Genomic DNA, 53,067 nt, shown 5'->3' with positions numbered 1-53,067 from the left:
TGGTGGTCGATGCGGCCACCGACCTGGTGCTGGGAGCGACCGTGTTCTCCGTCGACTCCCAGGAGGTGATCAACCTGCTCGCGCTGGCCATGCGTGCGGGGGTCACCGCGAGTGCCCTACGCGACGGCATCTGGACCCACCCTTCGAGCACCGAAGCGCTCAACGAAGTGCTCGGAGCGCTCCATCCCGCCTGATCAACCCACCTGACCAAGGGGGACGGTGCGAGGATCGAACCGCACACATTGATCAGAGGAGATCCGCATGCAGTACCGCAATCTGGGTGACACCGGGGTCCAGGTCAGCACCCTGTGCCTGGGCACGATGATGTTCGGTGGCGTCAACAATGGCGACCGCGACGACTGCGTGCGCATCATTCACACCGCCCTCGACTCGGGCATCAACTTCGTCGACACCGCCGACGTCTATTCCCAGGGCGAGTCCGAGGAGATCGTGGGCCAGGCGCTCAAGGGCCGCCGCGACGACGTGGTGCTGGCCACCAAGTTCCAGGGGGCGATGGGTGACGAGCGGAACCGCCGCGGGGCCTCCCGGCGCTGGATCGTGCGCTCGGTCGAGGACTCGCTGCGCCGACTGGGCACCGACCACATCGACCTCTACCAGCTGCACCGGCCCAACCCCGACACCAACATCGAGGAGACCCTGGGCGCGTTGGACGACCTCGTGCGTCAGGGCAAGGTGCTCTATGTCGGGCACTCCGCCTTCCAGGCCAGCCAGATCGTCGAGGCACAGTGGGCGGCCCGCGACCGCGGCACGGTGCGTCCGGTCTGCGAGCAACTCTCGTATTCGCTGTTGGTGCGTCTGCCCGAGGTGGACGTGCTGCCCACCACCCTGCGCCACCACATGGGAGTGATCTGCTACTCACCGTTGGCCGGTGGTTGGCTGAGCGGGAAGTGGCGCAAGGACGCCGAGGCACCCACCCCGTCGGCCGGTCGCTGCGCCAGTGGTGTCTTCAACCGGCGCTACAACCTGGACGAACCGGCCAACGCCGGCAAGCTCGAGGCCGCCGACGCCCTGGCCTCGTTGGCCGAGGACAACGGCATGACCCTGGTCGAACTGGCGATCGCGTTCGTGGTCAACCACCCTGCAGTGACCAGCGCCATCATCGGCCCGCGCACCATGGAGCAACTCACCACCCAGGTGCCCGCGGCAGACCTGACCCTGTCGGCAGAAGTGCTCGACCGGATCGACGAGATCGTGGCACCGGGGACGACGCCGAACCCGTTCGACAGCGCGTACGTCAACCCTGCACTGCAGCCGGAGGCCCTTCGCCGCTGACACGAGCCGGCTCGCCATCATCGGGAATCGGCCGCGAGGCGTTCCCACTCCGGCCCGAGGGGCGCAGACTTGGAGCAGGGACCCTGTTCAGAGTCTCGGGGGAGCGATGGTCATGAACGGACGCGTGTCGATGTGGCCCGCCACCACGTGGTGGCGACCGGCGGTGCGGGTGACTGCGGTCGTGGCACCCCTGCTCACGGCGATGCTGCTCTCCACGATCAGGGACCGGGTGACGGCTGCCACGGCGGTGCTCGCCTTGGTCGTCTGGGTGGTGGCAGCAGCCGCCACCGGCGACCGGGTGGCGGGAGTGTTGGCAGCGGTGTCGTCCGGGGCCTGGTACGACTTCTTCCTGACCGCCCCGCACCTGCGGTTCACCATCGCCAAGGCCGACGACATCGAGGCAACCACCCTGCTTGTCCTGATCAGTCTGGTCGTCGGGGAGGTGGCACTGTGGGGCTACCGGCAACAGCGACGTGCCTCCGAACAGGCGGGCTACCTCGAGGGAGTGCTGGGCGCTACACGAGCCGTCGCCGCCGGCAGCGCCGAACCTGACGCCCTCGTGGAGGTCGTGGCACGCCAGATCGGCACCATCCTCGTCGCGGACGGCTGCCGCTACGTCGATGGCCCCGTGGGTGACAGCCGGATCGCCGTGCTCGACCATGACGGTGGGCTGACCCGCAACGGGGAGCCGGTCGACGTGGACGCTGCCGGACTGCCCGACGACGAGTACGTCGCCGTCCCCGTGCACCTCGGCAACAGGGTGGTGGGCCACTTCCTGCTCACGGCCACCTCCCGACCGAGCTATCCCACGCTCGAACAGCGCCGGGTGGCGGGGCTGCTGGCAGACCAGGTGGCGACCGTTCGCCCTGTCTAGGCGGTTGTTTGCGCTCGGGGTCTGATCCGCAGGCTGTTGAGCGCAGCCAGCAGGATCAGGGCCGCCGCGATCCCCAGACTGAGGCGCAGACCCGTCACCATGTGGTCCGGCTCGGCGATCAGGGCCCCGAAGACGGCGATCGCGACGGCACCGCCGACCTGGCGGAAGGTGTTGAACACGGCGCTGGCAGTGCCTGCGCGGTGCGCGGGCACCCCCTCGAGCACCACGCTGGTGACCGAGGGCATCGCCAATGCCCCGCCTGCTCCGATCGGGATCATGCAGATTGACATGAGCCACGGCAGGCCAAGTGGGGCCGTGATGAGTTGGGCGACGAGTCCGACGACCATGGCGAGCAGCCCGCCGACGACCGGAAGTCGAGCCCCGTACCGGTTGGTGACCAGCCCGCTGACGAGGTTGGACACGATCGAGAAGAAGGCGGGGGGAAGGAAGACCAGCCCGGCTTGCAGGGGACTGAGCCCCAGATGCTGCTGCAGGAACAACGCCATCACGAAGACGTTCCCGAAGTTCCCGACCATGAACGCGAACCCGACTGGCAGCGCCAGCCGGAACCCGTGGACGGTGAACAGGTCGAGGGGCATCATGGGGTGGGGGACTTTGGCCTGCACCGCCACGAACCCCACCAAGGACGCCGCCGCGACCAGCAGGGTGATCACCACCGATCGGCTGCCGAAGCCCGCGTGCCCGCCTTCGATCAGTCCGTGCACGAGGGCGGCCAGCCCGATGACCCCCAACGCCTGACCGGGCCAGTCGAACGGCTGCGAGACCTTCGGTGAGGCGCCCACCCGGGCCAGCAACCCCAGCATGACGACGCAGACGGGCAGGTTGATGGTGAACACCCAACGCCAGTCGAAGGTGGTGAGCAACCCACCCAGCGGTTGGCCGACGAGCCCCGCCACGGCGCCCCCGACGGCCCAGACCCCCAACGCCCTGGCCCGTCGAGCGGGATCGGGAAACGCCTCACGAACCAGAGCCATCGAGGCGGGCAACATGATCGCCGCGCCCGCGCCCTGCGCCGAGCGGGCCGCGATCAGCACGGCCGTGCTGGGGGCCAGCGCACAGGCCGCCGAGGTGACCGTGAACAGGCTGATGCCGAGGGCCAGGGCCCGTTTGGCTCCCACCCGATCGGTCAGGTTGCCCGCGAACAGCAGCAGCGCGGCGAACACCAAGGTGTAGCCATCGATGATCCACTGCTGGCCGGTGATGTCACCACCCAGTTCTGAGCGGATGCGGGCGAGGGCGACGTTGACGATGGAGATGTCGAGGGTGATCAGGAAGAACCCCAGGGAGGCGATGGTGATGACGACACCGGCATGGGGCCGGTTCGGCAGGCCGTCCTCGCTGGCCAGGTCGTGGTCGTCCAACAGCCCTTCGCCGGCCAGTGAGTCGACCCCCTCCACCAGTTCGCCGGCGGTGCGCGGGGGATGGTCGGGTGCTCTCATGAGGCTCACCCTAGGGTCGTCGGTGGTCGGTGTGGGAGGCACCGCGAGTGCCACCCCGACGACGACAACAGGGTGGTTGGACAATCCCTACTCACACCCACCTCCCGACCTAGCCATCCCACGCTCGACAGCGCCGGGTGGCGGGGCTGCTAGCCGGCCAAGTCGCTGCGGCTCATCCCTGAGGGCTGTGGGCGGTCTGGCGTAGCGATCCAGATCCGTCCTGTGGCGGCAGATGTGGTTCGTGCTGGGCAACATCTGGAAGTGGGGCACGGGTTTGGATCGCGAGTCGAGTTCGAGTCGGTGGATCGGCGGTGGGATCGCATGCCGACAGCCCGCGCCCACCCCAAAGGGCAGAGCCCCTCCCACTTCCTGACAAGGGGTCTCAAGCGTGGGTAGCCTCGAGATCATGGCTACCAAGAAGAGCCCGTCCACGTCGGGCGGCAAGCAGAGCACCTCCACCAACGCCTCGTTCACGGTTCCCGGTGTCGACCTGGCCCAGGGCCAGGAACTGGCTCAGAAGCTGCAGCTGCGCCTGCACGCGCTGAACGACCTGCAGCTGACCCTCAAGCACGCGCACTGGAATGTGCTCGGGCCCAAGTTCATCGGTGTGCACGAAATGCTCGACCCGCAGGTCGACGCGGTCCGCGCCATGGTCGACGTGGTCGCCGAGCGCATGGCCGCCATGGGCATCTCTCCCAACGGCTGCCCCGGCGCCCTGGTCGAGGCCCGCACCTGGAACGACTACCCGATCGGACGTGCGCAGGCCGCGGAGCACCTGGGCGCGCTCGCGGTCGTCTACAGCGGAGTGATCGAGGGCCACCGGGAACTGATGGACGAGTCCGAGGACATCGACCTGGTCACCCAGGACATGCTGATCGCGCAGGTCGCGGAGCTGGAGAAGTTCCAGTGGTTCATCCGCGCCCATCTCGAGGACGACAACGGCAAGCTCGCCACCGACGGTGACAGCAGCGCCACCCAGGCGGCAGCCGATGCGCTGGCCGCCGACCGCAAGATCGACTGACACCCCTCAGTCACGACCAGGCACCGGTTGGCAGCGGGGGCAGAAGTACAGCTCCCGCTGCTCCGGTGCCTCACCGATGCTGGCCTTGGTCAACGGTGTGGCGCAGCGCGGACAGGGTCGTCCGGGTTTGCCGTAGATGTAGAGCGGGTCGCGCCAGTCGCCGGTGGACACCGACCCTTGGAAGCGCAGGGTGCCGGTCAGCAGCCGATGGGCCCGCGCCACGACCGCCGCCAGAGCCGCGTCGTTGAGACTGCCCACGGGCAGCCACGGGCTGACCTTCTCGAGGAAACAGATCTCGGCGTCCCACATGGTGCCGATCCCGGCCAGGTTGGACTGGTCGAGCAGGGCTGCACCCAGGGGTCGATCGGGTCGCTCCCGAAGCCGTCGGAGGGCTTCCTCGGCGTCCCAGTCCTCGCCGAGCAGGTCGGGCCCGAGGTGACCCACCAATTCGTGTTCCCGGTCGGTGGGGACGAGGTCGACCATGCCCAGTTTTCGTCCGGTGGCGAGGCTCTCGGCAGTGCCGACCAGCACCCTGATCGACGGGTCTGACGCGAAACCGCGTGGCCGGGCGCGTCCGACCGGGCCGACGGCCCACCGGCCGTCCATGCGCAGGTGGGTGTGCAGGGTCCACCCGTCGTCCAGCCGGTGCAGCACGTGTTTGCCGCGGGGGACGACCTCGAGGGTGGTTCGTCCGCGCTTGTCGGAGGCGCCGAGACGACCCCAGCGCAGTTCCCAGGCGGTGATGGGGCGGCGGGCCAGCGCGTCGTGCAGTCGACGCGCGGCCCGCCACACCGCATCACCTTCGGGCACGGGTCAGCCCAGCTTCTTCTCGGCCAGCCAGTCCTTGGCGATGGTCGCCGCGGGCAGTTCCTCCTTGACGGAGCGTCCGTTCATCTTGATCAGGTCTTCGGGGGTCATGGCGGCCGAGACCTTGTTGATGACCGCGGCGGCTGCGTCGTCCACGTTCTTGCTGGCCAGCGGCACCACGTGCGAGGCCAGGAACAGCCCCTTGGTGTCCTTGAGCGAGACCAGACCGTTGGCGGCGATGGTCGGGTCGGCGGTGTAGATGATGGCGAGCTGGATGTCGTTGTCCTTCAGCGCCTTGACCGTGAGGGGGCCGCCACCGTCCTCGATGGGCTTGAAGCCCACCTTGACGCCGTAGGTCGCCTCGAGCCCCTTGGGGCCGTTGGGCCGCGACTCACCCTCGGAGTTGCCGCCCATGGTCATCGGGACGGTCACCTTCTTGAAGTCGTCGATCGTGGTCAGACCCCACTTGTCGGCGAACTCCTTGGTCACGGTGTAGGAGTCCTGGTCGGTGGCCGGTGACTGGTCGAGCACCCGCAGCCCGTTCTTGGTCGACTTCTTGAGTTCGGCGTACACGTCGTCGGCCAGGCGTGCCTTGGTGTCCTTGACCCAGTACTGCAGCAGCGGGCCGGAGTACTCCGGGAACAGGTCGATCTTGCCTGCCTCGATCTCGGGCAGGTAGACCTCGCGCTGCCCGATCTTGAACTGCCGCTTCACCTTGTGGCCAGCCTTCTCGAGGGCCTGCGCGTAGGTCTCCGCGACGATCTCGTTGGAGTAGTAGTCCTGGGAGCCGATCACGATGGTCGCGCCGCCGGCCGAACCACCGGACGACGGTGCGCTGCTCGTGGTGCCCTCGGTGAGCGGGTCGGAGGAGCCGCAGCCGGCGAGGGCGACTACCCCCGCCAGCGCGAGGAGGGAGCGCCGGGGCACCGGGGTGATGAACGGGATTCCGGTCATGGGAGGTTCCTTTCGGGATGTGCGACCCGGTTGGTCGCGAGTCGCTGGCAGGAGGCCAGCACGAGTTCGAGCACGAGGGTGAGGACGACCACCAACAGGGCCCCGCCGAGCATCTGGGGGTAGTCGCGGGTCTTGAGGCCGGCGAACAGGTAGCGGCCGAGGCCGGTGTCGCTGGTGTAGGCGGCGAGGGTGGCGGTGGCGACCACCTGCAGGGTGGCCGAGCGCAGCCCGCCGATGATGACGGGCAGCGCCAACGGTAGTTCGACCGAGCGGATCACCTGTGCAGGTGTCATCCCGATCGCCTTGGCGGCTTGGGGAATGGTGGCGTCGATGTTCTCGATGCCGGCGTAGGCCCCTGCCAGCAGCGAGGGGATGGCCAGCACCACGAGGGCGAGCACGGGGGCGGACAGGCCGATGCCGAGCCAGAGCCCGAACAGGGTGAGCAGCCCCAGGGTGGGGATCGCGCGGGCGCCGCCGGTGATCGCCCCGATCATCCCTGACCCGCGGCGGGTGTGGCCCACCAGCACCCCGGCCGGCCACGCGATGGCTGCGGCGATCACCAGGGTCAGCAGCGTGATTCCCAGGTGCTGCAGCACCCGGGTGGGGATGCCCGAGGAGCCCTGCCAGTGGGTTCCGTCACCGAGCCAGGCCAGTGCCTGGGCGAACAGGTTCATGCGCTCACCCGCCAGGGGGTGAGCAGTCGTCCGGCCAGCAACAACAGTCCGTCGAGCACCAGGGCGAGCAGCACGGTCACCACGACCCCGGTCAGCACCTCACCGGCGATGCCCCGCTGGAACCCGTCGGTGAGCAGGTTGCCCAGGCTCGAGACGCCGATCAGTGCACCGATGGTGACCAGCCCGATGGTCGAGACGGTGACCACGCGGATGCCCGACAACAGCACGGGCAGCGCCATCGGCAGGTCCACGCGCCAGAGCAGGCTTCGTGGCGAGCAGCCGATCGCGACCGCAGCGTCGCGGGTGTGGGTGTCGACCGATGCGAAGGCGTCCGCGGCCGTGCGCACCAGCAGGGCGACACCGTAGATGCTGAGCGCGATGACCATGGTGGCCGACGACCTCAGCGGGGTGCCGAACACGGCCGGGATGATGATCAGCAGCGGTAGGGCGGGAATGGCGTACATCAGCGAGGCGGCCCCCAACAGGGGTGAACCCCAGCGCGGACGGCGGTGCGCCAGTCGTCCGATGGGGACGGCCACCAGCACGCTGATCACGATGGCGGGCACGCTGAGCAGCAGGTGGTCGACGGTGAGGTCAACGACCTGGGTCCAGTTGAGCCGCAACCAGTTCATGCGCCGTCCCGCATGACGCCCACCGGTCGTCCCTGACCGTCGACGACGACGAGTCGTCCGTCGACCCGGGTCGTGGTGAGGGACCGTTCCGAGCGGTCGGCACCGATGAAGTGTCGGACGAAGTCGTCGGCCGGGTGGGCGAGGATCTGCTCCGGCGTGCCCTGCTGGGCGATCTGGCCCCGCTCGCGCAGCACGACCACCTCGTCGCCGAGTCGGAAGGCCTCGTCGATGTCGTGGGTGACGAACAGGATGGTCTTGCCGAGATCGGCCTGCAGTCGCAGCAGTTCGTCCTGCAGATCGCGGCGCACGATCGGGTCGACGGCACCGAAGGGTTCGTCCATCAGCAGGATGTTGGGGTCGGATGCCAGCGCCCGGGCGACGCCCACGCGTTGTTGCTGGCCGCCGGAGAGTTGGGCCGGGTAGCGCTTGGCCACCTCGGACGACAACCCGACCCGCTCGAGCAGTCCCAGGGCGTCATGATGGGCCTGGCGACGGCTGGTGCCGTTGAGCACGGGCACGGTCGCGATGTTGTCGACCACGGTGCGGTGGGGGAGCAGGCCTCCTTGTTGGAGGACGTAGCCGATCCGTCGGCGCAGCTTCACCGGGTCGCCCTCGCGGACATCCACGTCATCGATCAGCACCCGGCCCGAGGTCGGGTCGACCATCCGGTTGACCATGCGCATGAGGGTCGTCTTGCCCGAACCGGACGAGCCGACCAGCACCACCGTGCGGTGGGACGGGACGACGAGCGTGAAGTCCTCGACCGCGACGGACCCGCGGGCGTACACCTTCGAGACCTGCTCGAACTGGATCACGGGGGTCCTTCCGTGGGCGGGAGTGCGGTCAGTGTATGCATCGATGCAATGGGCACAGCGGACGTTCGCCGTGAGTGGGTGAGGGTGTGATGGGCACCCGCCGGGCACCTCAGGCGCGTGTGCGCGCCAGTTGTCGCTGCAGGAAGGCGACCACGTCTTCCAGTTCCGGTTCGATGATGGTGTGCCCCATCGGGTAGTCGTGCAGTTCGAGGTCGAGGTGGTCGGGTGCCCAGTCGAGGGTGGCGCGGGTCTTCTCGGCGGTGATCACCTGGTCGGCGGTGCCGAAGGCGACGAATCCCGGCAGTCTGCGAGCGGCCAGGGCCGCGTCGTTCTCGCCGCCGCCGTTGTAGACGAAGCCCGAGAGCGCGACCACGTAGGCGAACCGGTCGATGTCGGTGCGTACCAACTGGAGGGCCGTCGCGGCACCTTGGGAGAAGCCGAGCACACCCACGGACTCGAAGTGCTCTGGGCGCGCGTCGAGCCAGTCGAGGATGCCTGCGACGGAGGCGGAGATCTTGCTGGTGTCGGTCGAGTGATCGGGGGTGACGTCGAACCACGAGCGGCCGCCGTTGGGCCACGGCAGGGGTCCGGGCAAGGAGGCCACCGTGAGCTGGGTCGGGAGGTACGGTGCCAGACCGATCAGGTCGTGCTCGTTGCTGCCGACACCGTGCAACATCAGCAGCAGGTGGGAGCCTTGTCGTCCGCCCTCGGCGTCTCGCCACTGGACTGCTGAGTCATCGATGCGGTGCGTGTTCGCCATGGGAGTCCTTTCGTCACAACCGTGGGCACAACGCGTGACAGGTTCACATTCTTCCCCAAGCGGAGGGATCCGTACGCGTGTTCGAAAAAATGTCTGAGGGGTTTCGTAGCGTGGTCGCATGGCGGAGTTCGACGGGTTGAGCGATGGGCAGGCGTGGGCTGCCCGAACGGGTCGCGCCTCGGCCCTGGCCGGTGTGCTGTGTCAGGCACAAGCCGATCTGGTCGCGTTCACGGTCGAACTGCTGGCGTCATCGGGATGGGCCGGAGACGGTGTCCGCTCTCCGGAACACTGGCTGCAGGTCTACACCGGGCTCGGGGTCGGCCAGTGTCGTGACCTGGTGCGAGTGGCTGAGCGAGCCCCCGACCTCGGCGCCGTGGTGGCCCGGATGGAGACCGGCGCCGTCACCCTCGACCAAGCGGCGGTGATCGCCCGCCACCTGCCGGCCGAGACCCCCGAGGAGGTGGTCGACCAGGTCGCCCACCTCGCCGAGGCGACCACCACCACGCAACTGGCCAGGGTGGTCGCCCACTACCACTTCGACCGCGAGCAGCCGCTACACGAGGAACCGCGCGACAAGCCCGAACACCGTCCAGCGACCCTGTCACTGCACCAACGGGACGGCCGGTTCGTGCTCCGTTACGAGTGCACTCCGACCGACGGCGTTCTCGCGGAGCAGGCCGTCCGGGAGGCCAAGGACGCCCTGTTCACCAGCGGCCAGACGGGAGCCACCCTGGCGGACGGACTGCGCGAGGTGTGCACACGATCCCTGTCGGCCGTGAGCGGCGTCGAGCGACGTGAGACGTACCGGGTGTTGATCCACCTGGACGTCGACGACCACGCCTGGGTGAATCGCCGAGGGGCGCTGCCGGCGAACCTGGCCCGGCACGTCACCTGTGACGGGACGATCACTCCCGTGTGGGAACGAGACGGCGTCCCGGTGGCGGTCGGTCGGGGACAGCGGATCGTGCCCCGCCGGACCCGTCGGTTGATCGAGGACCGTGACCGCGGCTGCCGCTTCCCGGGATGCCCGGTCACCGGCTTCCTGGAGAACCACCACATCGTCCACTGGCGAGATGGCGGTCCGACTGATCCGCAGAACCTGGTCAGCCTGTGTCCGCACCACCACCGCGCCCATCATCAGGGCGAGTTCACGATCGCTGGTAGCCCCACCACCGCAGATGGGCTCACCTTCACCACCCCTGGGGGACACACCATCGGACGCCCCGCCCCACCGAGCCCAGCAGCGGACGGAGGCGTCGCTCCGACCGTGGCCGCCCACCTGCGCGCACACTGGCCCGACCGACCACAGGTGGCCAGGAGCCCCTTCCGTGGAGAACGTCTTTCCTGGGGCTCGATCAACTTCGACGGCTCGAACCACGACCCCCGCATCCACCGCGTGCGCCGACCACGGCGAACCCGAGTCCCGGAGCCGCACCGACGTGAGTGAGGTGGGCCTCACTCGAACTCGATGAGCAGCCCGAGCATGCGGGCCAGCGCCTCCAGTTCCCGCTCGACGTCATCGACGGTCCCCGGGGCCCAGGGCTCGTCACGGTGCACGGCGTGCACCCTCAGGAATCCACCGCGGCGATCGGCTTCGGCGTCGACCTTGCCGACCAGACGATCGCCGTGCAGCACGGGAAGCGCGAAGTAGCCCCACCGTCTGCTCGCGGCCGGCTTGTACATCTCGAGGGTGTAGTCGAACTCGAACAACTCGGCCATCCGCCGTCGGTCGAAGATGAGCCGGTCCAGTGGCGAGAGCAGCGCGGTTCGTCCACTGAAGGACTCACTGAGATCGTCGATGACGGGGACGAGGTCGGGGGACAGACGCCAGCGACCGCGGACTCCCTCGACGAGGGCCTCCACCCCGATCTCACCGACGTCATTGGGCTCGCCGGGAACCTTGGCCGACGTGGCCCGGAGCAGTCCCATCGAGCCGAGCCGACGTTCCGCCTGCAGGCGGGGCGCATCGTCGAGAGCGACGGGCGACACCTCGGGGTAGATGCGTTCGGCCAGGTCCCAGACGCGTTCACGGCCTTCCCGGTGTGAAACCGCCACCTGACCGGCCTCCTCGAGACGCTCGAGCATCATCTGCACGTTCTTGCCTGAGTTCCAGCCCGAGGAGCGCCACGGCCTGACGAACCCGTCCTGCGGCAGTTGACCGGACCGAAGCGGTCCCTCTGAGCGCAGGGTCTGAAGGATGTCATCCCGGGCCCGGGCATTGGCGTCCAGCCACCGGGCGCTGGCGACCTGCCAGTCGGCGGCGTGCGGGCCCGGCCATGCGTCCATCTGGGCCCGGAACAGCGCGAAGTCGTCGGCAGGCCTGAGGAACCCGTGGATCTCGACGAGTTCCCTCCGCTCGAGGGCCAGCCCCAACTGCTCCGTGTCGAACCCGTCGCCCAGCCGGCTCCAGAGCACCAACTCGACGTTGGGGGCGACATGACTGGTCAGGTCCACCTGGACGGCGGCCAGCCTGTCCACCGTGTCTACGACGCCCGACGGGCGACGTGCGGTCAGGCATTGGGCGGTGAGCGCGATCCGACGAGCCTGGGCCGCTGACAGATGCAAGGGGGTGGGTGACTCAGCCACCTGCGCCCTCCCGATCGGACGAAGCCGTGATCAGGTCGAGGTCTCGGACGCAGAAGCGGTGGTGCCACCATGTCTCGTCCAGCACCACGCCGAGACACTCACCGACCGTGCGTCCGTTCGCGTAGGGCGGCCAGCCACCAGACCGGTCCATGAATCTGGTCACGCGCCGGACGCTACCGCCGCAGGCGGGTCACGGGTGACCCTCAGCCGAAGTCCACACCCTGGGCAAGGGCGACGTGGCCCGAGTAGTTGATGGTGGCGGTCTGGCGGCGCATGTACCCCCGCCAGGCATCCGACCCCGATTCCCGGCCACCCCCGGTCTGCTTCTCGCCGCCGAATGCGCCACCGATCTCGGCCCCCGAAGTGGCCACGTTGACGTTGGCGATACCGGTGTCGGCCGCGGCGAGGTAGCGCTCGGCCTCCGCCTGATCGCGGGTGAAGATGCCCCCAGACAGGCCTTGCGGTACCGCGTTGTGCAGCGTGATGGCCTCGTCCAGGGCGTCCCAGGTCAGCACGTACAGGATCGGGGCGAACGTCTCGGTCAGCACCACCCCGGTCTGCTCCGGAAGCCGGACGAGTGCCGGCCTGACCCACACCCCGCCCATGCCGGTGTCGACCCGTTCGCCACCGGTGACGGCGCCACCTTGGTTCCGGGCGGCCTCGAGTGCGCTCGACATCTGGTCGGCGGCATGTTCGTTGATCAGCGGGCCCACCAGGGTGTGCTCGTCGAACGGGTCGCCGACGGGAAGCGAGGCAAACGCGCGTTCGAGCCTGCGGCAGACCTCATCGGCGACCGAGTTGTGCACGAGCAGCCTGCGCTGGGTGGTGCAGCGCTGACCGGCGGTGCCGGCAGCAGCGAACACCATCGAGCTGACTGCCAGGTCGAGGTCGGCACTGGCAGTGACGATGACGGCGTTGTTCCCGCCGAGCTCGAGCAGCGAACGCCCGAACCGGGCCGCGACCCGGGGACCCACCTGCTGACCCATCCTGGTGGACCCGGTGGCACTCACCAGCGCCACCCGCGGATCGTCCACCAGCAGCTCGCCCACCGACCGGTCGCCCAGCAGCAGGCGGTGCACGTCGGGGGAGTGACCTTCCTCGACCAGTGCGCGCTCCACCAGGGCCGAACAGGCCAGTGCACACAGGCTGGTCAGTTCGCTGGGCTTCCAGACGACGGTGTTCCCGCAGACCAGGGCGACAGCGGTGTTCCACGACCAGACGGCGACCGGGAAGTTGAAGGCCGAGATGACGCCGACCACCCCCACGGGGTACCAGGTCTCCTGCAGCCGGTGCCCGACCCGTTCCGAGGGCATCGTCCGACCGAACAGTTGCCGCGAGAGCCCGACGGCGAGATCACAGATGTCGACCATCTCCTGCACCTCACCGAGCGCCTCGGAGCGGATCTTGCCCGCCTCGATGGTGACGAGGTCGGCGAGGTGTTCCTGGTGCTCGCTGATCAGCCTGCCCAGACGCTTCACGACCCGCCCCCGCACGGGGGCGGGCACCTCCCGCCAGCCGCTGAAGGCGGCGGACGCTCGTCCGATCTCGGCGGCCGGATCGCCGCCCGGGGGCAGCGGGAACAGATCGGTACCGCTGATGGGGGAGCGGGCGCTCATGGGCGAGTCGGACATCTCCGGGAGCGAGACACCGACGGCGGTCAAGGCTCGGCGGGCGCGGTCGACGAGGTCGTCGTGGCTGGTCATTCAGGCTCCTGGGGTGTCGGTTCGGCGCTGCTCGGTTGGGGGCTGCTGGGTTGGGGGTCGGGCGATTCGGACGCGGTCCTGTCCCAGGTCGTGCGCGCACGTGGCCAGGGAGGCGGCACGCTGTTGTTCGTAGAGGACGAACGGATCGCCCAGGTCGCGACCCAGGGCCTCGGCCATCCAACCCTCGTCGCGGAGACTCCCCTCGGCGGCGGTGTCACTGGTGCCCGCGTCGTCGAGGTTCGAGGCGAAGATGCCCGCGGCCGAGCGCGGCAGGAAGTCCTCGTAGACGATCGGCGTCGCCTCGAGCCAACCCCCGTCGAGCAGGGAATCGAGGTCGGCGGGCGGTTCACCGGCGGGACGATCAGCGCTCAGCCGGTACTCGAAGAACCCCAGTCCCAGCCGGTCCAGGTCGGCCTCGGTGGTGGGGAGCGACTGCCAGGCCGCGAGTTTCGCCTCGTCCCGCTCGGCACCCCGGGCCACCCGCTCGTCGACCTCGACCACCAGCCGATCGTAGAGGTCACGCCCCGCACGGGTGAGGGCGATGCCGCGCTGTTCGACCTCACCGAAGCGCACGCTGAGGTGACCCTCCACCACCGACCCGTCCGCCTCGCGGAAGCGTCGTGGTTCGGCCAACGCCTTGAACGAGGTTTGCCGCAGCAGCACGTCGGGTCCGTGCCAGCGTGGTGGCCCCTGGATCTCGTCGATCATGGTGATGCCCCGCTCGGTCATCTGCCGGTAGAGGTCGTCGATGTCGAGCACCCTCGGCGTGAGGTGGTTGATGTGGGTCGAGGTGACACCGCCGATGTCGGCGGCCACCCCCGAGATCCGCGCCAGCCGTTCGTACCAGGCGCGGTCCACCGGTTCGGTCGACAGCTCGAAGCAGGCCGTGGCCCGGCGTAGGAACTCCTCGGCGTCTCCCTCGTCGAGACCGCCCTCCCGCTCGGCCCGTTGGGCCAGGGCGATGACCACGTCGGGGAACAGTTCCCGCCGTGCGAGAAAGGCGTCCAGTTCGGATTGCAGGTCGGCGTCGAAGTAGCGCCGGTCGTCGGTGACCAGCACCGACGTGAACACCCGGAACGGGTTGATCGCCAACGCTTCACGGCTGGTCGGCCGAAAGGCAGTCGACACGATCGGCAGGCTGGTGCTCTGTGAGCCCCGCAGGTCGTAGAACCCGACCGGCGACATGCCCAGCGCAGCGAAGATGGTCGCCACCCTCGCCAACTCGCGGGCGGTACCGACCCGGATGGCGCCATGGCGCTCAGCGGTCACCCGGTCGATCCGTCCCAAGCGCTGGGCGCGGGCCGGATCTGCCGCGAGCGCATCGCTGTTCACCTGCGTCGAGACCTCGACCAAGGTGGTGTAGGCGGGCACCTCGTTGCCGTACATGGACGACAGCGACCGGGCGAACGCCGCCCTCAGTCGATGGGTCTCGACGAACCCTGAGCCAGTCATGAAACACCTTCCCGCGACGCTTTCGGCCGCTGCCCCAGCACCCGTGCGGGGCTACCTGTCGTGAGCTCTTTCACACCGCTGAACCATGCCCCCGGGGGTATCATTGGTTCATGTACCAGAGTGGCACTTCGGGCCGCATCGTGGCGGCCCTCGTCTCCGAGGGAATCCTCGACACAGCCCGTGCCGAGGCCGCCCTCACCGTGGTCGAGCGCTCGCTCGCGACTACGCCCGTGCCGGCCGCCACTCCCGCCGCCGCCGACTCCGTGAACACCAAACAGGTGACCACCAACCCTGGGGAGGGGGCGCTCGCCGCTCCTCCATCCGTCCCACCCGCGGGCAGTGGTCGCCCGCGTCTGTCGGAGGTCGCAGGTTATGCCGGCGCAGCCCTCGTGGTCGCCTCCATCGTGTTGCTGGGAGCCCAGTACTGGGGTGAGATCGAACCGCTGCCCCGTAGCATCATCATCCTGGCCATCGCCGCAGTGCTGCTCGTCGGGGCGGCCCTCACCACCCGGATCGCCGGGGGCTCCTGGAACAGCGGACGACGCCTCGCCCTTCGTCCTCGCTACTTCGTCAGCACGTTGACGTTGGCGGCTGCCGTCGGCGTCGGACTGGCCGTGGGCAGCTACCTGTTCACCACCCGGTACCACCCTCCCGAGAACTACGACATGCACAACGTGTCGATGACCTGGGGTGTCTCGTTGGCCCTGGTGGTGCTGCTGGTGGCCTATCTGGTGGTCCCGAGCATCGTGGTGCACCTGGGCCTGGCGATCGCCGTGTTCAACCTGATCGTCACCACCTGGCTGGGCGAGGGTCGCGGTGCAGAACTGTGGCGCAGCCTGGCCATCCTGGTGGTCGGTGCCACGTGGCTCGTGCTGGCCGAACTGCACCGGTGGCGCGAGGTGACCCTGGGCAGGGCCGTCGGGTCGGTGTACCTGCTCGCCGGTGCGCAGTTCCTGCTCAGCCAGGAGAACCCCGGATGGGCCCACGCCATGACCTTCGCGATCGCGTTGGTGCTGTTCGGGTTGTACTGGTGGCGCGGTGACTGGCCCTTCCTCGCCGTCGGGGTGGTGGCTCTGACCGTCTCGGTCACCGAGGCACTGGTCGAGTGGACCGAGGGATCGCTGGGAGCCGGTGGGGCGGTGCTGATCGCCGGGCTGACGTTGCTGGCCTCGTCCGGTGGTGCCATCCTGCTGCGGCGCCGCCGCGAACATCACGACGGGCAGCCCCCGCTGATCAGTCATCCCATCGGGTGAGCGCGTGGTCGAGCGCGTCACAGGCTCGGTCGATGGACCCGCGGGTGACGGTCAACGGCGGCCGCACCCGCAGGGACCGTTCACCACAGCCCAGCATGATCACGTGGTCACGCAACAGGTCGCCCAGCAAGGCGTCCCGCACGACCCGGTCGGGCAGGGTGATGGCGCACATCAGTCCCAGTCCGCGCGCGTTCGAGGCTGCCGGATGGCGTTCGCACAGCTCGGTCAGGCGTGACAACAGGTGGTCGCCCTCGATGGCGGCGTTGTCCATCAGGGCCTCCGACTCGATCACCTCGAGGATGCGTCGGCTGCGCACCATGTCGGTGAGGTTGCCGCCCCACGTGGAGTTGATCCGGCTGGGGACGCGGAACACGTTGTCGGGCACCTCGTCGACCCGGCCGCCGGACATCAGCCCGCAGACCTGCAGTTTCTTGCCGAAGCTGACCACGTCGGGTTGCACGTCGAGCACCTGGTAGGCCCACGGCTTGCCCGTCATGCCGCCCCCGGTCTGCACCTCGTCAAGCACGAACAACGCATCGTTGGCGTGGCAGAGGTCGCGCATGGCACGCAGGAACTGCGGCCTGAAGTGGTGGTCACCCCCCTCGGCCTGGATGGGCTCGGCGATGAAGCAGGCGATGTCGTGGGGGTGGGCGGCGAAGGCCTGCTCGGCCTCGGCCAGGGTGTGTGCCTCGACGCGGTCCATGTCGCGCCCCTCGGACAGGTACGGCGACGACAGCCGCGGCCAGTCGAACTTCGGGTAGCGGGCGACCTTGCCGGGCTCGGTGTTGGTCAGGCTCATGGTGTAGCCGGAGCGTCCATGGAAGGCGTCGCGCAGGTGCAGCACCCGGGTGCCCAACTCGGGGGAGCGACCCTGCGACTCGTTGTGTCGTGACTTCCAGTCGAAGCACACCTTCAACGCGTTCTCCACGGCGGCGGCCCCACCCTCGATGAAGAAGTAGTGGGGCAGGGCCGGATCGCCCATGACCCGGGCGAAGGTGTCGACGAACCGGGCCATCGCCTCGGTGTAGACGTCGGAGTTCGACGGCTTGTTCATCGCGGCGTCGAGCAGTTCCTCGCGGAAGGTGGCGTCGTCCACCAGCATCGGGTGGTTCATGCCCAGCGCGCTCGAGGCGAAGAAGGTGAACATGTCGAGGTACTGCTCACCCGTGGCCTGGTCGACGAGGGTGGTGCCGTGCGAGGCCTTCAGGTCGAGCACCAGCGGCAGTCCGTCCACGAGCAGGTGGGCGCCCAGCCGTGAGCGTACATCTTCGGCGGAATCTGTCCTCATGACGTGACACTAGCCGCGATCAAGGGATCGCGCCTGAGATATCGCTGTGAGGCTGCGAAAGTGGTCCAAAACCTGTCGTGGGCGGTTCAGCTGGCGTGGCGTGCGGCCCGGCGGTACTCGGCCAACTGGTCCTTCAGCTCCGGGTCGTCCATCACCAGCCAGACGAGGCCGCAGTCCTGGGGACCCGTGGCACCCGGCACGCACAGGGAGCAACGGTCGCCAGGTCGCAGGGGGCACATGGGCTGGACGAACGACTTCTGGAGGGCGGGCCTGCCTGTACCCGGGTTGTGGGGCTCACGCACGTCGGTCGTCATCGGGTCATCTCCTCGCGACCATGATCTCAGGGCGCCCTCACCTGCCCGGCGGCGGGGTGGCCCTTGACTACGGTGACAGCCATGACTGCGCGCTGGCCCCACGTCCTGTTCGATCTCGACGGCACCCTCGCCAACACCATCCCGATGATCCTGGCGTCGTACCGGTGGACGATCGAGCACTTCGGCCTGGAGCCGGCCGACGACGCCACCATCCAGTCCTGGATCGGTCGCACCCTGATCGACATGTTCACCGAACTGGCCGGACCAGAGCGAGCCCCCGACCTGGTCACGGCCTACCGCGGCTGGCAGTACGAGCACTTCGAGGAGCTGATCCGGCCCTACCCGGGAGTGCTCGAGGTGGTGCACGACCTGGCCGGGGCCGGGGTGGGCATGGCCGTGGTCACCTCGCGCTACCGCGAGAGCGCCGAATGGGCCCTGCGGGTGCTGGGATTCGACGAGCACCTGCACGTCAGCGTCGGGCTGGAGGACTCGACCCGGCACAAACCGCACCCCGAACCCCTGCTCACGGCCTGCAAGACCCTGGGCTTCGACCCGGCGGCGGCGGTGTACGTGGGCGACGCCACCGTGGACCTGCTGGCTGCGGTGGACGCAGGCATGGACGGGCTGGCCGTCACCTGGGGTGCCGGCCTGGCCGACGACCTGCGCGCCCTGCCGAACGCTGCGGTCGTCGACACGGCCGAGCAGTTGTCGGCTGTCCTGCTGGGCTGATCTGTCCTGCTGGGGCGGGTCAGGCCTCGTCCTGCTGGCGGAGCGCCAGCTGCTCGACACCCCACCGGACGAGCTCGTGGTCCTCGTCGGAGGTCAACCCCGAAGCGGTGATCGCCGCCACCACCCCCACTCCGGTCACCCGCACGGGGAATGAACCGCCCCCGGGCGCGTAACCGTGGTCAAGCCACCCGATCTCAACGGGGTCGATGCCCCAGACCCGGAACCGCTCGCCGGCGAGGGCACTCGAGCATTCCAGTCGCAGGGTGACGCGGGCCTTGCGTTCGGCCCAGACCTCTTGGTCGGGGCGGACCCCGGGCAGTGAGGCCCGGAACAGCTGCAGGTTGGCACGGCGGATGTCGACCAGCACCGCCAGCTTGTCCGACAGGGCCCGATCGACGACGAGGCACCCCAGCTGCCAGGCGTCGGCGGCATCGAAGTGCCGCAGCCAGATGACGTCCTGGGCCTCGAGCTCGGCGAGCCGATCACCGTTCATCGGGACGCCGCGGCCGAAGCCAACACCTGACGGCGGGCCTCGTCGAGGGTGGCGATGATCGAGACGATCTCGTCGTGCGGGTGCAGGGGCGACTCGGTGCGCCCCTCGCTGATCATGCGCGCGTAGGCCGACTGTTGCCACGACAGGCCCTCCATGCCGGGTCGGCCGGTGGTGTCGGTGTACTCGCCCCAGGCCTCACCCTCGCGGGAGAGGACCTTCAGCGTGGTCGGGTTGTAGAAGCGCCCGTCGAGTTCGACGCGGGCCTCGGTGCCGACGACGGTCGCCCGGTTGGACGACACGGCGGTGATGCTGGTGGTGAGGGTGGACGGTGCGTCCGTGCCGGCGTGGGTGAGGGCCACGGTCGCCGAGGTGTCGACACCGCTGTCCACTGCCCCCACGGCGGTCACCGAGGTGGGCGCTCCGAACAGCATGGAGGCCAGTTGGGCGGGATAGATGCCGAGGTCGAGCAGGGCTCCACCGCCGAGTTCCGGGCGGAAGAGTCGATGGCCCGGGGTGTGGGGGATCAGCTGGCCGTGGTCGGCGACCACGCTGTGCAGGTCGCCCAGCACACCCTCGGAGACCAGCCGACGGCAGATGTCGGTCTGCGGCAGGTAGCGCGACCACATCGCCTCCGTGACGAACACCCCGGCGGCCCGGGCCGCCTCGACCAGGGTGCGGGCGTCGTCCGGGGTGCAGGTGAAGGGCTTCTCGATGATCACGTGCTTGCCCGCCGCGATGGCTGCCAGGCCCTGCTGCAGGTGCTCACTCTGCGGCGTTGCGATGTAGACCACGTCGACGTCGGGGTCGGCGAACAACTGCTCGTAGGAACCGTGGGCGCGCTCGATGCCGTGGTCCTTGGCGAACACCTCGGCTCGTTCGAGTGAGCGGGATCCGACGGCGACCATCCGCTGTGGGGTGTGGCGCATCGCCCGGGTGAAGATGTCGGCGATCCAGCCGGGACCGAGCAGCCCCCAGCGAAGCGAGGGCTCCTCGGGGGGCTGGGTGAACTCTGGCCCGGGGCTGAGTAACGAGGTGAGCGAGATGGGCATCGGCGTCTCCTGGGGTACGTGGTGATCGCAGCTTAGCTCGTTCCATTGGCACGTGCCAAGAGCGCCATGAAGGCCTAGGCTGGTGGCATGTCCAGCGACCATCCCGGCGTCCTGCCCACCATGAAGGACGTGGCAGACCGGGCCGGTGTCTCGCGGCAGACCGTCTCGTTGGTGATGCGCGGCCAGCCCGGGCCCAGTGACCACTCCCGCGAGCGCGTGCTCGCCGCGGCGAAGCAACTGGGCTACCACGCCAACGCTTCCGCCCGACTGCTCAGGCAACGTCGCACCGGGCTGATCGGGGTGCTCTACACCTCGCACAATGCGTTCGAGTTGCGGGTGGTCGACCGACTGCTGGAGCGGGCAGCCGAGCAGGGTCACCTGGTCGCCCTGGGCCCGGTCACCGAGAAGCGGACGACCGAGGTGGTGGTCACCCAACTCCTGGAACGTCGCGTCGAGGCCCTGGCCTGCTACAACCCCGACCCCGGCTCTGCCGCACTGCGGGCAGCCATCGAGTTGATGCCGGTGGTCTGGCTGGGGGAGCGGACGACCGTTCCCGGGGTCGACGTCGTCCGCACCGATGACGAGAACGGTCTGCAGCTGGTGGTCGACCACCTCGTCGAGCTGGGCCACACCCGCATCACCTACGCCGGCGGGCAACCCGCCGGTGTCGGTTCGGACCGGGCGGCCGCCTACCGCAGTGCGATGGCAGCGGCCGGACTGACCGATCACATCGACGTCGTCGAGGTCGGCTTCGGTGAGGAGGACGGGGCCGCCGCGGCCAGGGTGCTGCTGGCACGCAGCCAACGGCCCACCGCGGTGGTGACAGGTTCCGACCAGTGCGCAGCGGGAGTCCTGGCGGTGCTCGCCCGCGCCGGCGTCTCGGTGCCCGAGGACATCTCGGTCACCGGCTACGACGACAGCGACGTGGCCGCCCGGTCGTACCACCAACTGACCACCGTCCGCCAGGACGTAGACCTCACCGTCGAGGCGATCCTCGACTCCATCACCAGCCGGCTGGACGACCCGACCCGATCGCCGCGGGACGTGGCCACGGTGGCGACGCTGCAGCGGCGCGCCTCGACCGCGGCGCCACACCCCCGAGCCAGCACCCCCACCGCACCGAGGACGGACGAATCGTGAGCACCCTGCACCAGTTGGCCGAACGTCTCTCACCGGGCGTCGACCCGCTCGACGTCGACGCCGTGGCCCAGGCGTGGCAGACAGACCAGCCTGAGCGGTTGGCCGCGGTGCTGCGCCTGGCCGGGGCACCGGACGACGCGTCCGACCACCCAGCCTTCGTCGATGCCGTCGCCCTGGCCGAGCAGGCACGGTGGGCCAATCCCCGCCAACTGCCCGCCGACCAGGTGTCGTCCTGGCGTGAGGTGGGGTTCACCACCGAACCCGCCGACGGGGGAGGCTGGCCCCCGGTGAGTCTGGCCCCGCCCCGCACCACCGCCTTCGGTGACGTGCACGAGGGCTACGACGTGGTCGTCATCGGCTCGGGCATCGGCAGCCTCGCCGCCAAGGTGGCAGCGGAGTCCGGCGCGACGGTGCTGTTGGTCGAGGCGGGCAGCTGGCTCGGTGCCGAGCGGGCTCGTCCGGACGCCTTGCGCAACCAACGGTTCGTCACCGGGCTGGAGACCCCCGCCGGGCCGGAGCTCGCCCCCAACCCGCGGGTCGTGGGGGAGCCGCCCGAGCCGGCGCTCGCCACCGAGGGACGGTGGAGCAACAACGCTTTCACCGTCGGGGGCGGCACCCGCGTGTTCGGCGCCCAGGCATGGCGGTTCAGCCGGGAGGACTTCAGGATGGCGTCCACGTACGGGGTGCCCGAGGGATCGAGCCTGGCTGACTGGCCGGTGAGCGTCGACGACATCGCCCCCTGGTACCTGAGGGTGGAACACGAGTTGGGGGTGAGCGGGTCCCGCGAGGGCAACCGCTTCGCCGGTACCGACGAGCCCTACCCGATGCCCGCGCTGCCGATGAACCACTCGGGTGAGGTGATGGCCGAAGCGGCGGCTCGACTGGGCTGGTCGACCAACCGGGTGCCGCTGCTGATCAACTCCGTCGAACGCGGTGGACGCCCCGCCTGCCGCGCGTGTGGGGCCTGTGTGGGCTTCCCGTGTCGGGCCGAGGCCAAGAACGGCACCCACAACACGGCGCTGCCTCTGGCTCTGGCCACGGGCCTCTGCTCGCTGGTCACGGGCACCCGCGCCGTCCGGATCACGACCCACCACGGTCGGGTCGACGGCGTCGACCTGGTCGACCTCACGACCGGGGCCCGCCGGTGGGTACGCGCCGGGAAGGTGGTGCTCGCCGCGGGGGCGGTCGAGTCGGCCCGGCTGCTCCTGCTCAGCGCGCACGACGGTGAGCCCGACGGTCTCGGCAACGGATCGGACCAGGTGGGACGACACCTCCAGGCCCACCTCTACCCAGGCGCGTTGGGATTGACCGACGAGGTGATCCAGGACGGTGTCGGTCCGGGCCCCACCATCGCCGTGTCGGGGTTCCGCCACGGCAACCCCGGCATCGTCGGGGGCGGCATGCTGGCCAACGACTTCGTCCCCCTGCCCGAGTTCACCATCTCGGTGCTGCAGCGGGCGGGAGTCCTGCCCGACCACGGAGCCGGGGTGCACGCCGGCCTGGCGCGTCACTACCGGCGACACATCATGATCTTCGGCCCCATCCAGGAGGTGACGACCGCCGACGCACGCGTGCGCCTGGCGCACGGGGTGACCGACGCATGGGGGGTCCCGGTGGCACGGCTTTCGGGTCGCCTGCACCGGGAGGACCATCGCACCGCCGCCTTCATGCTCGAGCGTGCCGTCGAGTGGCTCGAGGCCGCCGGGTGTCGTGAGGTGTTCGGACTGCCGTCGGGTGGCACGGGTGTCTCGGGCGGGACGGGTGTGGCAGCGAGCGACCAGGAACTCTCGGGCGGGCCGTCCGTCGGTCAGCACCAGGCGGGCACCTGCCGGATGGGGGACGATCCGGCCACCTCGGTGGTCGACCCGCGCGGACGGGTCTGGGGGCACGAAAACCTCGCCGTCGCCGACACCTCGGTCCACGTGACCAATGGGGCGGTGAACCCCGTGTTGACGGGATTGGCGCTGGGCTGGCGGACGACCGCGTTGTTGATGGCGCACTGAGTTCAAATAGGGGGGACACCGGCGTGCTGCACCTGTGCATCGATTACCGTCCGTGCATGGGCAGGCGAACACACCCTTCCGAGACCCCCGCGACGACGGTGCTGCGACGAGCGGGGGTGTCCTTCGACCCCTTGGTCTACTCGTGGGTCGACCACGGTGGCACCTCGGAGTCGGCCCGACAACTGGGCCTCGACGAGCATGCCGTCATCAAGACCCTGGTGATGCAGGACGAGGAGGCGCAGCCGCTGGTCGTCCTGATGCACGGCGACCGTGAGGTCTCGACCAAGCAGTTGGCCCGCCAGATCGGGTGCAAGTCGGTGACCCCGTGCACACCGGCGATCGCCCAGCGCCACAGCGGCTACCAGATCGGCGGCACCTCCCCGTTCGGGGTGCGCAAGCCGATGCCCGTCTTCGTGGAGTCGACGGTGCTCGACCTCGACGAGATCGCCATCAACGGTGGCCGGCGCGGGTTCCTGGTGAAGATCGACCCCACTGTGCTGACCGACGTGCTGTCGGCGACGCCGGTGCAGGTCGCCAGCCCGGACTGAGCAACCAGCCCACACTGAACCAGCCCACAGTGAACGGGGTTCGCCGTCGCCGGGTCGGTGCGACAGACTGGGACGCATGAGTGCACCCGCCCCCGACCCCGGCCTGGGTCTGGTGACGACGCACAACGTGCGGCTGTTCGACGAGGACCAGCCGCTCGAACTGGCCAGCGGGGCGACGCTGGGGCCCGTCGACGTGGCCTACGAGACCTACGGCACCCTGAATGCCGCACGCGACAACGCCGTCTACATCTGTCACGCGCTGACCGGCGACGCCCACGCGGCGGGATGGCACGAGGGTGACCGGCGACCCGGCTGGTGGGACAACCTGATCGGTCCCGGTCGGGCCGTCGACACCGACCGCTGGTTCGTGGTCAGCAGCAACCTGCTGGGCGGGTGCCAAGGGACCACCGGGCCCAGTTCCACCAATCCGGCGACCGGACGCGCCTACGGCCTCGACTTCCCCCTGGTACAGATGAGCGACTTCGTCGACGTGCACCTGGCCCTGGCCCGACACCTGGGCATCGAGACGTTCCACGCGGTTGTTGGTGGCTCGTTGGGTGGGATGCAGGCCCTGCAGTGGGCGCTACAGGCCCCCCAGACCCTGCAGCGTGCCGTGATGATCGCCTCGTCCAGCCGGTTGACGGCCCAGAACATCGCCTTCTCGGCGGTGGGACGCCAAGCCATCATGCGCGACGAGAACTTCCACGCGGGCCAGTTCGCCCAACACGGCCACAACCCCGACGTCGGGTTGGCCATCGCCCGGATGATGGCGCACATCACCTACCTGTCGGAGGAGGCCTTCCAGACCAAGTTCGGACGGGATCCGCAGACCGAACCCACCCCGGGGTTCGGGATCGACTTCGCGGTCGAGTCATACCTCGACCACCAGGGTGAGGCCTTCCTGTCGCGGTTCGACGCGCTCAGCTACCTCTACCTCACCCGGGTGATGGACTACTTCGACCCGTTCGCCGATCCGGCGGCCCTGACCAGGTTGCTGGACGACCCGGTCGACTTCCTGGTGATGAGCTTCGACTCCGACTGGCGCTTCTCGACCGAGCACAGCCGCAGGATCGTCCGCGTGCTCGAACAGGCGGGGCTCCCGGTCAGCTTCCGGGAGGTGCGTTCCGACTGGGGCCACGACTCGTTCCTGCTCGAGGTGCCGACCTACCACGAGACGATCGAGGCCTTCCTGACCGCCAACCGTGAGGTGGAGGGCTTCTGATGGTGCTGCGCGCGGATCTGCAACTGCTGGCCGGTTTGGTGCCCGAGGGGTCCCGGGTGCTCGATCTGGGCTGCGGCGACGGGGCCCTGCTCGCCCACCTGTTCCGCACCAGGGCCTGCGTCGGCACCGGTGTCGAGAAGGACCCCGAGCAGGTGATCGCGGCGATCGGCCATCGCGTGCCCGTCATCGAGCTCGACCTCGACCACCAACTGGGGGAGTTCGCCGACAGCTCCTACGACGTCGTCGTGCTCTCGCGCACCCTGCAGACGGTGCACCAACCGGAACAACTGCTCAGCGAGATGGCCAGGATCGGCCACCGGCTGGTCGTCTCGATGCCCAACTTCGGGCTGTGGCGGCACCGACTCCGGCTGCTGACCGGACGGATGCCGGTCAACAAGGACCTGCCGTACCACTGGTACGACACCCCGAACCTGAGGATGTCGTCGCTCTACGAACTCGAGCTGCTCTTCGACCGGCTCGGCCTGGTCGTCGAGCGGCGGGTGCCGCTGGCCGAGGACGCGCGGGCCTCCTGGTTCTCGGGCCTTCGTCCGAACCTGACCGCCGGGGCCGCGATCTACGTGTTGCACTCGCAGCGCTGGCACGCCGACGAGTCACTGAACCCTCTCAGTGACCCCCCGCCTCAGTGACCCAGCGCAGCGCTGAGCCGCTCGGCTGAGGACCCCAGCCCCCACCGTTCACTCAGGGCCGCCACCCGCTCCCCGTCCCAGGGCAGTGACTCCAGGTCGTCGACGCTCGGCAGGTCGAGGTCGGTGACCACCTGCACCACCACCTGGGCGGGTCCCAGGTACTCGACGGCGCCCGCCAGCCTGGTGCGCAGGCCGTTGGACATGCCCGAATCGGGATCGGTGGCGGCCACCGCGATCTCGTCCAGCCCGCCGTAGGCCTGGATCAGCTGAGCGGCGGACTTCTCCCCGATCCCCGCCACGCCGGGCAGACCGTCGGAGGCGTCACCGCGGAGCACCGAGAAGTCGACGTACTGGTCGGCGTTCACCCCGTACTTGGCCTCGACCCAGGCGGAATCGACCAGGTCGTGCTTGGCGACGCCCTTGCCGACGTAGATCACCTTCACCTCACCGGTTGCCAGTTGGAACAGGTCACGATCGCCGGTCACCACCAGCACCGGACGGGTGGCCTGGTGGGCGAGGGACCCCAGCACGTCGTCGGCCTCGTGGTCGTCGACGCCGATCACCGGGATCCCGTAGGCAGCGAGCACCTCGCGGATGATCGGTACCTGCACGGCCAACTCGTCGGCGGCCTCCTCGGCCTGTCCACTGACGGCACCGGTGCCGCCTGCCCCCACCACCTCGTGTGCGGCGTCACCGACGACCTGCGCGACGCGGTGGGCCTTGTAGCTGGGCACGAGGTCGACCCGCCAGGTCGGGCGCCAGTCGTTGTCCCACGCGCAGGCGATGGCTCCAGGGTGGTACTGCTCGATGAGTCGGGCCAGCGAGTCCATCAGTCCGCGGACCGCGTTCACGGGGGTGCCATCGGGGGAGGTCACGGAATTGGGCACCCCGAAGAACGACCGGAAGTAGAGCGACGCGGTGTCGAAAACCATGAGCGGAGTCGGGGTCACACGCGGAATGGTGCCACGATGGGCGGCATGGAGACCATTGATCACCACATTCTTGCGCTCCTGGCCGAGGACGGCCGCATGTCCTACACCGACATCGGCAAGGCGACGGGGCTGTCGACCTCTGCCGCCCAACAGCGTGTGCGGAGGCTCGAGCAGCGCGGGGTGATCACCTCGTACCGGGCGGTGCTGAGCCCCGAGCAACTCGGGCGCACCCTGACGGCCTTCATCTCGATCAGGCCCTTCGACCCGGCCGAGGACGAACTCGTGCCTGCGGTGATCGGGACGATGCCCGAGGTGACCGATTGCTACTCGGTGGCCGGCGACGCGTCCTACCTGTTGAAGGTGCAGGTGGCCACGCCCGCCGAACTGGACGAGTTGCTCACCCGCATGCGGCTGCAGGCCAAGGTGTCGACCGCCACCACGATCGCACTCACCACCCTGTTCACCGATCGTCCGCTGATCGCCGCCGACCCCGAGGACCGGGAATGAACAGGGGTGACCAGGCGTGACCAGCGACCGCCTGCGCGCCTGGCAGCGGGTGCCGCTGCTGGTGCTTGCCGGGGTCGTGACCGCCGGGGGGTTCGCCCCGCTGCAGTGGTGGCCGCTGGCGTTGCTCGGACCGGCCGCCTTCTTCTGGCTCGCCCGCGGAGGGCTCGAGCCCGACGGCAGGGTGAGCCTGCGGGTGGCGCGGGCAGGGGTGTGGCGCGGCTTCCTGTTCGGGCTGGGCTTCTACGGCGCCCTCGTCGGCTGGATCGGGGTGCTCGGCTGGTTCGTCGTGCCCGGGCTGGTGGGACTGATGGCGCTGCACACCGGCCTGGTGGGGCTGGGCGTGGCGCTCGTCCACCGATTGCGCTGGTGGCCCGTCTGGACGGCAGCCTGCTGGTCGCTGGGGGAGTGGACGGCCGCCCGCTACCCCTTCGGCGGGTTCGCGTGGGGCCGGCTCGCCTGGACCACCGCCGACCAACCACTGGGCGGATGGCTGGGCTTCGTGGGCGCCTCGGGGGTGAGCCTGCTGTGCGCGCTGGTCGCCGCAGCCGTCGCACACCGGGTTGAGCGTCCCCGGCTGCGGCCCTCGGTCTCGGAGGCAGTCGTCGTCGCCATCGTGCTGGCCGGACTGGGCCTGGGACGGGCCCCCGCCCTCCCGGCGACGGGCCAACGAGTGGCCGTGGGCATGGTGCAGGGCAACGTCGACGGCACCGCCGGACCGGATTCGCTGGGCTACGCCCGTTCGGTCACCAACAACCACCTCTCGGAGACGATCGCCCTGATGGCGCGCGCCCGGACCGGCCTGGATCCTCGTCCGCAGTTCGTGCTGTGGCCCGAGAACTCCACCGACATCGACCCGACCGTCGACGCCGACACCCGCGAGATGATCACCGAGGCCCAGCAGCTGTCGGGTCTGCCCATGTTCATCGGCATCGTCCGCTACGGCCCCGGCCCCGACGAACGACAGACCTCGGGGCTGTGGTGGACCCAGCAGGGACCGGGGGAGCGCTACGACAAGCGAAATCTGGTCCCCTTCGGGGAGTACATCCCGTTCCGCGACGAACTGCTCCCGCGCTTCCCGATCCTGCAGCAGGTCGGAGCGCAGGGGGTTCCCGGCACCAAGCCGGGGGTCACCAGCGCCACCGTGGCGGGCCGCACCCTGCGGGTCGGCGACATCATCTGCTTCGAGTTGGCCTACGACTCCTCGGTTCACGACGTGGCCAGACTCGACCCGCAACTGGTGGTGGTGCAGTCGAACAACTCCACCTACACCTTCACCGGACAGCCCGCCCAGCAGTTCCAGATCACCCGGGTGCGAGCCATGGAGATGAGGCGTGACGTGGTGGTCGCGACCACCGGATCCTTCTCGGGTTGGATCGACCCCCACGGACGAGTGCTCGACCGCACCCGCGAGGCCACCGCAGCCGCGCGCACCTACGACGTCCCGGTGCGCTCCGGGGTCTCCATCGGGGTACTGGTCGGACCCTGGGTGGAGTCCGCCGCGGCGCTGGTGGCCCTGCTGGCCATGCTGACCTCGCTCGTGCTCGCCCGACGAGGGGGGAGACATCGGGTCGAGGGCTCCACGCGGAACCCGGGTGGCTACGCTGGTCCGTGAGGTCCACGCAGTCGGCGTGGCCGCGGACGAGGAGCTGTCGATGACCAGGCCACCCATCACCACCGTGCTCGTGGTGATCCCGACCTACAACGAGGCCGAGAACATCGAGAGCATCGTGGGACGGCTGCGCACGGCCGTGCCCGTCGCCGACGTGCTCGTCGCCGACGACAACTCCCCCGACGGCACCGGCGCGATCGCCGACCGGCTGGCGAAGAGCGACCCGCAGATCCACGTCATGCACCGGGCCGGCAAGCAGGGTCTGGGCGCCGCCTACCTCGCCGGATTCGCCTGGGGTCTGGAACGCAACTACGACGCCATCGTCGAGATGGACGCCGACGGCTCGCACCAGCCCGAGCAACTGCCGCTGCTGCTCGATGCCCTGCGTGATGCCGACATGGTGAAGGGTTCGCGCTACGTGCGAGGGGGCAGCACCGTCAACTGGCCCGCGGCCCGCAAGGTGATCAGCCGCGGCGGTTCACTCTGGAGCGCCGCCGTGCTCGGCCTGCCGCTGCACGACGTGACGGGTGGCTTCAACGCCTTCCGCGCCGAGACCCTGCGCACCATCGGCCTCGACGAGATCGCGTCGGCCGGTTACTGCTTCCAGATCGATCTGGCGTGGCGCACCCACAAGGCCGGCCTGGTCATCAAGGAGGTGCCGATCGAGTTCGTGGAACGGGAGTTCGGTGACTCCAAGATGAACAAGGCGATCGTCGTCGAGGCCATGATCCGCACCACCTTGTGGGGTGTTGACCATCGCGCCAAGCAGGTCAAGCGCCTGGTGACGCGCGGGGGTCGCTGACATGGCCGGGCCTGCTGACGTGAACAGGTTCTCGCGATGAGTCGTCCCCGCTGGCTGGTGCCCGCCCTACTGGTGGTGTTCATCGGTCTGCCCGTCCTCGAGGTCCTCATCCTGGTGAAGGTGGGCGACCTGATCGGTCTGTGGCCGACCATCGGGCTGCTCGTGCTGACCGCGGTGCTGGGCACGTGGCTGATGCGACGTGAGGGGACGAAGGCGTGGCGGGCGCTGATCGACGCGTTCGGGTCGGGCAAGGTTCCCAGCCGCGAACTGAGCGACGGGGCGCTGGTGTTGGCGGGTGGGCTGCTGTTGACCCTGCCCGGGTTCACCACCGATGTGGTCGGCCTGGTCTGCCTGTTGCCCTTCACCCGCGCCATCCCGCGACGACTGCTGACGGCGATGGCCGAGCACCAGGTCGAGAGCCTCGGTCTCGGGTCGGGGATGCTGCCGGGCGCCATGGGCGGCAGGGGCGGACGGGGCAGGGGCGGCGACGTGATCCCGGGCGAGGTGGTCGAACCCGACCCCGCCCCGGGTTCGGCCAGCACGACGAAGAAAACCCCCGACGGCCCGCCACGGGCCATCGAGGGTTCCGTCATCGATTGAGTCCTCAGAGCTCCTGGCTCTTGCGGTGCAGGTCGAGACGCTCCTGCAGCAGTTCCTCGAGGTCACTGACCGAGCGGCGCTCGATCAGCATGTCCCAGTGGGTGCGCGGGGGCTTCTCGTCCTTCTCGGCCGCGACGGTGCCGTCGGAACGGACGGCCTGCTTGCCGCAGCGGGGGCACTCCCACACCGCCGGCAGTTCGGCCTCGCTCGCGAAGGTCAGGTCGAAGTGGTGCCCCTGGGGGCAGTCGAACCCGATCTGCAGACGCGAGGCGAACTCGATCCCCTCCTCGTCCTCGAAGCTCTTGGACCCCAAGCCCATGCCGCGCAATGCCCGGTCAGCCATCGTCCCCTCCTCAAAGGTCGGTCTTCGTCGAGCGTAGCGATCTGCGGCAAACCCGCGCAGGGTTTCACCCCACAGCCGCATCCGATGCTGGTACCCCAGGTCAGCGGCCGGTCCAGAGACCGCGGCTGATCAGCACCGTCTTCAGCACGTCGATGGCATCGCTCACGATGCCGTCGACACCGAGGTCGATCAGGTGGTGCATCTGGTCGGGGTCGTCGATCGTCCACACGTGCACCTGCCGACCCGCTCGGTGGGCACCGCGGACGAAGCCCCTGGTCACCACCGGCACCTGACGGCCGGCCACCGCTCGTCTGACGGGTACCTGATGGGCCCCTGCGGCGCCGGGGGCGGGCAACGACACCAGCCCCGCTGCCATCTGGGCCACCACCTCGACCCTGCTGCTCGACGTGAGCGCGCGTGGCCCCGCCAGCCGCCGGTACTCAGCCAGCCGCGCCGACGAGAAGGAGCCCACGCAGACCCGGTCGAAGGCATCCCGGTCGGCGAGCAGGGCCGCCAGCGGGGCCCCGGCGCCGGGCGCCTTCAGGTCGACGTTGAGGTTGGCCCCGGGAAAGGTGTCGAGCACCTCCCGGAACAGGGGGATCGGTTCGCCGTTGACGCGCACTCGCTGCACCTGTGCCCAGGTCAACTCGGCGATCAGACCGTGGGCGTCACTGACCCGGTCGAGCCGGTCGTCGTGGAAGGCGACCAGTTCCCCATCGGCGGTGAGGTGCACGTCGGTCTCGAGATAGCGGTAGCCCAGACCGACCGCGTGTTCGAAGGCGGTCAGCGTGTTCTCCTTGCCGACGTTGTCGGGCAACAGCGACCCGCCCCGGTGGGCCATCGCCACGAATCCGTTGCTGAGGTAGGGATGGGTGCTCACGGGTCGAGTCTGGCAGGAAGCCGTCGGTGGGGGGCGGTCGAGGGCAGGTGGAAGAATGCCGGGGTGACGACCATCCTCTCGATCCAGTCCCACGTGGCCTTCGGCCACGTCGGCAACTCGGCGGCCGTGTTCCCCCTGCAGCGACTGGGGGTGGAGGTGTGGCCGGTGCACACCGTGACCTTCTCGAACCACACCGGCTACGGGGCCTGGCGCGGACCGCTGATCCCTGCCGAAGAGGTGCTCGAGGTGGTGCGCGGTATCGACGACCGTGGCGAACTGGGGCGGGCTGATGCCGTGCTCAGCGGCTACCAGGGCGGCGAGGAGGTCGGGGCCGCGATCGTCCAGGCTGTGGCGCTGATCAAGCAACGCAACCCGGCCGCTCTCTACTGCTGCGACCCGGTGATGGGTGATGTCGGTCGCGGCTTCTACGCGCGCCCCGGCATCCCGGAGTTCATCCGCGACGTCGTCACCCCGATCGCCGACGTGATGAGCCCGAACCTGTTCGAGTTGGAGTTCCTGACGGGGCGCACCATCGCCTCCATCGAGGACGCCCGCGACGCGGCCCACGCGCTGCGCTCCCAGGGCCCCGAGACGGTGCTGGTCACCTCGGTCGTCACCCCGGATGAACCGGTGATGCGCATGCTCGCCGTGAACGCGGACGAGGCGTGGGTGGTCGAGACGCCCCTGTTCGCCAGTTACTTCACCGGTTCGGGTGACCTCACCTCGGCCATGTTCCTCGCCCATCTGCTCTCGGGTGGTGGGCTGCGCCGCGCGCTGGAGCAGACGGCGGCCATCGTCCACGGCGTGTTGCGGGTGACGGTGGAGTCGGAGCACTCGGAGTTGCAGCTGGTGGCCGGCCAGGAACAGATCGTGGCCCCGAACCAACGGTTCGAGGCCACGCGTCTGGACTGAGTGGTCAGCTCACTCGTGGAAGACCTCGATGTTGGCGCCCAGCTTGTTCAACCGGGTGGGCAGGTCTTCGTAACCGCGGTTGATGACGTAGACGTCGCGCAGCACTGATTCGCCGCGGGCCGCCAGCGCAGCGAGCAACAGGCAGACCGCCGGACGCATCGCGGGCGGGCAGACCATGTCGCGGGCACGCCAACCGGTGGGGCCGGTGACGATCAACCGGTGCGGGTCGAGCAGTTGCACCGTCGCGCCGAGCTTGCCGAGTTCGAGCAGGTGGATCGCCCGGTTCTCGTAGACCCAGTCGTGGATCATCGTCTGACCCTCGGCCGAGGCTGCGATCACGGCGAAGAAGGGCAGGTTGTCGATGTTCAGCCCGGGGAAGGGCATCGGGTGCACCTTGTCGACCGGGGCCTTCAGCTTCGAGGGGTGCACCGTGATGTCGACCAGCCGGGTGAACTGGTTGTGGCTGCGGTACTCCTCGGAGAGGCTGAACTTCAGCCCCATCTCCTCCAGGATGGCCAACTCGATCTCGAGGAACTCGATCGGGGCCCGGGTGATGGTCAACTCCGAGTCGGTCACGATGCCGGCGGTGATCAGGCTCATCGCCTCGATCGGGTCTTCGGAGGGGTAGTACTCGACCACCTCGTTGATGTCGGTGTTGCCGGTGATGGTCAAGGTGGTGGTGCCGATGCCCTCGATGCCGACGCCGAGCTTGGCGAGGAAGACGCACAGGTCCTGCACCATGTAGTTCGGGCTGGCGTTGCGCAGCACCGTCACACCGGCGGTCTGTGCCGCCGCGAGCAGCGCGTTCTCGGTGACGGTGTCACCGCGCTCGGTGAGCGTGACGTGCCGGGTGCCCTTGATGTCGCGCGAGACCCTGGCCTGGTAGAAGCCCTCGGTCGCCTCGACGTCGAGCCCGAACTCGCGCAACACCTGCAGGTGGGGCTCGACGGTGCGTGACCCGAGGTTGCAGCCACCGGCGTAGGGCAACTGGAACTCGCTGTAGAAGCGCAGCAGCGGGCCAAGGAACATGATCACCGAGCGGGTGCGGCGGGCGGCGTCGAGGTCCATCTCGTCCAGCCGGAGCTCCTCGGGGCGCACCAGGGTGAGCAACGACTTGTCATCGCTCCAGGTGCACTCCACGCCGATCGAGGTGAGCACCTCGATGATGCGGTTCACCTCTTCGATGCGGGCGACACCGCGCAGCTTGGTGGTGCCCTTGTTGATCAGGCTGGCGCACAGCAGCGCGACGGCGGCGTTCTTCGAGGAGCGCACCTCGATCGAACCCGAGAGCTTCGTCTCGCCCTGGATGCGGAAGTTCATGGTGCGGGAATCGGCGCGGGCGATCAGCGGCGACTCGAGTGCCTCGGCGATCTTGTTGATCATCTCGAGGCTCAGGTTCTGGTTGCCTGCCTCGATGCGGTGGATGGCGCTCTGCGAGGTCGACAGCTCATCGGCGAGTTGCTGCTGGGTCAGTCCGCGCTGCTTGCGCGCGTCCCTGATCAGGCTTCCGATGGCGGCGGGGCTGGTGTTGGTCACCCGATCACGATAACTCATAAACGATATGAAGCAAGCCTGACCGGGGCCGGGCGAGCGAGCGCGGAGCCGCCGGGGGAGCGCTGGGGCACCCATGCGGGACGGCCGGGGCGGTCACCCGGGCGTCCGGACGGAGCACTAGAGTGTGGCCCATGAGCTCGCATTACGACGTCGTTGTCCTGGGCGCCGGCCCGGGTGGTTACGTGGCCGCCATTCGTGCCGCCCAGCTTGGCAAGAAGACCGCCATCATCGAGAAGAAGTACTGGGGCGGTGTCTGCCTCAACGTGGGCTGCATCCCGACGAAGTCGCTGCTGCGCAACGCCGAGATCGTCAACCTCGTGACCAAGGAGGCCGACAAGTTCGGCCTCGAGGGCGAGGTGACGGCCAAGTACAACAAGGCCTACACCCGCAGCCGTGAGGTCTCGAAGCGGATGACCAACGGCGTGCACTACCTGATGAAGAAGAACAAGATCACCGAGTACGACGGCTGGGGAGAGTTCGCCGACGCCTCGTCGATCACGGTCACCAAGGACGACGGTTCGGCCGAGACCGTCACCTTCACCGACTGCATCATCGCGACGGGCGCCACCACCAAGATGCTGCCCGGCACCAAGGTGAGCGACAAGGTCGTCACCTACGAGGAGCAGATCCTGGCCGAGGAGGTGCCCGCCTCGATCATCGTCGCCGGCTCGGGCGCCATCGGCACCGAGTTCGCCTACGTGCTCAACTCCTACGGCGTGAAGGTCACCATCGTCGAGTACCTCGACCGGATCGTGCCCCTCGAGGACCCCGAGATCTCGTCGGAACTGGCCAAGGCCTACAAGAAGCTCGGCATCACCCTGATGACCTCCACCAAGGTCGAGTCGATCGACGAGTCGGGTGCCGGGGTCAAGGTGACCGTCTCGCCCGCCAAGGGTGGCGACCAGCAGGTGCTCGAGGCAGACAAGGTGCTGTCGGCGATCGGCTTCCAGCCGCGCGTCGAGGGTTACGGACTGGAGCGCACCGGGGTCAAGCTGACCGAGCGCGGTGCGATCGACATCGACGACTTCATGCGGACGAACGTCGAGCACATCTACGCCATCGGCGACGTCACCGCGAAGCTGATGCTCGCGCACAACGCCGAGGCCATGGGGGTGGTGGCGGCCGAGACCATCGCGGGTGCCGAGACCTTCCCGATCGACTACATGATGGTGCCGCGCGCCACCTACTGCCAGCCTCAGGTCGCGAGCTTCGGCTACACCGAGGCGCAGGCCAAGGAGTTGGGCCACGACGTGAAGGTGTCGAAGTTCCCCTTCTCGGCCAACGGCAAGGCCTGGGGCCTGGGCGAGGGAGGCGGCTTCGTGAAGATCGTCGCCGACGCCAAGCACGGTGAACTGCTGGGCGCCTCGATGATCGGGCCCGACGTCACCGAACTGCTGCCCGAACTCGTGCTGGCCCAGAACTGGGACCTCACGGCCGAGGAGATCGGACGCACCATCCACGCGCACCCGACCCTGTCGGAGGCGATCAAGGAAGCGGCCGAGGGAGTCGTCGGCCACATGATCAACCTCTGATCCTCACCCAGTGAACCCCCCGCGACTGAACTTGGGGGGACTGAACTTGGGGCACTGAACCTTGGGGGATCAGCTCCGCGCGAAGGCCCTGTCCGGCCGGCCGTTGTCAGTCATCGTCAACGGCCTCACCGGCCAGGGCCTTCGCCGCGAGACCCTCCTCCTCGGCGACCTCCCAGACCTCCTTGGCCGCGGATCCGTTGAGCAGCACGATGCCCAGGCCGAGGACGATGTCGGGCCAACCCGAGTGCACCCAGGCGGTGAGGCCGGCCATCAGGATGATCGCAGCGTTCGCGAAGACGTCATTGCGTGCGGCCAGGAAGGCGGCCGTCGACATGCTGCCACCGTGGTGGCGGATGCGCGTCAGGATCAGCGCGCAAGCGGAGTTCACGATGATGGCGCCGCCGGCGGTGAGGGCCAGCGACAGCACCTCGGGTGGGTGCGGGTCGCCGAACTTGGCCACGGCCTGCCACAGCGCGGCCACGGCCGGTACCAGGATGATGACGGCCATCAGCTTGCCCATCCGGGCGCGGCGGTGGATCGTCCAGCCCAGCGCGAGGGCGATCAGCAGATTGACCGCGGTGTCCTCGAGGAAGTCGACCGAGTCGGCGAACAGCGACACCGACCCGATCCTGAGCGCGACCGCAGCCTCCACGAAGAAGTAGCCGAGGTTGAGCGCCGCCACCAGCAGCACGGTCCGACGCAGCTGCCGAGGGGTGATGAGTGGGGTGGAGGTTGCTGCTGTCACGGCGCCAGTCAATCACGGTGCTCCGGTTGCGCTCGTCCGGTGCCGTTGCCCTCGATCCGAGCCAGTTGCCCGCGTGCGGTGCAGTTGCCCCCGGGGAGGGCCAGGGCACGTGGGCCCATCGAGGGCAAGTTGGACGGCCCGCGGGCAGCCAGCACGTATCGAGGGCAAACAGGGACGGCCCGAGGACGCACCCCCGCCGGAGCCCGATCCAGGTCCCCGCCGGGACCCGGGTGGAATCGAATCACCAGCTCCACCGTGTTGAGGGCTGACCTAGGCTGACCGCATGTACCTCACCGGTGACGACGTGGCCGACCAGCTGCTCGGCAGTTCCGATTTCGCCCTGTTGGCGGGCATGCTGCTCGACCAGCAGGTGACCATGGAGAAGGCCTTCTCGGGTCCGGCCGTGCTGAAGGAGCGTCTCGGCACGGTTGACCCCAGGGCGTGGGTCGACCTGGGCGAGGACGAGTTCGTCCGACAGGCCTCGATCCCTCCGGCGATCCACCGTTTCCCCGGATCGATGGGCAAGCGGTTGTACGACCTGTGCCGGGTGTTGGTCGACGAGTACGACGGTGACGCCTCCGCGGTGTGGGCCGACGTGCAGACCGGCGCCGAGCTGAAGAAGCGGCTCACCGCCCTGCCGGGGTTCGGTGACCAGAAGGCCCGCATCTTCGTCGCCCTGTTGGCCAAGCAGCGCGGGATTCGTCCGTCGGGTTGGGAACAGGTCGCCGGTGACTACGCCCTGGACGGGTACCGCTCGGTCGCCGACATCACCTCACCGGAGACCCTGGTCAAGGTGAGGGCCACCAAGAAGGCCGTCAAGGCCGCAGCCAAGTCGGCGAACCTGCCGACGGCCGAGTCAGCCGGCGATCGATCATGACCGCCGTCGACTGGGTGATGCCGGCGATCGGCGAGGTCACCGACTGGCAGGAGGCGCTCTACCGCGACATCCACCAGCACCCCGAGCTGTCCATGCAGGAGGTGCGCACCCGAGGCATCGTCGCCGACCACCTGCGCCAGCAGGGTTTCGCCGTCGACGAGTTCGGGGGAGGGGTGGTCGGGGTGCTGGTCAACGGCGAGGGTCCCACCGTGCTGTTCAGGGCCGACATGGACGCCCTGCCGGTGCTCGAGGCGGAACGATTCGACTACCGCTCCACCGACACCGGCACCTTGGCCGGCGAGACCGTCCCGGTGATGCACGCCTGCGGGCACGACATGCACGTCGCCAGCGCGATCGGCGCCGCCGCAGTGCTGGCGGCTCACCGCGACCGGTGGCGCGGCACCTACATCGCCCTGTTCCAGCCCGGTGAGGAGGTCGCCGCCGGTGCCAGGTCGATGGTGGCCGCGGGTCTGGTCGACCGGGTGCCTCGTCCCGATGTGGCCCTGGGCCAGCACGTGCTCGCCACTCCGGTGTCGGGGAGCGTCGCCATCGCTGACGGACCGGTTCTCTCCACCGCGGTGTCGATCAGGGTGACCGTCCACGGGCACGGCTCGCACGGATCCATGCCGCACCTCAGCGTCGACCCGGTGGTGCTGGCGGCGGCGATCGTCACCCGACTGCAGACGGTGGTGGCCCGCGAGATCGCTCCCGACCAGTTCGGTGTGGTCACGGTGGGCAGCCTGCGCGCCGGGGCGTCGGCCAACATCATTCCTGACGAGGCGACGCTGCTGCTCAACCTGCGGGCCTACGACCAGGGCGTACTCGAGCAGATGCAGGCGGCCGTCGAGCGGATCGTCCGTGCGGAGTGCGCCGCTGCCCGTTCACCGCGTGACCCCCTGGTCGAGACCTACGACCCCTACCCGTTGACCGACAACGACCCCTCCGCCGTGGCCCGGGTGCGAGCCGGGATGGTCGCCGTGCTGGGCCAGGAGCGGGTGCTGCAGATGCAACCAGCCACAGCCTCGGAGGACTTCAGCACCCTGCCCGATGCCTTCGGTGTGCCCTACGCCTACTGGGGTTTCGGGGGTTTCGTCGAGGGACGACCGACCGTGGCCAACCACAACCCGGGATTCCTCCCCGACCTGCAACCGACCCTGACCACCGGTACCGCTGCCGCCGTCGCCGGGGCCCTGGCCTGGCTGGGCGTGGGTGACTGACATCGACGGCGATCACGACTCCAGGGGAATCGTGGTGGCCGGACTGGTCGTCCGTGACGGACGGCTGCTGGCGGCGCAACGCGCCCATCCCCCGGAACTGGCTGGTCGTTGGGAGTTCCCCGGCGGCAAGGTCGAGGTGGGTGAGTCACCCGGGCTCGCACTGGCGAGGGAACTGCGCGAGGAACTGGGCGTCGAGGTGCAGGTGGGCGACGAGTTCCCGAACGTGGACGGTGGCCGGTGGCCGATCAACCACAGGTGGGCGATGCGCGCCTACTGGTGCACCGTGGTCGCGGGGGAGCCGCGAGCCATCGAACACTCGGCGCTGACCTGGCTCGATGCCGACAGCCCCCACCCTGACTGGCTCCCCGCCGACGTGGCCCTGGCCCGAGCGGCATGCACCCGGCTGTGGGTCAGCTGAGCACGACCACCAGGGCCGGCATCACCACGATGCTGACCAGGATCGTCAACGAGGTCATGAACGCCGACAGCTTCACGTCCAGGCCCAGCTCGGAGGTGAACCCGGGAATCATCGAGGCGATCGGCGCGAAACAGATGGTGGCGATGGTCAGCCGCAGTTCGTGGCTCCACGGCAGCAGCGTGAACGAGGCGAAGCTGAACGCGATGCACCACGAGTAGCGCAGGGCCAGGAACTTCGCCGCCGACCGCAACTGGCTGGTGTCGAGGTCGAGGTCGAGCCCGATGCCGATCATCAGCATCGCCAGGAAGGTGTTGGCATTGCCCACGGTGCCCGTGAAGTGCATCAGCTGTTCCGGCAGCCGCAGCCGGAACACCTGCATCAGCAGCACCGTCAGGTAGAGCACGAAGATGGTGGACGAGAACAGCCGCTTCACGGTGGCCCACAACGACGCCCTGCCCCGCACGATCGAGAACGCCCAGAACCGTCCCCACCCAGCGGCGACGATCGAGTTCCCGATGTCGAACAAGGTGGCATTGATCAGTGCCGACGGGCCGCCGAACCCGCTGATGTAGGGGGTCGCGAAGGCCCCCATGTTGTAGCTGCCGGTGTTCAGCACGCCGAAGGCCTGCAGGTTGCGCCCCTGGGCCCGGCACAGCACGAAGGCGCTGATCTGCTGGCAGAGGTTCAGCGCCACCGCCACCAGACCCACCGCCAGCAGTCCCAGCGGGACGGTCACCCGGTTGAAGCTGGTCAGGATGGCGGCGGGCAGCGTGATGTTGAGCACGATCCTCGAGAAGATCATGAAGTGGCTGGCACTGACCCAGTGCAGCCGCCGCATCAGTTGGCCCAGCCCGATGATGGCCACCAGCGACAGGGCCTGGATCACGACGTCTTGCACGGGATGAATCTAGACGCAATCCGGCAGCCCGGACGACCGGGGTCGTCCTACGCCGCTGGCCCGTGACCCGGTCGGTGACCCGGCCAGTCATCGGGCCAGTGGTCCAGCTGCAGCGCGCTGTGGAAATGACGCGGCGTGTCGTCCACGGGGTCGTCGAACCACAGTTCGGAGCTCAACAGCTGCAGGGGATGACGGAAGTCGCCCAGATCGATCTCACGCGCCCGGGGGTACAGCGGGTCGTTGACGATGGGCAGTCCCAGGCCCGACAGGTGCAGCCGCAGCTGGTGGGTCCGTCCGGTGTGGGGAGTCAGTCGGTACCCCGCCAGTCGGCCGTCGTCGCAGACCCGTTCGATGGTGGTGTGGGCGTTGGGTGCCGCCCCTGCCACCTCGTAGGCCTGCACCGTGCCCACGTCCTTGGCGATGTGGCTGACCACGTCGAGGGGTAGTTCGAGATCGGGACGATGGGCGGCCACGGCGAGGTAGCGCTTGCCCACCCCCCGGTGGGCGAACACCTGCTGGTAGGCCCCCCGGAACCGTCGTTCCTTGACGAGCAGCAGCAGCCCGGCGGTGGCGCGGTCGAGACGATGGGCGGGTCCGAGCTCGGGCAGGTCGAACCGGCGACGCAGCTTGACCACCACCGACTGCTGGATGTGTTGCCCCCGAGGGATCGACGCCAGGAAGTGCGGCTTGTCGACGACGAGGATGCGCTCGTCCTCGTGCACGACGCCGATCTCGAAGGGCACCTCGACCTCGTCGGGCAGGTCGCGGTGGAACCAGACGAAACGGTGCGGGGCGTAGGGCTCGTCGGCCGGGTAGGGCCGTCCCTGTTCATCGCACCAGACGCCGTCGGCGAACAACTCGTCGATGCGCGCGGGGCTCATCTTCGGCAGCCGGTCGACCAGGAATTCGCGCAGGGTCGTCCAGTGCCCGGGTTCGGTGCGCAGCCAGGCGGCCTCGAGCCCGAAACGCTGGGCGAGGGGGGAGCGGGGCACCCGCCCAGCCTACGGTGGTGCCCATGGACGAACACGACCCGGCCGAGGTGAAGCCGCAGCGCAGCGACGACCAGGCCCTCCGCGTGGTCGCCGGCCCCGACCTGACCCCCCGCCAACTGCACGACCTGCTGCGGTTGCGGGTGCAGGTGTTCGTGGTCGAACAGGGTGACCCCTACCAGGCGATCGACGGGGTCGACCTCGATCCGGGCACGCGTCACCTGTGGATCGAGGACGAGGCCGGTGTGGTCGAGTCGGCCATCCGGTTGGTGCGCGAGCCCTGCCCCAACCACGACGACCCAGACCCCGACGAGCGGCTCCATCGCTGGCGGATCGGCGCCGTCATCACCGCCGAAGCCGCACGCGGACGCGGACTCGCCGCCCGGCTGATCAACCAGGCGCTCGTCCTCACCGAACGCGACGACGCCGAGCTGGGGCTTGACGTGGTGCTGCACGCGCAGGCCCACCTGGCTGGCTGGTACTCCCGCTTCGGTTTCGAGGTCGAGGGCGAGGAACACCTGGACGGGCGGATCCCGCACCTGTGGATGCGCCGGCGCAGGTGAGCACCTGCGCCGGGTCAGCGGATTCAGTAGCGTGTCGACGTGGCCACCGATGATCTGCATGCCGATCGCACCCCCGACGAGGCGCTCGTCGACGACTTCTTCGCCGACCTGAGTTTCGACTCCCAGAGGTTCGCGGCGCGTCCGGCGAAGCTGCGTCCACGGGCGATGAGGAGGCAGCCCACCCCCGACACCATCGCTCCGCCCCCGTTCGAGGCCGACGGGCGCAACGCCGCCTACGTCGCCTGGCTGGTCGACCAGTCGATGCTGAAGGACGCCACCGTGTTGGCGCGCCAGTTGGCCGGCCACGCCAGCATGTGGTCGAACCCCTATGCCCAGCCCGACCCGCGTGCCGCCCTCGACAAGGCGCAGGTGTGGTTCGCTGCCTACCCGTTGGCGCTGGTGACCCGCACCGGGGAGTCATTCCTGTCGGCCCTGGGATCGGACGACCTGTGGGCCGCGTTCGAGCAGATCGGCATCGATGCGGTGCACACCGGTCCGGTGAAGCTGGCCGGTGGCATCTCCGGCTGGACGCTGACACCCTCGGTCGACGGACACTTCGACCGGATCAGCATGGTCATCGACCCCATCTTCGGGACCGAGGACGAGTTCCGCGACATGTGCGAGTCAGCGGCCCGCCACCATGGCACCATCATCGACGACGTCGTCCCCGGTCACACCGGCAAGGGAGCCGACTTCCGGTTGGCCGAGGCGAACTACCAGGACTACCCCGGCATCTACCACATGGTCTCGATCCCCGAGGAGGCGTGGCCGCTGCTGCCGGAGGTGCCCGAGGGTCACGACTCGGTCAACCTGGATGCCGAGACCGAGGCCAAGCTCGCCGAGGAGGGCTACATCATCGGAGCCCTGCAGCGGGTGATCTTCTACGAGCCCGGCGTCAAGGAGACCAACTGGTCGGTCACCCGCGTCGTCCACGGGGTCGACGGGGTGGCCCGGCGTTGGGTCTACCTGCACTACTTCAAGGACGGCCAACCCTCCGTCAACTGGCTCGACCCCACCTTCGCCGGCATGCGGATGGTGATGGGTGACGCCCTGCACTCGCTCACCGACCTGGGTTCGGGGGGACTGAGGCTGGATGCCAACGGCTTCCTCGGGGTGGAGAAGCGGGTCGAGGAACTGGCGTGGTCGGAGGGCCACCCCCTCTCGCAGGCCGCGAACCAGCTGATCGGCTCCATGGTGCGCAAGGTGGGGGGCTTCACCTTCCAGGAACTCAACCTGGCCATGGACGACATCCTCGCCACCGGCTCGGTCGGCCCCGACCTCTCCTACGACTTCGTCACCAGGCCCGGTTACCACGTCGCCCTGTTGACTGCCGACACGGAGTTCCTGCGGCTCACCCTCAATGAGTCACTGGCCCTCGGCATCGACCAGGCCTCGCTCGTGCACGCCATGCAGAACCACGACGAACTGACCTACGAACTCGTGCACTTCGAGTCGGCGCACGCCCACGACACCTACCGGCTCGCCGGGCAGGAGTACACGGGACGAGAACTGGCCGAACACGTCCGCCAGACCATGCGCCAGACGATGGCCGGTGACGCCGCTCCCTACAACGCCCTGTTCGTGCAGAACGGCATCGCCTGCACGACCGCATCGGTGATCACCGCCGCACTGGGCATCACCGACCTGTCGACCCTCGACGACGACCAGGTCGCCCAGATCAAGGACGCGCACCTGCTGCTGGCCAAGTACAACGCCTGGCAGCCGGGGGTGTTCGCCCTGTCGGGTTGGGACCTCGTGGGTGCCCTGCCGCTGGAGCGCCAACAGGTGCAGAGCCTGATCGCCACCGGCGACACCAGGTGGATCGAGCGCGGGGCCTACGACCTGATGGGCGCCTCGAACCCCGGGGGCACCCCCACCTCGGGCATGCCGATGGCGCGATCCCTGTACGGCTCACTGCCCGCACAACTGGACGACGAGAGCTCGTTCGTCCGTCGTCTGGCCGAGGTGCTGACGGTGCGACGGCGCCACGGGCTGGCCACCGGGACCCTGCTCGAGGTGCCCGAGGTGGAGCAGCCGTGCGTGCTGGTGATGGTCAGCCGGCTCGCCGTGGGCGCCATCCAGGTGACGGTGCTGAACTTCTCGGCCTCGCCGGTGACCACCCACGTCGCCTCGGAGTACCTGCCGCAGGGCAGGGTGCTCGATCTCGCTGCCCGCCGCACCATCGGACGGGTCGAGATCACCGACACGGGCACGCCCGGATTCAAGGTGACGCTGCCCGCCTTCGGCGGCAGGGCAGTCATCATCAAGGAATGACCGGCCTCACACCAGTGCGATGACCTGCACCAGGTCGTGGGTCTGCCCGGCGGGCAGGGTGACGGCGTGGTCGAGCACGTTGGCGGCCTCGATGCAGACCATGCCGGGCCACTCGTCGTCACCGAAGTCGGGCATGGCCGCCGCCTTGTCGACCCAGGGGTTCCAGACGACGGTGTCGGAGGAACCCTGCTTGCTGACCTCGAGGGTGCGCTGCCAGCCGGGGTCGACCACCTGGACGGTGTTCTCACTCAGGTAGACACGGTCGGTCTCCGCGGTGAAGGTCACCTCGCCGACCTGCACGTTCTCGAGGCGAGGAGCATGCCTCGCCCGGTCGAGGTAATCGACGCCGTCGAGACCGCGCACCACCACCTGACCGATATCGGAGACAGCCAGATAGGTGTGCAGGGCCTGTTCGAAGGTGAACTCCGACTCGCCCGTGTTGGTGACCGTCATCGTCAGCCGCAGCTCGTCCTGGGAGAACCGCACCGTCATCGACACGTCCGCCGGCTGGGGCAGGGCGCCGGTCCAGCGGTGGCGCACGGTGAGCGGACCCCCGTTGGCCAGGTCGTCCACCACCTCGTCGCGCTCCCAGACTGCGGTGCGCACGGGGCCGTGCGCCGGCTGCTGGTCGTCGGAGCGGCCGTTGGCGAACCAAGGGAAGATCACCGGCACGCCCCCACGGATCGGCTTTCCATCGCTCAGTTCGGTGGCCGCCGACAGCCAGAGCACGGGGCGTTCGCCTGCCGGCTGCCACGCCCACGTGTGGGCGCCGTGGTCGACCACACCGTAGTGCGCTCCTTGGTCGGTGGTGATCTCGATGCCGGGCAGGTCGCTGATGCCCCGGGACTGGCTGGTGGGTGTTGCGCTGTCGTTCATGGTGTGATCCTCTCGCGAATCCTGCCGAGGGTTGTCCCGATGTCACCATCGCCGTCGACGACCAGTGCGTGGGGACGAAGCCTGACCAGCTCCACCATCGAGTCGGTCAACTCCTCGGCCTGCTCCGGGCCGACCAAGGTGTTGTTGTGCTGGTGCTCGGGACGATGCGGTCGCTCGGCCCTCCCGGTGAGTCGCTGACGCAGCGTCGCAGGTGCCACCCGGAGCACGACCTCGCGGAAACGGCCACCGGACGCGACGGTGGTCTGCTCGAGTTGCTCGATGAAGGGTGTGCGGGCCAGGTACTGGCCGATGACGACACCGTGCCCATCGAGGAGTTGTTGGCGGACGAGGGCGAGGGCGAGGCGACGGGCCTGCAGTCCGGCAGCGTTCAGGTCGTCGGACCAGCCGCCGAGTGAGAACTTGAGTTGGTCGATGTCGAGCGCGAGACCCAGCGGCATCTCCGCGGCCAGCAGGGCGGCGATGGTCGACTTGCCCGAGCCGGGTGCCCCGTTGATGAGCACGACCCGGGGTGCGTCCGGTCGGGGTTCCTCAGGCGCCGGCATGGGCTTCGTCCTGGACGGGTTCGGCGTTCCACACGTCGGTGTAGTGGGCCAGTTTGCGTTCGTCGAGTGCGATGCCGTAGCCCGCCAGCAGTCGGTCGCGGTTGGCCCGGTGCAACTCGGGATCCTCCCCGAAGTTCCAGCCCAGGCTGAGGATGGCGGGCGCCAGGTCAGCCCACCGGTCGCCGATGCCGACCTCGCCGAGGTCGACGTAGCCGGTGAACGCGCCGGTGTCGTCGAACAGGAAGTTCGGGTTGCAGGCATCCCCGTGGCAGACGACCAGGTCAACGGGGTCGATGTCTGCGGGAACGTAGGCGAAGGGGCACTCGTCGACGGGCAGGCTGTCGTGGAAGCGGCGCAGCGCTCGTCCCAGGCCTTCGACGATGGCAGGGTCGCCACAGGTGAAGTCATGGCTGATCGCCGACCGCCCCGGCAACGCCTCGGTGACCAGGTACGAAAGGCCGTCCTCGGTGCCGTGGTCGAGCACGTGGGGCACCGGCAGGTAGGAGGCGAGCCAGCGGTAGCGGTCCACGTGGGCGCCGACCTCGAACTCACGATGAGGGGGACCGACCTTCACGAACCGCACCGGGGCACCGTGGAGGCGCCACGTCGTCGAGCAGATCGCCTCGTTCTGCCACACCTGCACCACCGGTCGTCCCGCTGCCCGGTCACGAACGATGCGCGGCAGCGGTGTGGAGCCGTCGGGAAGGTTCGGGTTCGTGGACGGTTCAGTCAGCAAGCTTGAACGCCAATTCTGTCTCCCAGGTGGTCATGTCGGCGCTCTCGTCGGAGACGTAGAACTCCAGTCGTGCGGCCCATTCGCGCTGGTCGGGGGTGCAGTCGAAGGTGAGACCTTTCGTCGCAGCGTACTCGAGCAGTTGACGGGTCACCTCCACGAGGTCCTGGGGGTGACCCACGTGCGTGACGGTGAGGTAGCGGCCGGCCGGCAGGGTTCCCACGACGACGGTGTCGTCGGACTGCTGGGGCTCATCGACGGCGAAGCCCGCCACCACGGTGAGCTCGGCCTCCATGTCGATCACCTCGTACTTGTAGAAGGGTGGGCCCTCCGAGGTGGCCCCGTGCTCGGCGATCCACGCGGCGACGGTGGCGAAGCTCTGGGCGGGCTGGTCCATCTGCTGCATGGTCACCCGGTGGCGGACACCGACCCAGGGCATCTCGGGTGCGTCGACGATCTCAGGGGTGTCGATGGTGAAGGTCATGGTGCCAGCCTCGCAAGTCGCTCACGGGGACGGAGCGGTTGACGTGAAATCGTCAGCCAGCGAACTGGGTCACTCGAATTGGGCGAGGTAGGCCTTGGCCACCCGCTTGGGTGCCCTCGACAACCAGGCCTCGACGATGACCTCCTCGAGCAGGGCCGGGTCGAGACGACGGAGGTCGCTCGTCCGCACGAGCACGGCGGGATAGCCGTTGAAGTGAGGGGTGGTGAAGAAGGGGTTCTGGTCGTCGTCGAGCAGGGCCTGCTTGTCGTCGGCGCCGTGGGTACGGATGCAGATGACGTCGGTGAGCCTGTCACCGGACCCGTCGACGGCGTCGGGGCGTGGCTCCCGGAAGAAGATGAAGGTCTTGCCGTGCACGGCCCAACTGGGCAGTTCGTCGCTGCCTCCCCTCACGGCCTCGGGCAGCGATCCCGCGATCCGCTCGATGTCGGCCACGGTGGAACCTCGATGGGGAGTTGTCACACCGCGAGCCTAGGCTGGCGGGGTGGAATCAGTGATCACTCGCATCGGAAAGCTGCTGGCGAAGGCCGAGTCGACCGATTCGGTCGACGAGGCAGAGGCGCTGTTCGCCAAGGCTCAGGCCCTGGCCAGCCGGTACTCCGTCGAACTGGCGGTCGCCCGTCGCAGCCAGGCGAAGACCGAGGCACGGGAGACACCCGAGGAGCGCACCATCGACCTGGGCCGTCCCGGCCAGCACCACCTCAAGCAGGTCGCAGCCCTCTTCCTGGTGGTGGCCACCGCCAACGACGTCCGCTGCCTGATCGCCACGAACTCCTCGGTGATGTACCCGATGGGTTTCCCCTCCGACCTCGACGTGACCGAGGCGATCCACGTGGCCCTCTCCGAACAGATGGTGCGGTTCGGCAACGCCTGGCTGCGCGCCGGAGACTGGCGCCACGAGCACTACGACGCCGGCGTCGACCGATGGGGGCGGGTCGTCCGCAAGCCGATGACCGCCAGGGTGGCCCGACGCAGCTTCTACGAAGGGTTCATCACCGAGATCCAGCGGCGGTTCACCGAGGCGAGGGACGAGGCGGTGGCCGAGTCCGAACGACGCCACGCCGCCGAGTCAGCGGTCGCCGACGGCAAGCGGGTCTCGGTGACCAGTCTGGCCCTGCGGGAGAAGACCGAGGAGGTCAACGAGTTCCACCGGCAGCGTGTCAGGAGCCTGCGGGTGCGTTCCGCCTGGCGGGGGAGCGCGACCATGGCGACCCGGGGACCCTCGTCCGAGGCGGGACGACGCGCCGGTGCCCGCGCGTCGATGTCGTCGGCGAGGCAGGTGAGCGGTGGCTGAGCCGGTGGCAGCCGTGGCCCACGACCCCGATCGCGACGCCGTGTACCTGGCCGAACACCGGCTGGAGGCGCTGCTGGAGCGGGTCGGCACGGCCGGAGGAGCAGTCACCAGCTTCGGTGCGCGTTTCGTGCTCGAACCGGCCCTGGTCTTCACCACCTTGGCCGCCGCGCAGGGTTTCGCCACCCTGACCTGCATCGAATGGGGCCTTCGCCCGGTGGTCGTGATCCATGCCTCCGGTGTGCGGCAGTCCAGCTACCGCGCTGCCCGGGGTCAACGCCCACCACAGATCAGGCTCGCCGAGTGGGGTGGCACCCGGTTGACGCTCTGCCACGAGTTGGCCCATCACGTGGTGGAGTCAGCCAACGGCCAGCCGGCGGTGGCCGTGCATGGTGGTGAGTTCAGGGGCGCGTTGACCGGGCTGCTGGAGCACGTGGGTGCGCCGGAGCAGGCTCGATGGCTGCGTCTGGCCCACCGCGACGCCGGCCTGGTGACGCCGCTGCGCCTGCCCGGTGTCGCGGATCAGGATCAGCAGGGGAGCGGGAAGGTGACATGACTCGGGACGACGACCACGGGACCTTGTTGTACGACCCCGACTGCGGCTTCTGCACCCGGGCCGTTGGCTGGCTGCGACGGATGGGGGCCAGGGCTGCCGTGATTCCGCTCAGCCTCGCCGAGCCACCGGATCCCGCGGGAGCCCTCTTGAGTGCCGAGCTCGACCTCGGACGAGCCCGACGCGAGGTGCCCTTCGTCGATGCAGGGGGTCGCGTCGTGTACGGGGCCGCAGCCATCGCCGCGGCGCTACGCACCTGCCGGTGGCCATGGCGTGGGGCGGGCCGATTGTTGGGGACGCCACCGGGGCAGGCGATCGGTCGTCCGGTCTACGGGTGGGTCGCCCGCAGCCGGCATCGCCTGCCCGGTGGCACCGCTGAGTGTGACCTCAGTGAGCAGCCGCCGCGTTGGCCGCAACCAGGAGGGCAGTGAGGGCCCTGGCCGGTGCCAGGGTCTCGTTGACCGGAGTTCCGGACTGCAGGTCTGTGACCCAGCGCTGGAACGGGGTGGCCGCGTCCTCGGGAACCTCGACCGACCGGCTGCCCTCGCGGGACGTGACCGTCATGGTGCGTCCCTCGAAGCCATAGCGAAGGCCACCGCGGGTGCCCTCGATCTCGATCGAGAAGGGACTGAGACCCGACACGAACCCCGTCTCCAGCACACCGATGGCACCGGCCTCGGTCGACACGGTGACCGAGGCGTTGTCCTCGACGCCCCGTCCGGTCACGTCGGTGAAGGTGGATCGGACGCTGGCGTAGCGGCCGTCGGCGTTCTCGCCGCCGAGGATCAGGTTGGTCAGGTAGACCGGGTGGGCGCCCAGGTCGGTGAACGCACCGCCGATGGTGTCCTTGGCGTCGTAGAAGCGGGCAGGCAGCCAGTCGGCGACCGACCCGTTGTGGCTCAGCCGCACGCGCGAGTAGGTGAGGTCACCCAGTTCGCCCGAGTCGAGCACGGCGCGCAGGGCCAGGGTGTAGCCGTGGAACAGGCGGGGCAGCGAGACCGTGAGGGCGACGCCCTTCTCGCGGGCCGCCTCGACCAGACGATCACACTCCTCGACGGTGGGGGCGAGCAACTTCTCGGTGAAGATGTGCTTGCCCGCGGCGATCGCAGCGCCGATCACCTCGCTGTGCGCCGTGGTCGCGGTGGTCACCGTGACCCCGTCGAGGTCATCTCGCGCCAGCAGGTCGTCGAGGGAGGGGACGAACTCGACCCCGAGCTTGTCGGCCATCTCCTGGCCGCGGGTGGCATCGTCGTCCCAGAGCGCCACCAACTCGGTGTCGGGGTGCTCCTGGGCTGCTCGTCCGTACTCCTCTGCGTGCACGTGCCACGCGCTGAGAACGGCGATTCGATGGGGGGACGTCATGGGAAAGACACTCCTGTGTGTGTGGGGATGTCTTCGAACCTAGCGGGTTCTGGAGCACGATTCGCCAGACCCTAGAGTTTGAACGTGTCCGTTGCCGAGAGCTCACCGAATCGAGCCGTCGACCGGATCCCGGCGACCTGGTTGGTGGTGACCAGCATCCTCTCGGTGCAGGTGGGCGCGGCGATCGCCAAACATCTGTTCGGCACCATCCCGGCGACCTCGATGGTGTGGTTGCGCCTGGTCTCGTCGGCGGTCGTCCTCCTCGCCCTGGCCCGGCCGCGGCTCACCACCCGCAGTGGCCGTGACTGGGTCGTCGCCCTGCTGTTCGGGGTGATGTTGCTGGGCATGAACTGGAGCATCTACCAGTCCTTCGCACGCATTCCCCTGGGCATGGCGGTGACCCTTGAGTTCCTCGGCCCGCTCACGTTGAGCGTGGTGTTGTCGCGGCGCAGCAGTGACCTGGTGTGGGTGGGGCTCGCCGCCGTGGGCGTGGGCCTGCTCGGATTCACCCCGCACGGCCTGACCTGGGTCGGCGTGGGTTTCGCCCTGGCAGCGGGGGCCTTCTGGGCGGGCTACATCGTGCTGGCCGAACGCACCGGCCGTACCTGGCCCGGTCTGACGGGGCTGGCGGTCGCCAGCCTGGTGGGGGCGGTCGTGCTGGCGGGGCCAGCGATCGGCGAGGGGGGATCCGCCCTGCTCGACCCCGCGGTGATCGGCATCGGGCTGGCCGTGGGACTGCTGAGCTCGGTGATCCCGTACAGCCTGGAACTGATGGCCCTGAGGCGCATGAACCGCCGCGTCTTCAGCGTGCTGATGAGTCTGGAACCAGCCGCCGCCGCCCTGGCCGCCATGGTGCTGCTGAGGGAGTGGCTGGCGCCCCTGCAATGGCTGGCGATCGCCTGCGTCATCGGCGCGAGTGTCGGCGCGACCCGTGCGGCCCGTCCGGCCGCGATGCCCACCGGGGCGGAAGGGCCGACCGACTAGGTTGGATTCATGACCGACAAGATCGCCCTGCTCACCGGTGTGGGACGACGCCGCGGCATCGCCGCAGCCATCGCCCGTGGCCTCGCCGAGGACGGGTGGGACCTGGGCCTGAGCTACTTCTCCGACTACGACCAGCGGGTCAACCACGAGACGAGTGACGTGGACGCCCTGGCCGAGGAACTGCGCCAACTGGGACGACGGGTGCTGCTGCTCCCCGGTGACCTGTCCGACCCCGCCGTGCCTCACCGGCTCGTCGAGGAACTGACCGCCGGCATCGGCCCCGTCACCGGGTTGGTGATGAGCCACTGCGAGTCGGTCGACTCGTCGCTGCTGACCACGACGGTCGAGAGCTTCGACCGCCACTACGCCGTGAACGTCCGGGGCACCTGGCTGGTGCTCAAGGCCTTCGCCGAGCAGCAGCCCTGCCCCGGTGGCCCGGTGGTCGCCCTCACCAGCGACCACACCGTGAACAACCTGCCCTACGGGGCGACCAAGCGTGCGCTCGACCGCCTGGTGCTGGCGGCCACCCACGAACTCGCCGACCGCGGCATCTGGTCGAACGTGATCAACCCCGGCCCGATCGACACGGGTTGGATGGACGATGCCATCCGCGAATCAGGGGCCCGACAGACCCCCGCCGGCAGGCTGGGGGAGCCCAGCACCGTCGCCGACCTCGTGCGGTTCCTGTTCTCGGAACGTGGCAGCTGGATCCGCGGGCAGTTGCTGCTGTCCAACGGGGGCTTCGCCACCCCTGCGCTCTGAACGAGGGTCAGGGCGCCCCGGACGAGTGTCAGGCGCAGGGGCACGACGTGAAGAGCGGTCAGACCCGGCCGAACCTGGCCCTCACCCCGCAGTAGGCGGCGAAGCAGACGAAGCCGACGGCCATCGCCACCACCAGCACACGACCGAAACTGACGGCCAACACCGCCTTGAAGGCTCCGTCGAGACCGCGCGCCTGCCCGGTGTCACCGGTCAACCCGGCCCAGCCGAGCAGGCCTCCAGCGACCACCAGGGCGACACCCTTGGCGATGTAGCCGACCATTCCCAGCGTTTCGGCCGGACGTCCCGGGTTCTCGACCAGGTCCTGCAGGAACTTCCGCTTCCAGCCCTTGTAGACGTGGTAGACACCGACGCCGAGCACGAGCAGGCCGGCGGCGACGACCAGCAGCTTGCCCCCAGGCATCGAGAGCACGGTGCGGGTGGTCTGCTGGGTCTGGCTGCCGGAGTTGGTCTGGTGCGAGGTCAACAGCGACAGGGCCGGCGCGGCCAGGATCAGGTAGGCGACGAACTTGCCCAGCGGCTTGGCCTTCTGCTTCCACTCGGGGGCACGCACCGCCTCGGTGATCTGCCACACAGCGAGCAGGACCAGCCCCACCACCATGGCCACCATCAGCACCTTGCCGGCGGGGTGACTCGCCAGAGCGCGGAAGGCACCCGACTGGTCGGCCTCACCCGAGCGCTTGCCGAGAGCGAGGCTGAAGGCGATCCAGGCAATCAGCAGGTGCACGATGCCGGAGGCGACGTAGCCAGCCCTCGCGCCCCACTCGACGACACGCGACTCGCCCACGTGGGTGGCGTGGCCCTTGACCTCAGCGGAGACGCGCTCACTCTTCCCCGATCCCATCGTCACTCCTTGATCCGGCCCAGCGAGGGTCGCTGTCTGCCTGCGCAGACAATATGCCTTGTGATGCCACGTCGGGTGGTCTCGTCGCCGAGTGCTTCTGCGTGCATACTTCTGGGGTGACTGTTGCTACCCGGGGCACGACCCCCACCCGCTCCCCGCTCACGTGGCTGGTGGGGCTGCCGCTGTTGGTGGTCTCGTTCCTGGTGGGCCTGATGGCCCCCCGGATCAACCCCCACGATGACGGTGAGTGGCAGGTGCTGGACACGATCAAGACCACCCGGGAGTCGTGGCTCAACCCAGTCAGCAAGGCCGTCGAGGTCTACGTCGGCCCGGCCTGGTCGCCGTGGGTGATCCTGGCCGCCGCAGTGGTGATCTTCCTGTTCCGCCGCCGGTTCATGGCGGTGACCTTCGCCCTCGTGTCAGGACTGGCCTGGCTGCCCGGTCACTTCGTGAAGGACCTGGCCCACCGGCCTCGTCCCGACCACCTCGACGCGATGACCAGTTACGCCGACAACATGAGCATGCCAAGCGGGCACACCGCGATCGTCGCGGCGATCACCATCGGTGCGTGCCTGGTGGCCGCCAATGAACACCGCCGGTACCGCTGGATCGTGGTGGTCGGCGTGCTGGCCACCTTGTTCGTCGGTTTCTTCCGCATGTACGCCGCAGCGCACTACCCCCTCGACGTCCTCGTCGGTGCTGCCCTCGCGACCGGCACCGGCCTGGCCCTGTGGAAGCCTGCCCTCGCGCTCAACCGCCGCGTCAACCGCGGCGGTGGCTTCTGGGCCCTCCCACCCGGTGTGAACCCCGAGACCGCTCCCGCGTTGCCCAGTCGCGCCGCCGAGCCCGCAGAGTGACCTGAGTCCGAACGAGAGGCAGCCGATGGCGATCCACCCCGCAGACCACCACGACGTGATCCGCGTGGTCGGAGCGCGAGAGAACAATCTCAAGAACGTCTCCGTCGACCTGCCCAAACGCAGGTTGACGGTGTTCACCGGGGTGTCGGGATCGGGCAAGAGCTCGCTGGTCTTCGAGACCATCGCCGCCGAGTCACAGAGGATGATCAATGAGACCTACTCGGCGTTCGTCCAGGGCTTCATGCCCACCGTCGATCGTCCCGAGGTCGACTCACTGGAGGGTCTGACCACCGCGATCATCGTCGACCAGGAACGCCTCGGCGCCAACGTCCGCTCGACGGTGGGCACCGTCA

Annotated in this window: 59 protein-coding genes (2 of these 59 cut by a window edge); 30 read left to right on the top strand and 29 right to left on the bottom strand. The window is 68.9% G+C overall.

Features of this window, described 5'->3' with window-relative positions:
- From QQZ11_RS11395 to QQZ11_RS11385, 3 genes are all read left to right on the top strand, one after another.
- Window positions 1-194, top strand: partial view of an FAD-dependent oxidoreductase gene (locus tag QQZ11_RS11395; RefSeq protein WP_284550491.1) — the 3' end only. The gene continues 1,183 nt to the left of window position 1, outside the view; only the last 194 of its 1,377 coding nucleotides appear in the window; its start codon lies off the left edge, out of view; it ends in the stop codon at window positions 192-194.
- 67 nt (window positions 195-261) lie between these two features.
- Window positions 262-1,293, top strand: coding sequence for an aldo/keto reductase (locus tag QQZ11_RS11390; RefSeq protein ID WP_284550490.1), 1,032 nt, complete (start codon window positions 262-264; stop codon window positions 1,291-1,293).
- A gap of 112 nt (window positions 1,294-1,405) precedes the next feature.
- On the top strand, window positions 1,406-2,167 hold the full coding sequence (locus tag QQZ11_RS11385; RefSeq protein WP_284550489.1) for a DUF4118 domain-containing protein: 762 nt from the start codon (window positions 1,406-1,408) through the stop codon (window positions 2,165-2,167).
- Here QQZ11_RS11385 and QQZ11_RS11380 read toward each other — a convergent pair.
- Entirely contained in the window at window positions 2,164-3,627 is a 1,464-nt protein-coding gene (locus tag QQZ11_RS11380; RefSeq protein WP_284550488.1) for an MFS transporter, read from the bottom strand. The two genes, QQZ11_RS11385 and QQZ11_RS11380, sit on opposite strands and share 4 nt — an antisense overlap.
- A gap of 406 nt (window positions 3,628-4,033) precedes the next feature.
- On the opposite strand from QQZ11_RS11380, the gene QQZ11_RS11375 reads away from it, so the two are divergent.
- Window positions 4,034-4,648 carry a Dps family protein gene (locus QQZ11_RS11375; RefSeq protein ID WP_022910232.1) on the top strand — a complete coding sequence of 205 codons (615 nt, stop codon included), beginning with the start codon at window positions 4,034-4,036 and terminating at the stop codon, window positions 4,646-4,648.
- A gap of 6 nt (window positions 4,649-4,654) precedes the next feature.
- Here the strand turns inward: QQZ11_RS11375 and QQZ11_RS11370 are convergent, their stop codons facing one another.
- The 6 genes from QQZ11_RS11370 to QQZ11_RS11345 all read right to left on the bottom strand — a co-directional run bounded on the left by QQZ11_RS11370 (window position 4,655) and on the right by QQZ11_RS11345 (window position 9,290).
- Entirely contained in the window at window positions 4,655-5,458 is an 804-nt protein-coding gene (locus QQZ11_RS11370; protein WP_284550487.1) for a DNA-formamidopyrimidine glycosylase family protein, read from the bottom strand.
- 3 nt (window positions 5,459-5,461) lie between these two features.
- Window positions 5,462-6,409 (bottom strand): ABC transporter substrate-binding protein, encoded by a 948-nt coding sequence (locus QQZ11_RS11365; RefSeq protein ID WP_284550486.1) that lies wholly within the window; start codon window positions 6,407-6,409, stop codon window positions 5,462-5,464.
- Window positions 6,406-7,083: an ABC transporter permease gene (locus QQZ11_RS11360; RefSeq protein ID WP_022910229.1), complete on the bottom strand. Its 678-nt coding sequence runs from the start codon at window positions 7,081-7,083 to the stop codon at window positions 6,406-6,408. Before QQZ11_RS11360 ends, QQZ11_RS11365 begins: the two co-directional genes overlap by 4 nt.
- A complete protein-coding gene (locus QQZ11_RS11355) occupies window positions 7,080-7,715 on the bottom strand; it encodes an ABC transporter permease (RefSeq protein WP_022910228.1) in 636 nt (211 codons plus the stop codon). The genes QQZ11_RS11360 and QQZ11_RS11355 overlap by 4 nt, the downstream gene beginning before the upstream one ends.
- Complete coding sequence (locus QQZ11_RS11350) at window positions 7,712-8,530, bottom strand: ABC transporter ATP-binding protein (protein ID WP_022910227.1); 819 nt, start codon at window positions 8,528-8,530, stop codon at window positions 7,712-7,714. The genes QQZ11_RS11355 and QQZ11_RS11350 overlap by 4 nt, the downstream gene beginning before the upstream one ends.
- Before the next feature lie 109 nt (window positions 8,531-8,639).
- Window positions 8,640-9,290: an alpha/beta hydrolase gene (locus tag QQZ11_RS11345; RefSeq protein WP_284550485.1), complete on the bottom strand. Its 651-nt coding sequence runs from the start codon at window positions 9,288-9,290 to the stop codon at window positions 8,640-8,642.
- A gap of 118 nt (window positions 9,291-9,408) precedes the next feature.
- On the opposite strand from QQZ11_RS11345, the gene QQZ11_RS11340 reads away from it, so the two are divergent.
- On the top strand, window positions 9,409-10,737 hold the full coding sequence (locus QQZ11_RS11340) for an HNH endonuclease signature motif containing protein (protein WP_284550484.1): 1,329 nt from the start codon (window positions 9,409-9,411) through the stop codon (window positions 10,735-10,737).
- Between the two features lie 8 nt (window positions 10,738-10,745).
- On the opposite strand, the gene QQZ11_RS11335 is transcribed toward QQZ11_RS11340, so the two are convergent.
- The 4 genes from QQZ11_RS11335 to hglS are packed head-to-tail and all read right to left on the bottom strand — an operon-like array spanning window position 10,746 to window position 15,031.
- Window positions 10,746-11,876, bottom strand: a complete 1,131-nt coding sequence (locus QQZ11_RS11335) for a DNA glycosylase AlkZ-like family protein (RefSeq protein ID WP_284550483.1) — start codon at window positions 11,874-11,876, stop codon at window positions 10,746-10,748.
- Window positions 11,869-12,039 (bottom strand): hypothetical protein, encoded by a 171-nt coding sequence (locus tag QQZ11_RS11330; RefSeq protein WP_284550482.1) that lies wholly within the window; start codon window positions 12,037-12,039, stop codon window positions 11,869-11,871. The genes QQZ11_RS11335 and QQZ11_RS11330 overlap by 8 nt, the downstream gene beginning before the upstream one ends.
- Window positions 12,040-12,079: 40 nt before the next feature.
- Window positions 12,080-13,579: an aldehyde dehydrogenase family protein gene (locus QQZ11_RS11325; protein WP_284550481.1), complete on the bottom strand. Its 1,500-nt coding sequence runs from the start codon at window positions 13,577-13,579 to the stop codon at window positions 12,080-12,082.
- Complete coding sequence (hglS, locus tag QQZ11_RS11320) at window positions 13,580-15,031, bottom strand: 2-oxoadipate dioxygenase/decarboxylase (RefSeq protein ID WP_284550480.1); 1,452 nt, start codon at window positions 15,029-15,031, stop codon at window positions 13,580-13,582.
- 110 nt (window positions 15,032-15,141) lie between these two features.
- Here hglS and QQZ11_RS11315 point away from each other — a divergent pair, with 110 nt between their 5' ends.
- On the top strand, window positions 15,142-16,284 hold the full coding sequence (locus QQZ11_RS11315) for a hypothetical protein (RefSeq protein ID WP_284550479.1): 1,143 nt from the start codon (window positions 15,142-15,144) through the stop codon (window positions 16,282-16,284).
- Here the strand turns inward: QQZ11_RS11315 and lat are convergent.
- Together lat and QQZ11_RS11305 are read right to left on the bottom strand one after the other, a co-directional pair.
- Window positions 16,265-17,572, bottom strand: a complete 1,308-nt coding sequence (lat, locus tag QQZ11_RS11310; protein ID WP_284550478.1) for an L-lysine 6-transaminase — start codon at window positions 17,570-17,572, stop codon at window positions 16,265-16,267. The two genes, QQZ11_RS11315 and lat, sit on opposite strands and share 20 nt — an antisense overlap.
- An 86-nt stretch (window positions 17,573-17,658) precedes the next feature.
- Window positions 17,659-17,886, bottom strand: coding sequence for a DUF6767 domain-containing protein (locus QQZ11_RS11305; RefSeq protein ID WP_284550477.1), 228 nt, complete (start codon window positions 17,884-17,886; stop codon window positions 17,659-17,661).
- 81 nt (window positions 17,887-17,967) lie between these two features.
- Between QQZ11_RS11305 and QQZ11_RS11300 the strand changes: the two genes are divergently transcribed.
- On the top strand, window positions 17,968-18,615 hold the full coding sequence (locus QQZ11_RS11300; protein ID WP_284550476.1) for an HAD family hydrolase: 648 nt from the start codon (window positions 17,968-17,970) through the stop codon (window positions 18,613-18,615).
- A gap of 19 nt (window positions 18,616-18,634) precedes the next feature.
- Here the strand turns inward: QQZ11_RS11300 and QQZ11_RS11295 are convergent, their stop codons facing one another.
- Both QQZ11_RS11295 and QQZ11_RS11290 read right to left on the bottom strand, forming a co-directional pair.
- On the bottom strand, window positions 18,635-19,108 hold the full coding sequence (locus tag QQZ11_RS11295; RefSeq protein ID WP_022910216.1) for a heme-binding protein: 474 nt from the start codon (window positions 19,106-19,108) through the stop codon (window positions 18,635-18,637).
- Entirely contained in the window at window positions 19,105-20,157 is a 1,053-nt protein-coding gene (locus QQZ11_RS11290) for a Gfo/Idh/MocA family protein (RefSeq protein WP_284550475.1), read from the bottom strand. Before QQZ11_RS11290 ends, QQZ11_RS11295 begins: the two co-directional genes overlap by 4 nt.
- An 87-nt stretch (window positions 20,158-20,244) precedes the next feature.
- Here QQZ11_RS11290 and QQZ11_RS11285 point away from each other — a divergent pair, with 87 nt between their 5' ends.
- From QQZ11_RS11285 to metW, 5 genes are all read left to right on the top strand, one after another.
- Window positions 20,245-21,297, top strand: coding sequence for a LacI family DNA-binding transcriptional regulator (locus QQZ11_RS11285; protein ID WP_284550474.1), 1,053 nt, complete (start codon window positions 20,245-20,247; stop codon window positions 21,295-21,297).
- Window positions 21,294-23,300 carry a GMC family oxidoreductase gene (locus QQZ11_RS11280; protein WP_284550473.1) on the top strand — a complete coding sequence of 669 codons (2,007 nt, stop codon included), beginning with the start codon at window positions 21,294-21,296 and terminating at the stop codon, window positions 23,298-23,300. The genes QQZ11_RS11285 and QQZ11_RS11280 overlap by 4 nt, the downstream gene beginning before the upstream one ends.
- A 56-nt stretch (window positions 23,301-23,356) precedes the next feature.
- Window positions 23,357-23,848, top strand: coding sequence for an aminoacyl-tRNA deacylase (locus QQZ11_RS11275; protein WP_026377964.1), 492 nt, complete (start codon window positions 23,357-23,359; stop codon window positions 23,846-23,848).
- 76 nt (window positions 23,849-23,924) lie between these two features.
- Complete coding sequence (gene metX / locus QQZ11_RS11270; RefSeq protein ID WP_284550472.1) at window positions 23,925-25,070, top strand: homoserine O-acetyltransferase MetX; 1,146 nt, start codon at window positions 23,925-23,927, stop codon at window positions 25,068-25,070.
- Window positions 25,070-25,717: a methionine biosynthesis protein MetW gene (gene metW, locus QQZ11_RS11265; protein ID WP_284550471.1), complete on the top strand. Its 648-nt coding sequence runs from the start codon at window positions 25,070-25,072 to the stop codon at window positions 25,715-25,717. Before metX ends, metW begins: the two co-directional genes overlap by 1 nt.
- On the opposite strand, the gene QQZ11_RS11260 is transcribed toward metW, so the two are convergent.
- On the bottom strand, window positions 25,711-26,649 hold the full coding sequence (locus QQZ11_RS11260) for a 5'-3' exonuclease (RefSeq protein WP_284550470.1): 939 nt from the start codon (window positions 26,647-26,649) through the stop codon (window positions 25,711-25,713). The genes metW and QQZ11_RS11260 overlap by 7 nt on opposite strands.
- A gap of 45 nt (window positions 26,650-26,694) precedes the next feature.
- Between QQZ11_RS11260 and QQZ11_RS11255 the strand changes: the two genes are divergently transcribed.
- Genes QQZ11_RS11255 through QQZ11_RS11240 form a run of 4 tightly spaced genes read left to right on the top strand, consistent with a single transcriptional unit; the run spans window position 26,695 to window position 30,167 of the window.
- A complete protein-coding gene (locus QQZ11_RS11255; RefSeq protein ID WP_284550469.1) occupies window positions 26,695-27,156 on the top strand; it encodes an Lrp/AsnC family transcriptional regulator in 462 nt (153 codons plus the stop codon).
- A 16-nt stretch (window positions 27,157-27,172) separates the two neighbouring features.
- Entirely contained in the window at window positions 27,173-28,768 is a 1,596-nt protein-coding gene (gene lnt, locus QQZ11_RS11250) for an apolipoprotein N-acyltransferase (protein WP_284550468.1), read from the top strand.
- A gap of 40 nt (window positions 28,769-28,808) precedes the next feature.
- Complete coding sequence (locus QQZ11_RS11245; RefSeq protein WP_040438168.1) at window positions 28,809-29,567, top strand: polyprenol monophosphomannose synthase; 759 nt, start codon at window positions 28,809-28,811, stop codon at window positions 29,565-29,567.
- A 36-nt stretch (window positions 29,568-29,603) separates the two neighbouring features.
- The gene (locus QQZ11_RS11240) at window positions 29,604-30,167 is read left to right on the top strand and encodes an FxsA family protein (protein WP_284550467.1); all 564 of its coding nucleotides are present in this window, start codon (window positions 29,604-29,606) and stop codon (window positions 30,165-30,167) included.
- 4 nt (window positions 30,168-30,171) lie between these two features.
- Here the strand turns inward: QQZ11_RS11240 and QQZ11_RS11235 are convergent, their stop codons facing one another.
- Entirely contained in the window at window positions 30,172-30,510 is a 339-nt protein-coding gene (locus QQZ11_RS11235) for an RNA polymerase-binding protein RbpA (protein WP_026377961.1), read from the bottom strand.
- A gap of 100 nt (window positions 30,511-30,610) precedes the next feature.
- Window positions 30,611-31,390 carry a glycerophosphodiester phosphodiesterase gene (locus tag QQZ11_RS11230; protein ID WP_284550466.1) on the bottom strand — a complete coding sequence of 260 codons (780 nt, stop codon included), beginning with the start codon at window positions 31,388-31,390 and terminating at the stop codon, window positions 30,611-30,613.
- Between the two features lie 63 nt (window positions 31,391-31,453).
- Between QQZ11_RS11230 and pdxY the strand changes: the two genes are divergently transcribed.
- Window positions 31,454-32,302 (top strand): pyridoxal kinase PdxY, encoded by an 849-nt coding sequence (gene pdxY, locus QQZ11_RS11225; protein ID WP_022910204.1) that lies wholly within the window; start codon window positions 31,454-31,456, stop codon window positions 32,300-32,302.
- 9 nt (window positions 32,303-32,311) lie between these two features.
- Here pdxY and QQZ11_RS11220 read toward each other — a convergent pair whose 3' ends face one another.
- Window positions 32,312-33,838 (bottom strand): helix-turn-helix domain-containing protein, encoded by a 1,527-nt coding sequence (locus QQZ11_RS11220; protein ID WP_284550465.1) that lies wholly within the window; start codon window positions 33,836-33,838, stop codon window positions 32,312-32,314.
- A 149-nt stretch (window positions 33,839-33,987) separates the two neighbouring features.
- On the opposite strand from QQZ11_RS11220, the gene lpdA reads away from it, so the two are divergent.
- A complete protein-coding gene (gene lpdA / locus QQZ11_RS11215) occupies window positions 33,988-35,388 on the top strand; it encodes a dihydrolipoyl dehydrogenase (RefSeq protein ID WP_284550464.1) in 1,401 nt (466 codons plus the stop codon).
- Between the two features lie 106 nt (window positions 35,389-35,494).
- Here lpdA and QQZ11_RS11210 read toward each other — a convergent pair whose 3' ends face one another.
- Window positions 35,495-36,133: a cation transporter gene (locus QQZ11_RS11210; protein ID WP_284550463.1), complete on the bottom strand. Its 639-nt coding sequence runs from the start codon at window positions 36,131-36,133 to the stop codon at window positions 35,495-35,497.
- Between the two features lie 283 nt (window positions 36,134-36,416).
- On the opposite strand from QQZ11_RS11210, the gene QQZ11_RS11205 reads away from it, so the two are divergent.
- Genes QQZ11_RS11205 through QQZ11_RS11195 form a run of 3 tightly spaced genes read left to right on the top strand, consistent with a single transcriptional unit; the run spans window position 36,417 to window position 38,645 of the window.
- Window positions 36,417-37,010 carry an HhH-GPD-type base excision DNA repair protein gene (locus tag QQZ11_RS11205; protein WP_284550462.1) on the top strand — a complete coding sequence of 198 codons (594 nt, stop codon included), beginning with the start codon at window positions 36,417-36,419 and terminating at the stop codon, window positions 37,008-37,010.
- Window positions 37,007-38,227, top strand: a complete 1,221-nt coding sequence (locus tag QQZ11_RS11200) for an amidohydrolase (protein ID WP_284550461.1) — start codon at window positions 37,007-37,009, stop codon at window positions 38,225-38,227. Before QQZ11_RS11205 ends, QQZ11_RS11200 begins: the two co-directional genes overlap by 4 nt.
- Window positions 38,220-38,645 carry a (deoxy)nucleoside triphosphate pyrophosphohydrolase gene (locus QQZ11_RS11195; protein WP_284550460.1) on the top strand — a complete coding sequence of 142 codons (426 nt, stop codon included), beginning with the start codon at window positions 38,220-38,222 and terminating at the stop codon, window positions 38,643-38,645. Before QQZ11_RS11200 ends, QQZ11_RS11195 begins: the two co-directional genes overlap by 8 nt.
- On the opposite strand, the gene QQZ11_RS11190 is transcribed toward QQZ11_RS11195, so the two are convergent.
- Both QQZ11_RS11190 and QQZ11_RS11185 read right to left on the bottom strand, forming a co-directional pair.
- Entirely contained in the window at window positions 38,638-39,543 is a 906-nt protein-coding gene (locus QQZ11_RS11190) for an AEC family transporter (protein WP_284550459.1), read from the bottom strand. The two genes, QQZ11_RS11195 and QQZ11_RS11190, sit on opposite strands and share 8 nt — an antisense overlap.
- Window positions 39,544-39,590: 47 nt before the next feature.
- On the bottom strand, window positions 39,591-40,457 hold the full coding sequence (locus QQZ11_RS11185) for a pseudouridine synthase (RefSeq protein ID WP_284550764.1): 867 nt from the start codon (window positions 40,455-40,457) through the stop codon (window positions 39,591-39,593).
- Window positions 40,458-40,558: 101 nt separating this feature from the next.
- On the opposite strand from QQZ11_RS11185, the gene QQZ11_RS11180 reads away from it, so the two are divergent.
- Window positions 40,559-41,095, top strand: a complete 537-nt coding sequence (locus QQZ11_RS11180; protein ID WP_284550458.1) for a GNAT family N-acetyltransferase — start codon at window positions 40,559-40,561, stop codon at window positions 41,093-41,095.
- Between the two features lie 39 nt (window positions 41,096-41,134).
- Complete coding sequence (gene treS, locus QQZ11_RS11175; protein WP_284550457.1) at window positions 41,135-43,369, top strand: maltose alpha-D-glucosyltransferase; 2,235 nt, start codon at window positions 41,135-41,137, stop codon at window positions 43,367-43,369.
- Window positions 43,370-43,375: 6 nt separating this feature from the next.
- On the opposite strand, the gene QQZ11_RS11170 is transcribed toward treS, so the two are convergent.
- From QQZ11_RS11170 to QQZ11_RS11150, 5 genes are all read right to left on the bottom strand, one after another.
- Entirely contained in the window at window positions 43,376-44,245 is an 870-nt protein-coding gene (locus QQZ11_RS11170) for a D-hexose-6-phosphate mutarotase (protein WP_284550456.1), read from the bottom strand.
- Window positions 44,242-44,808 (bottom strand): AAA family ATPase, encoded by a 567-nt coding sequence (locus QQZ11_RS11165; protein ID WP_284550455.1) that lies wholly within the window; start codon window positions 44,806-44,808, stop codon window positions 44,242-44,244. Before QQZ11_RS11165 ends, QQZ11_RS11170 begins: the two co-directional genes overlap by 4 nt.
- Window positions 44,795-45,544 (bottom strand): phosphotransferase, encoded by a 750-nt coding sequence (locus QQZ11_RS11160; protein ID WP_446698849.1) that lies wholly within the window; start codon window positions 45,542-45,544, stop codon window positions 44,795-44,797. Before QQZ11_RS11160 ends, QQZ11_RS11165 begins: the two co-directional genes overlap by 14 nt.
- Window positions 45,534-46,025 (bottom strand): GyrI-like domain-containing protein, encoded by a 492-nt coding sequence (locus tag QQZ11_RS11155; protein WP_284550454.1) that lies wholly within the window; start codon window positions 46,023-46,025, stop codon window positions 45,534-45,536. Before QQZ11_RS11155 ends, QQZ11_RS11160 begins: the two co-directional genes overlap by 11 nt.
- A gap of 69 nt (window positions 46,026-46,094) precedes the next feature.
- Complete coding sequence (locus QQZ11_RS11150; RefSeq protein WP_284550453.1) at window positions 46,095-46,505, bottom strand: MmcQ/YjbR family DNA-binding protein; 411 nt, start codon at window positions 46,503-46,505, stop codon at window positions 46,095-46,097.
- Between the two features lie 22 nt (window positions 46,506-46,527).
- Between QQZ11_RS11150 and QQZ11_RS11145 the strand changes: the two genes are divergently transcribed.
- The 3 genes from QQZ11_RS11145 to QQZ11_RS11135 are packed head-to-tail and all read left to right on the top strand — an operon-like array spanning window position 46,528 to window position 48,318.
- Window positions 46,528-47,337, top strand: a complete 810-nt coding sequence (locus QQZ11_RS11145) for a DUF2786 domain-containing protein (RefSeq protein WP_284550452.1) — start codon at window positions 46,528-46,530, stop codon at window positions 47,335-47,337.
- Entirely contained in the window at window positions 47,330-47,890 is a 561-nt protein-coding gene (locus QQZ11_RS11140; RefSeq protein WP_284550451.1) for a hypothetical protein, read from the top strand. Before QQZ11_RS11145 ends, QQZ11_RS11140 begins: the two co-directional genes overlap by 8 nt.
- The gene (locus QQZ11_RS11135; RefSeq protein WP_284550450.1) at window positions 47,887-48,318 is read left to right on the top strand and encodes a thiol-disulfide oxidoreductase DCC family protein; all 432 of its coding nucleotides are present in this window, start codon (window positions 47,887-47,889) and stop codon (window positions 48,316-48,318) included. Before QQZ11_RS11140 ends, QQZ11_RS11135 begins: the two co-directional genes overlap by 4 nt.
- Here the strand turns inward: QQZ11_RS11135 and QQZ11_RS11130 are convergent.
- The gene (locus tag QQZ11_RS11130) at window positions 48,275-49,249 is read right to left on the bottom strand and encodes a Gfo/Idh/MocA family protein (protein WP_284550449.1); all 975 of its coding nucleotides are present in this window, start codon (window positions 49,247-49,249) and stop codon (window positions 48,275-48,277) included. The two genes, QQZ11_RS11135 and QQZ11_RS11130, sit on opposite strands and share 44 nt — an antisense overlap.
- Window positions 49,250-49,333: 84 nt before the next feature.
- Here QQZ11_RS11130 and QQZ11_RS11125 point away from each other — a divergent pair, with 84 nt between their 5' ends.
- Together QQZ11_RS11125 and QQZ11_RS11120 are read left to right on the top strand one after the other, a co-directional pair.
- On the top strand, window positions 49,334-50,233 hold the full coding sequence (locus QQZ11_RS11125) for an EamA family transporter (protein WP_284550448.1): 900 nt from the start codon (window positions 49,334-49,336) through the stop codon (window positions 50,231-50,233).
- 9 nt (window positions 50,234-50,242) lie between these two features.
- Window positions 50,243-50,995 (top strand): SDR family oxidoreductase, encoded by a 753-nt coding sequence (locus QQZ11_RS11120; RefSeq protein WP_284550447.1) that lies wholly within the window; start codon window positions 50,243-50,245, stop codon window positions 50,993-50,995.
- A gap of 58 nt (window positions 50,996-51,053) precedes the next feature.
- Here the strand turns inward: QQZ11_RS11120 and QQZ11_RS11115 are convergent, their stop codons facing one another.
- Window positions 51,054-51,857: a DUF1206 domain-containing protein gene (locus QQZ11_RS11115; protein WP_284550446.1), complete on the bottom strand. Its 804-nt coding sequence runs from the start codon at window positions 51,855-51,857 to the stop codon at window positions 51,054-51,056.
- A gap of 116 nt (window positions 51,858-51,973) precedes the next feature.
- On the opposite strand from QQZ11_RS11115, the gene QQZ11_RS11110 reads away from it, so the two are divergent.
- Both QQZ11_RS11110 and QQZ11_RS11105 read left to right on the top strand, forming a co-directional pair.
- Complete coding sequence (locus QQZ11_RS11110; protein ID WP_284550445.1) at window positions 51,974-52,714, top strand: phosphatase PAP2 family protein; 741 nt, start codon at window positions 51,974-51,976, stop codon at window positions 52,712-52,714.
- 25 nt (window positions 52,715-52,739) lie between these two features.
- Window positions 52,740-53,067 carry the 5' end (the start) of an excinuclease ABC subunit UvrA gene (locus tag QQZ11_RS11105; protein ID WP_284550444.1) on the top strand. Its footprint extends 2,030 nt past the window's final position, so only the first 328 of its 2,358 coding nucleotides appear in the window; its start codon is at window positions 52,740-52,742; the stop codon falls past the right edge of the window.

Origin of the sequence: Aestuariimicrobium sp. T2.26MG-19.2B (assembly GCF_950101875.1) — a bacterium.
Lineage (GTDB): Bacteria > Actinomycetota > Actinomycetes > Propionibacteriales > Propionibacteriaceae > Aestuariimicrobium > Aestuariimicrobium kwangyangense.
Note: the sequence above shows the minus strand (reverse complement) of the source record. Positions and strands in the feature narration are given on the sequence as shown.

What these genes read in the sequence shown, in the direction of transcription:
- QQZ11_RS11390 (WP_284550490.1), top strand. Translation starts at nt 262, where the DNA reads ATGCAGTACCGCAATCTGGGTGACACCGGGGTCCAGGTCAGCACCCTG.
- QQZ11_RS11385 (WP_284550489.1), top strand. Translation starts at nt 1,406, where the DNA reads ATGAACGGACGCGTGTCGATGTGGCCCGCCACCACGTGGTGGCGACCG.
- QQZ11_RS11380 (WP_284550488.1), bottom strand. Translation starts at nt 3,627, where the DNA reads ATGAGAGCACCCGACCATCCCCCGCGCACCGCCGGCGAACTGGTGGAG.
- QQZ11_RS11375 (WP_022910232.1), top strand. Translation starts at nt 4,034, where the DNA reads ATGGCTACCAAGAAGAGCCCGTCCACGTCGGGCGGCAAGCAGAGCACC.
- QQZ11_RS11365 (WP_284550486.1), bottom strand. Translation starts at nt 6,409, where the DNA reads ATGACCGGAATCCCGTTCATCACCCCGGTGCCCCGGCGCTCCCTCCTC.
- QQZ11_RS11360 (WP_022910229.1), bottom strand. Translation starts at nt 7,083, where the DNA reads ATGAACCTGTTCGCCCAGGCACTGGCCTGGCTCGGTGACGGAACCCAC.
- QQZ11_RS11355 (WP_022910228.1), bottom strand. Translation starts at nt 7,715, where the DNA reads ATGAACTGGTTGCGGCTCAACTGGACCCAGGTCGTTGACCTCACCGTC.
- QQZ11_RS11345 (WP_284550485.1), bottom strand. Translation starts at nt 9,290, where the DNA reads ATGGCGAACACGCACCGCATCGATGACTCAGCAGTCCAGTGGCGAGAC.
- QQZ11_RS11340 (WP_284550484.1), top strand. Translation starts at nt 9,409, where the DNA reads ATGGCGGAGTTCGACGGGTTGAGCGATGGGCAGGCGTGGGCTGCCCGA.
- QQZ11_RS11325 (WP_284550481.1), bottom strand. Translation starts at nt 13,579, where the DNA reads ATGACCAGCCACGACGACCTCGTCGACCGCGCCCGCCGAGCCTTGACC.
- hglS (WP_284550480.1), bottom strand. Translation starts at nt 15,031, where the DNA reads ATGACTGGCTCAGGGTTCGTCGAGACCCATCGACTGAGGGCGGCGTTC.
- QQZ11_RS11315 (WP_284550479.1), top strand. Translation starts at nt 15,142, where the DNA reads ATGTACCAGAGTGGCACTTCGGGCCGCATCGTGGCGGCCCTCGTCTCC.
- lat (WP_284550478.1), bottom strand. Translation starts at nt 17,572, where the DNA reads ATGAGGACAGATTCCGCCGAAGATGTACGCTCACGGCTGGGCGCCCAC.
- QQZ11_RS11305 (WP_284550477.1), bottom strand. Translation starts at nt 17,886, where the DNA reads ATGACGACCGACGTGCGTGAGCCCCACAACCCGGGTACAGGCAGGCCC.
- QQZ11_RS11300 (WP_284550476.1), top strand. Translation starts at nt 17,968, where the DNA reads ATGACTGCGCGCTGGCCCCACGTCCTGTTCGATCTCGACGGCACCCTC.
- QQZ11_RS11295 (WP_022910216.1), bottom strand. Translation starts at nt 19,108, where the DNA reads ATGAACGGTGATCGGCTCGCCGAGCTCGAGGCCCAGGACGTCATCTGG.
- QQZ11_RS11290 (WP_284550475.1), bottom strand. Translation starts at nt 20,157, where the DNA reads ATGCCCATCTCGCTCACCTCGTTACTCAGCCCCGGGCCAGAGTTCACC.
- QQZ11_RS11285 (WP_284550474.1), top strand. Translation starts at nt 20,245, where the DNA reads ATGTCCAGCGACCATCCCGGCGTCCTGCCCACCATGAAGGACGTGGCA.
- QQZ11_RS11275 (WP_026377964.1), top strand. Translation starts at nt 23,357, where the DNA reads ATGGGCAGGCGAACACACCCTTCCGAGACCCCCGCGACGACGGTGCTG.
- metX (WP_284550472.1), top strand. Translation starts at nt 23,925, where the DNA reads ATGAGTGCACCCGCCCCCGACCCCGGCCTGGGTCTGGTGACGACGCAC.
- metW (WP_284550471.1), top strand. Translation starts at nt 25,070, where the DNA reads ATGGTGCTGCGCGCGGATCTGCAACTGCTGGCCGGTTTGGTGCCCGAG.
- QQZ11_RS11260 (WP_284550470.1), bottom strand. Translation starts at nt 26,649, where the DNA reads ATGGTTTTCGACACCGCGTCGCTCTACTTCCGGTCGTTCTTCGGGGTG.
- QQZ11_RS11255 (WP_284550469.1), top strand. Translation starts at nt 26,695, where the DNA reads ATGGAGACCATTGATCACCACATTCTTGCGCTCCTGGCCGAGGACGGC.
- QQZ11_RS11245 (WP_040438168.1), top strand. Translation starts at nt 28,809, where the DNA reads ATGACCAGGCCACCCATCACCACCGTGCTCGTGGTGATCCCGACCTAC.
- QQZ11_RS11240 (WP_284550467.1), top strand. Translation starts at nt 29,604, where the DNA reads ATGAGTCGTCCCCGCTGGCTGGTGCCCGCCCTACTGGTGGTGTTCATC.
- QQZ11_RS11235 (WP_026377961.1), bottom strand. Translation starts at nt 30,510, where the DNA reads ATGGCTGACCGGGCATTGCGCGGCATGGGCTTGGGGTCCAAGAGCTTC.
- lpdA (WP_284550464.1), top strand. Translation starts at nt 33,988, where the DNA reads ATGAGCTCGCATTACGACGTCGTTGTCCTGGGCGCCGGCCCGGGTGGT.
- QQZ11_RS11205 (WP_284550462.1), top strand. Translation starts at nt 36,417, where the DNA reads ATGTACCTCACCGGTGACGACGTGGCCGACCAGCTGCTCGGCAGTTCC.
- QQZ11_RS11200 (WP_284550461.1), top strand. Translation starts at nt 37,007, where the DNA reads ATGACCGCCGTCGACTGGGTGATGCCGGCGATCGGCGAGGTCACCGAC.
- QQZ11_RS11180 (WP_284550458.1), top strand. Translation starts at nt 40,559, where the DNA reads ATGGACGAACACGACCCGGCCGAGGTGAAGCCGCAGCGCAGCGACGAC.
- QQZ11_RS11170 (WP_284550456.1), bottom strand. Translation starts at nt 44,245, where the DNA reads ATGAACGACAGCGCAACACCCACCAGCCAGTCCCGGGGCATCAGCGAC.
- QQZ11_RS11165 (WP_284550455.1), bottom strand. Translation starts at nt 44,808, where the DNA reads ATGCCGGCGCCTGAGGAACCCCGACCGGACGCACCCCGGGTCGTGCTC.
- QQZ11_RS11155 (WP_284550454.1), bottom strand. Translation starts at nt 46,025, where the DNA reads ATGACCTTCACCATCGACACCCCTGAGATCGTCGACGCACCCGAGATG.
- QQZ11_RS11135 (WP_284550450.1), top strand. Translation starts at nt 47,887, where the DNA reads ATGACTCGGGACGACGACCACGGGACCTTGTTGTACGACCCCGACTGC.
- QQZ11_RS11130 (WP_284550449.1), bottom strand. Translation starts at nt 49,249, where the DNA reads ATGACGTCCCCCCATCGAATCGCCGTTCTCAGCGCGTGGCACGTGCAC.
- QQZ11_RS11120 (WP_284550447.1), top strand. Translation starts at nt 50,243, where the DNA reads ATGACCGACAAGATCGCCCTGCTCACCGGTGTGGGACGACGCCGCGGC.
- QQZ11_RS11115 (WP_284550446.1), bottom strand. Translation starts at nt 51,857, where the DNA reads ATGGGATCGGGGAAGAGTGAGCGCGTCTCCGCTGAGGTCAAGGGCCAC.